Origin of the sequence: Variovorax sp. OV084, from assembly GCF_900111625.1 — a bacterium.
In the GTDB taxonomy this organism is placed as follows: Bacteria; Pseudomonadota; Gammaproteobacteria; order Burkholderiales; family Burkholderiaceae_C; genus Variovorax.
Genome location: NZ_FOII01000006.1, coordinates 276,264 through 329,572, shown reverse-complemented (window position 1 = coordinate 329,572; position 53,309 = coordinate 276,264). Strand labels below are relative to the sequence as shown.

General features: G+C 64.0%; 62 protein-coding genes and 4 tRNA genes (2 of these 66 cut by a window edge). 43 read left to right on the top strand and 23 right to left on the bottom strand.

The features are described from left to right. From BMW87_RS18825 to BMW87_RS18795, 7 genes are all read left to right on the top strand, one after another. Nucleotides 1–246, top strand: partial view of a hypothetical protein gene (locus tag BMW87_RS18825; RefSeq protein WP_218149756.1) — the 3' portion only. Its footprint begins 66 nt before the window's first position; only the last 246 of its 312 coding nucleotides appear in the window; its start codon lies off the left edge, out of view; the stop codon is at nt 244–246. Between the two features lie 25 nt (nt 247–271). After that, complete coding sequence (locus BMW87_RS18820; RefSeq protein WP_093077934.1) at nt 272–742, top strand: hypothetical protein; 471 nt, start codon at nt 272–274, stop codon at nt 740–742. Between the two features lie 19 nt (nt 743–761). Beyond that, nucleotides 762–1,088 (top strand): hypothetical protein, encoded by a 327-nt coding sequence (locus BMW87_RS18815; protein ID WP_143062594.1) that lies wholly within the window; start codon nt 762–764, stop codon nt 1,086–1,088. A gap of 62 nt (nt 1,089–1,150) precedes the next feature. Then, nucleotides 1,151–1,597 carry a hypothetical protein gene (locus BMW87_RS18810; RefSeq protein WP_093077931.1) on the top strand — a complete coding sequence of 149 codons (447 nt, stop codon included), beginning with the start codon at nt 1,151–1,153 and terminating at the stop codon, nt 1,595–1,597. A 4-nt stretch (nt 1,598–1,601) separates the two neighbouring features. Then, nucleotides 1,602–1,940, top strand: a complete 339-nt coding sequence (locus BMW87_RS18805) for a hypothetical protein (RefSeq protein WP_093077929.1) — start codon at nt 1,602–1,604, stop codon at nt 1,938–1,940. A gap of 8 nt (nt 1,941–1,948) precedes the next feature. After that, nucleotides 1,949–2,275 (top strand): hypothetical protein, encoded by a 327-nt coding sequence (locus BMW87_RS18800; protein ID WP_093077928.1) that lies wholly within the window; start codon nt 1,949–1,951, stop codon nt 2,273–2,275. 319 nt (nt 2,276–2,594) lie between these two features. After that, nucleotides 2,595–2,867 carry a hypothetical protein gene (locus BMW87_RS18795; protein WP_093077926.1) on the top strand — a complete coding sequence of 91 codons (273 nt, stop codon included), beginning with the start codon at nt 2,595–2,597 and terminating at the stop codon, nt 2,865–2,867. A gap of 39 nt (nt 2,868–2,906) precedes the next feature. Here BMW87_RS18795 and BMW87_RS18790 read toward each other — a convergent pair whose 3' ends face one another. Both BMW87_RS18790 and BMW87_RS18785 read right to left on the bottom strand, forming a co-directional pair. After that, nucleotides 2,907–4,784 carry a DUF2075 domain-containing protein gene (locus BMW87_RS18790; protein ID WP_093077925.1) on the bottom strand — a complete coding sequence of 626 codons (1,878 nt, stop codon included), beginning with the start codon at nt 4,782–4,784 and terminating at the stop codon, nt 2,907–2,909. A gap of 1 nt (nt 4,785) precedes the next feature. Beyond that, nucleotides 4,786–5,199, bottom strand: a complete 414-nt coding sequence (locus BMW87_RS18785) for a nucleotide pyrophosphohydrolase (protein WP_093077923.1) — start codon at nt 5,197–5,199, stop codon at nt 4,786–4,788. Nucleotides 5,200–5,605: 406 nt separating this feature from the next. Here BMW87_RS18785 and BMW87_RS18780 point away from each other — a divergent pair, with 406 nt between their 5' ends. Beyond that, entirely contained in the window at nt 5,606–6,481 is an 876-nt protein-coding gene (locus BMW87_RS18780) for an HNH endonuclease (protein WP_256216824.1), read from the top strand. An 80-nt stretch (nt 6,482–6,561) separates the two neighbouring features. On the opposite strand, the gene BMW87_RS18775 is transcribed toward BMW87_RS18780, so the two are convergent. From BMW87_RS18775 to BMW87_RS18750, 6 genes are all read right to left on the bottom strand, one after another. Further along, nucleotides 6,562–6,637, bottom strand: a tRNA-Thr gene (locus tag BMW87_RS18775). Nucleotides 6,638–6,662: 25 nt separating this feature from the next. Next, on the bottom strand, nt 6,663–7,676 hold the full coding sequence (locus BMW87_RS18770) for a class 1 fructose-bisphosphatase (RefSeq protein WP_093051765.1): 1,014 nt from the start codon (nt 7,674–7,676) through the stop codon (nt 6,663–6,665). 23 nt (nt 7,677–7,699) lie between these two features. Beyond that, entirely contained in the window at nt 7,700–10,393 is a 2,694-nt protein-coding gene (gene pepN, locus BMW87_RS18765) for an aminopeptidase N (protein WP_093077920.1), read from the bottom strand. After that, a complete protein-coding gene (locus BMW87_RS18760; RefSeq protein WP_093077919.1) occupies nt 10,380–11,078 on the bottom strand; it encodes an HAD family hydrolase in 699 nt (232 codons plus the stop codon). The genes pepN and BMW87_RS18760 overlap by 14 nt, the downstream gene beginning before the upstream one ends. Nucleotides 11,079–11,083: 5 nt before the next feature. Next, nucleotides 11,084–12,188 (bottom strand): peptide chain release factor 2 gene (prfB, locus tag BMW87_RS18755; protein WP_097198623.1). Its coding sequence is split into 2 segments (ribosomal slippage): nt 11,084–12,106 and nt 12,108–12,188, totalling 1,104 coding nucleotides; the frame shifts between segments, so codons are not numbered across the junction. Nucleotides 12,189–12,303: 115 nt separating this feature from the next. Then, the gene (locus BMW87_RS18750) at nt 12,304–13,116 is read right to left on the bottom strand and encodes a MetQ/NlpA family ABC transporter substrate-binding protein (RefSeq protein ID WP_093051901.1); all 813 of its coding nucleotides are present in this window, start codon (nt 13,114–13,116) and stop codon (nt 12,304–12,306) included. 237 nt (nt 13,117–13,353) lie between these two features. Here BMW87_RS18750 and BMW87_RS18745 point away from each other — a divergent pair, with 237 nt between their 5' ends. The 4 genes from BMW87_RS18745 to BMW87_RS18730 are packed head-to-tail and all read left to right on the top strand — an operon-like array spanning nt 13,354 to nt 16,113. Beyond that, the gene (locus BMW87_RS18745; RefSeq protein WP_093077961.1) at nt 13,354–14,220 is read left to right on the top strand and encodes a methionine ABC transporter ATP-binding protein; all 867 of its coding nucleotides are present in this window, start codon (nt 13,354–13,356) and stop codon (nt 14,218–14,220) included. After that, complete coding sequence (locus BMW87_RS18740) at nt 14,213–14,875, top strand: methionine ABC transporter permease (protein ID WP_007835547.1); 663 nt, start codon at nt 14,213–14,215, stop codon at nt 14,873–14,875. The genes BMW87_RS18745 and BMW87_RS18740 overlap by 8 nt, the downstream gene beginning before the upstream one ends. A gap of 34 nt (nt 14,876–14,909) precedes the next feature. After that, nucleotides 14,910–15,737 (top strand): MetQ/NlpA family ABC transporter substrate-binding protein, encoded by an 828-nt coding sequence (locus BMW87_RS18735; RefSeq protein ID WP_093077917.1) that lies wholly within the window; start codon nt 14,910–14,912, stop codon nt 15,735–15,737. A 25-nt stretch (nt 15,738–15,762) separates the two neighbouring features. Continuing rightward, entirely contained in the window at nt 15,763–16,113 is a 351-nt protein-coding gene (locus tag BMW87_RS18730; RefSeq protein WP_093077916.1) for a cupin domain-containing protein, read from the top strand. Between the two features lie 15 nt (nt 16,114–16,128). Here the strand turns inward: BMW87_RS18730 and BMW87_RS18725 are convergent, their stop codons facing one another. The 3 genes from BMW87_RS18725 to BMW87_RS18715 all read right to left on the bottom strand — a co-directional run bounded on the left by BMW87_RS18725 (nt 16,129) and on the right by BMW87_RS18715 (nt 19,318). After that, the gene (locus tag BMW87_RS18725; protein WP_093077914.1) at nt 16,129–17,484 is read right to left on the bottom strand and encodes an LLM class flavin-dependent oxidoreductase; all 1,356 of its coding nucleotides are present in this window, start codon (nt 17,482–17,484) and stop codon (nt 16,129–16,131) included. Continuing rightward, nucleotides 17,481–18,314 (bottom strand): MetQ/NlpA family ABC transporter substrate-binding protein, encoded by an 834-nt coding sequence (locus BMW87_RS18720; protein WP_093077913.1) that lies wholly within the window; start codon nt 18,312–18,314, stop codon nt 17,481–17,483. The genes BMW87_RS18725 and BMW87_RS18720 overlap by 4 nt, the downstream gene beginning before the upstream one ends. A 101-nt stretch (nt 18,315–18,415) precedes the next feature. Continuing rightward, nucleotides 18,416–19,318 carry a LysR family transcriptional regulator gene (locus BMW87_RS18715; protein WP_093077911.1) on the bottom strand — a complete coding sequence of 301 codons (903 nt, stop codon included), beginning with the start codon at nt 19,316–19,318 and terminating at the stop codon, nt 18,416–18,418. A gap of 136 nt (nt 19,319–19,454) precedes the next feature. Here BMW87_RS18715 and BMW87_RS18710 point away from each other — a divergent pair, with 136 nt between their 5' ends. Beyond that, nucleotides 19,455–20,474: an aldo/keto reductase gene (locus BMW87_RS18710; RefSeq protein ID WP_093077910.1), complete on the top strand. Its 1,020-nt coding sequence runs from the start codon at nt 19,455–19,457 to the stop codon at nt 20,472–20,474. Between the two features lie 3 nt (nt 20,475–20,477). Here BMW87_RS18710 and BMW87_RS18705 read toward each other — a convergent pair whose 3' ends face one another. Further along, a complete protein-coding gene (locus BMW87_RS18705; RefSeq protein ID WP_093077908.1) occupies nt 20,478–21,407 on the bottom strand; it encodes an alpha/beta fold hydrolase in 930 nt (309 codons plus the stop codon). Between the two features lie 126 nt (nt 21,408–21,533). On the opposite strand from BMW87_RS18705, the gene BMW87_RS18700 reads away from it, so the two are divergent. Further along, a complete protein-coding gene (locus BMW87_RS18700; RefSeq protein WP_093077907.1) occupies nt 21,534–22,595 on the top strand; it encodes an aldo/keto reductase in 1,062 nt (353 codons plus the stop codon). A gap of 1 nt (nt 22,596) precedes the next feature. On the opposite strand, the gene BMW87_RS18695 is transcribed toward BMW87_RS18700, so the two are convergent. Continuing rightward, a complete protein-coding gene (locus BMW87_RS18695) occupies nt 22,597–23,187 on the bottom strand; it encodes a hypothetical protein (RefSeq protein WP_093077905.1) in 591 nt (196 codons plus the stop codon). 92 nt (nt 23,188–23,279) lie between these two features. Between BMW87_RS18695 and BMW87_RS18690 the strand changes: the two genes are divergently transcribed. Genes BMW87_RS18690 through BMW87_RS18675 form a run of 4 tightly spaced genes read left to right on the top strand, consistent with a single transcriptional unit; the run spans nt 23,280 to nt 25,627 of the window. Then, nucleotides 23,280–23,774: an aminoacyl-tRNA deacylase gene (locus BMW87_RS18690; RefSeq protein ID WP_093077904.1), complete on the top strand. Its 495-nt coding sequence runs from the start codon at nt 23,280–23,282 to the stop codon at nt 23,772–23,774. A gap of 8 nt (nt 23,775–23,782) precedes the next feature. Continuing rightward, entirely contained in the window at nt 23,783–24,592 is an 810-nt protein-coding gene (locus tag BMW87_RS18685) for a DUF6348 family protein (RefSeq protein WP_093077902.1), read from the top strand. A 30-nt stretch (nt 24,593–24,622) separates the two neighbouring features. Continuing rightward, nucleotides 24,623–25,261, top strand: a complete 639-nt coding sequence (plsY, locus tag BMW87_RS18680; protein WP_093051725.1) for a glycerol-3-phosphate 1-O-acyltransferase PlsY — start codon at nt 24,623–24,625, stop codon at nt 25,259–25,261. A 12-nt stretch (nt 25,262–25,273) separates the two neighbouring features. Then, complete coding sequence (locus BMW87_RS18675) at nt 25,274–25,627, top strand: RidA family protein (protein WP_093051722.1); 354 nt, start codon at nt 25,274–25,276, stop codon at nt 25,625–25,627. 7 nt (nt 25,628–25,634) lie between these two features. Here the strand turns inward: BMW87_RS18675 and BMW87_RS18670 are convergent, their stop codons facing one another. Together BMW87_RS18670 and BMW87_RS18665 are read right to left on the bottom strand one after the other, a co-directional pair. Next, nucleotides 25,635–26,279: a retropepsin-like aspartic protease family protein gene (locus tag BMW87_RS18670; protein WP_093051719.1), complete on the bottom strand. Its 645-nt coding sequence runs from the start codon at nt 26,277–26,279 to the stop codon at nt 25,635–25,637. Nucleotides 26,280–26,291: 12 nt separating this feature from the next. Beyond that, complete coding sequence (locus BMW87_RS18665) at nt 26,292–26,777, bottom strand: YajQ family cyclic di-GMP-binding protein (RefSeq protein WP_093051716.1); 486 nt, start codon at nt 26,775–26,777, stop codon at nt 26,292–26,294. A gap of 45 nt (nt 26,778–26,822) precedes the next feature. Here BMW87_RS18665 and murB point away from each other — a divergent pair, with 45 nt between their 5' ends. Next, a complete protein-coding gene (murB, locus tag BMW87_RS18660; protein ID WP_093077901.1) occupies nt 26,823–27,875 on the top strand; it encodes a UDP-N-acetylmuramate dehydrogenase in 1,053 nt (350 codons plus the stop codon). 4 nt (nt 27,876–27,879) lie between these two features. After that, on the top strand, nt 27,880–28,722 hold the full coding sequence (locus BMW87_RS35115; RefSeq protein ID WP_093051705.1) for a glycine-rich domain-containing protein: 843 nt from the start codon (nt 27,880–27,882) through the stop codon (nt 28,720–28,722). A gap of 81 nt (nt 28,723–28,803) precedes the next feature. Here BMW87_RS35115 and argG read toward each other — a convergent pair whose 3' ends face one another. The 4 genes from argG to BMW87_RS18635 all read right to left on the bottom strand — a co-directional run bounded on the left by argG (nt 28,804) and on the right by BMW87_RS18635 (nt 31,637). Continuing rightward, the gene (argG, locus tag BMW87_RS18650) at nt 28,804–30,144 is read right to left on the bottom strand and encodes an argininosuccinate synthase (RefSeq protein WP_093051703.1); all 1,341 of its coding nucleotides are present in this window, start codon (nt 30,142–30,144) and stop codon (nt 28,804–28,806) included. A gap of 23 nt (nt 30,145–30,167) precedes the next feature. Beyond that, on the bottom strand, nt 30,168–30,494 hold the full coding sequence (locus BMW87_RS18645) for a pyrimidine/purine nucleoside phosphorylase (RefSeq protein WP_093051699.1): 327 nt from the start codon (nt 30,492–30,494) through the stop codon (nt 30,168–30,170). A 125-nt stretch (nt 30,495–30,619) separates the two neighbouring features. After that, nucleotides 30,620–31,204, bottom strand: coding sequence for a glycine zipper 2TM domain-containing protein (locus tag BMW87_RS18640; protein WP_093051696.1), 585 nt, complete (start codon nt 31,202–31,204; stop codon nt 30,620–30,622). Nucleotides 31,205–31,262: 58 nt separating this feature from the next. Beyond that, complete coding sequence (locus tag BMW87_RS18635) at nt 31,263–31,637, bottom strand: ArsC family reductase (protein ID WP_093077899.1); 375 nt, start codon at nt 31,635–31,637, stop codon at nt 31,263–31,265. A 246-nt stretch (nt 31,638–31,883) separates the two neighbouring features. On the opposite strand from BMW87_RS18635, the gene BMW87_RS18630 reads away from it, so the two are divergent. The 13 genes from BMW87_RS18630 to BMW87_RS35110 all read left to right on the top strand — a co-directional run bounded on the left by BMW87_RS18630 (nt 31,884) and on the right by BMW87_RS35110 (nt 42,432). Beyond that, nucleotides 31,884–32,141: a helix-turn-helix domain-containing protein gene (locus BMW87_RS18630; RefSeq protein ID WP_143062592.1), complete on the top strand. Its 258-nt coding sequence runs from the start codon at nt 31,884–31,886 to the stop codon at nt 32,139–32,141. Between the two features lie 215 nt (nt 32,142–32,356). Then, a complete protein-coding gene (locus BMW87_RS18625) occupies nt 32,357–32,710 on the top strand; it encodes a hypothetical protein (protein ID WP_093077896.1) in 354 nt (117 codons plus the stop codon). 55 nt (nt 32,711–32,765) lie between these two features. Beyond that, nucleotides 32,766–33,023, top strand: coding sequence for a hypothetical protein (locus BMW87_RS18620; RefSeq protein ID WP_143062591.1), 258 nt, complete (start codon nt 32,766–32,768; stop codon nt 33,021–33,023). After that, a complete protein-coding gene (locus BMW87_RS18615) occupies nt 33,020–35,299 on the top strand; it encodes a phage/plasmid primase, P4 family (RefSeq protein WP_093077893.1) in 2,280 nt (759 codons plus the stop codon). The genes BMW87_RS18620 and BMW87_RS18615 overlap by 4 nt, the downstream gene beginning before the upstream one ends. A 165-nt stretch (nt 35,300–35,464) precedes the next feature. Further along, nucleotides 35,465–35,890 carry a hypothetical protein gene (locus tag BMW87_RS18610; protein ID WP_093077892.1) on the top strand — a complete coding sequence of 142 codons (426 nt, stop codon included), beginning with the start codon at nt 35,465–35,467 and terminating at the stop codon, nt 35,888–35,890. Nucleotides 35,891–36,191: 301 nt separating this feature from the next. Further along, nucleotides 36,192–36,920, top strand: a complete 729-nt coding sequence (locus tag BMW87_RS34740) for a hypothetical protein (RefSeq protein WP_143062589.1) — start codon at nt 36,192–36,194, stop codon at nt 36,918–36,920. Between the two features lie 157 nt (nt 36,921–37,077). Then, nucleotides 37,078–37,602, top strand: coding sequence for a hypothetical protein (locus tag BMW87_RS18605; RefSeq protein ID WP_093077890.1), 525 nt, complete (start codon nt 37,078–37,080; stop codon nt 37,600–37,602). Continuing rightward, nucleotides 37,599–38,030, top strand: coding sequence for a hypothetical protein (locus BMW87_RS18600; protein ID WP_093077889.1), 432 nt, complete (start codon nt 37,599–37,601; stop codon nt 38,028–38,030). The genes BMW87_RS18605 and BMW87_RS18600 overlap by 4 nt, the downstream gene beginning before the upstream one ends. Nucleotides 38,031–38,043: 13 nt before the next feature. Continuing rightward, a complete protein-coding gene (locus BMW87_RS18595) occupies nt 38,044–39,306 on the top strand; it encodes a hypothetical protein (protein ID WP_093077887.1) in 1,263 nt (420 codons plus the stop codon). Between the two features lie 3 nt (nt 39,307–39,309). After that, complete coding sequence (locus tag BMW87_RS18590) at nt 39,310–41,022, top strand: hypothetical protein (RefSeq protein ID WP_093077886.1); 1,713 nt, start codon at nt 39,310–39,312, stop codon at nt 41,020–41,022. Nucleotides 41,023–41,083: 61 nt separating this feature from the next. Then, nucleotides 41,084–41,308: a hypothetical protein gene (locus tag BMW87_RS18585; RefSeq protein WP_143062588.1), complete on the top strand. Its 225-nt coding sequence runs from the start codon at nt 41,084–41,086 to the stop codon at nt 41,306–41,308. Beyond that, nucleotides 41,289–41,621, top strand: coding sequence for a hypothetical protein (locus tag BMW87_RS18580; RefSeq protein WP_093077883.1), 333 nt, complete (start codon nt 41,289–41,291; stop codon nt 41,619–41,621). The genes BMW87_RS18585 and BMW87_RS18580 overlap by 20 nt, the downstream gene beginning before the upstream one ends. Before the next feature lie 646 nt (nt 41,622–42,267). Then, nucleotides 42,268–42,432 carry a hypothetical protein gene (locus tag BMW87_RS35110; RefSeq protein WP_177192803.1) on the top strand — a complete coding sequence of 55 codons (165 nt, stop codon included), beginning with the start codon at nt 42,268–42,270 and terminating at the stop codon, nt 42,430–42,432. Between the two features lie 14 nt (nt 42,433–42,446). Here the strand turns inward: BMW87_RS35110 and BMW87_RS18570 are convergent, their stop codons facing one another. Further along, a complete protein-coding gene (locus tag BMW87_RS18570) occupies nt 42,447–42,716 on the bottom strand; it encodes a hypothetical protein (RefSeq protein ID WP_093077880.1) in 270 nt (89 codons plus the stop codon). A gap of 133 nt (nt 42,717–42,849) precedes the next feature. Here BMW87_RS18570 and BMW87_RS18565 point away from each other — a divergent pair, with 133 nt between their 5' ends. After that, nucleotides 42,850–43,260, top strand: a complete 411-nt coding sequence (locus BMW87_RS18565) for a hypothetical protein (RefSeq protein ID WP_093077878.1) — start codon at nt 42,850–42,852, stop codon at nt 43,258–43,260. Between the two features lie 32 nt (nt 43,261–43,292). Here BMW87_RS18565 and BMW87_RS18560 read toward each other — a convergent pair whose 3' ends face one another. Next, nucleotides 43,293–44,429 (bottom strand): tyrosine-type recombinase/integrase, encoded by a 1,137-nt coding sequence (locus BMW87_RS18560; RefSeq protein WP_177192802.1) that lies wholly within the window; start codon nt 44,427–44,429, stop codon nt 43,293–43,295. Beyond that, a complete protein-coding gene (locus BMW87_RS35105; protein WP_177192801.1) occupies nt 44,426–44,737 on the bottom strand; it encodes a hypothetical protein in 312 nt (103 codons plus the stop codon). The genes BMW87_RS18560 and BMW87_RS35105 overlap by 4 nt, the downstream gene beginning before the upstream one ends. A gap of 319 nt (nt 44,738–45,056) precedes the next feature. On the opposite strand from BMW87_RS35105, the gene folC reads away from it, so the two are divergent. The 9 genes from folC to BMW87_RS18515 all read left to right on the top strand — a co-directional run bounded on the left by folC (nt 45,057) and on the right by BMW87_RS18515 (nt 52,337). Beyond that, nucleotides 45,057–46,364, top strand: a complete 1,308-nt coding sequence (gene folC, locus BMW87_RS18555; protein WP_093077875.1) for a bifunctional tetrahydrofolate synthase/dihydrofolate synthase — start codon at nt 45,057–45,059, stop codon at nt 46,362–46,364. A gap of 61 nt (nt 46,365–46,425) precedes the next feature. Further along, the gene (locus BMW87_RS18550; protein ID WP_093077873.1) at nt 46,426–47,301 is read left to right on the top strand and encodes an SPOR domain-containing protein; all 876 of its coding nucleotides are present in this window, start codon (nt 46,426–46,428) and stop codon (nt 47,299–47,301) included. A gap of 21 nt (nt 47,302–47,322) precedes the next feature. After that, nucleotides 47,323–47,808, top strand: coding sequence for a CvpA family protein (locus BMW87_RS18545; RefSeq protein ID WP_093051684.1), 486 nt, complete (start codon nt 47,323–47,325; stop codon nt 47,806–47,808). 12 nt (nt 47,809–47,820) lie between these two features. Next, nucleotides 47,821–49,323, top strand: a complete 1,503-nt coding sequence (gene purF, locus BMW87_RS18540) for an amidophosphoribosyltransferase (RefSeq protein WP_093077872.1) — start codon at nt 47,821–47,823, stop codon at nt 49,321–49,323. Between the two features lie 11 nt (nt 49,324–49,334). After that, on the top strand, nt 49,335–50,555 hold the full coding sequence (locus BMW87_RS18535; protein WP_093051678.1) for an O-succinylhomoserine sulfhydrylase: 1,221 nt from the start codon (nt 49,335–49,337) through the stop codon (nt 50,553–50,555). A 7-nt stretch (nt 50,556–50,562) separates the two neighbouring features. Beyond that, on the top strand, nt 50,563–51,951 hold the full coding sequence (gene gltX, locus BMW87_RS18530; protein ID WP_093077870.1) for a glutamate--tRNA ligase: 1,389 nt from the start codon (nt 50,563–50,565) through the stop codon (nt 51,949–51,951). A gap of 36 nt (nt 51,952–51,987) precedes the next feature. Beyond that, nucleotides 51,988–52,063 (top strand) — tRNA-Ala (locus BMW87_RS18525). Between the two features lie 51 nt (nt 52,064–52,114). Next, a tRNA-Glu gene (locus tag BMW87_RS18520) sits at nt 52,115–52,190 on the top strand. Between the two features lie 70 nt (nt 52,191–52,260). Continuing rightward, nucleotides 52,261–52,337 (top strand) — tRNA-Asp (locus tag BMW87_RS18515). 68 nt (nt 52,338–52,405) lie between these two features. On the opposite strand, the gene BMW87_RS18510 is transcribed toward BMW87_RS18515, so the two are convergent. Next, nucleotides 52,406–53,309: the 3' portion of a LysR family transcriptional regulator gene (locus BMW87_RS18510; RefSeq protein ID WP_177192800.1), read on the bottom strand. It continues 38 nt past the right edge of the window; the window shows 904 of its 942 coding nt (coding positions 39–942); its start codon lies off the right edge, out of view; it ends in the stop codon at nt 52,406–52,408.

Sequence of the window (53,309 nt, the reverse complement as noted above, 5' to 3'; positions counted from 1 at the left end):
GAGGTGCGCTTCATGCTTGGCGTGATGGCGCTCGAGCCCGATGACATCGCGCGCAGCGAGGTTTTCTTCAAGATACTGGACCAGCTCGAAGACTCCCACACCACGGGGTGGGGCCATACCTTCGAGGATCCCGAGGCCGTGAAGGTCTTCGAGCGCTTTGCTTCATTCCTGGAAGGACTTGCGGCGCACATTCCTGCTCAGCAAGAGTGGCTCGGCAGTGCGGCGGAGAACTTCCGTCTCCGGTGAAACGGAGGCTGGTGAAGCACGTCGGATGTTGAAGCAAACCATCGCCGGGCAGCTCGACCTTCTGCGCTACCTCGAGCGAGGCGCCGTGCATCTGGCCGCGGGCATGAGCATTCCGGAGCAGACAGCCTGCGAGCAGGAGGCCGACGAGCAATGGCGCACGGGGGCGGGGGGCGTGTACACCTTCGACTTCGACGGCTGGAGCCTCAACCTCCACTTCGACCCCAAAAAGAATTTCTCGCACGACACCATCGACTTCTTCGGCCATTGCGATCTACCCGGTTTCTCGGACATTGCCGGGCCTTTGCAAGCCGCCAGCGCCTTCGAAGGCGCGACACACTTCGACCTGGGCGACGAGCAGGTGGTGCTGCTTCCCTCCAGTGTCACGGTTCATTTCCGCAAGGAGGAGGGCGACGTGCAGGTGCTGACGAAGATTGCCGGTGCTCTGCTTCCGCACGGTGCGCTCGCGGACTACTACCGCTCGATGCTGCGGCGTTGAGCGTGGCCCCGTTGCACCCATGCTCGACATCTACTTCGTCCCATCTTCATGCAGGTCCATACCCAAGGATCCGCGCGGAATGGTGCATGCGGGCTCCATCGATTTCAATGCGCATCGCTCCTTGGACGTTGTGTTCGACCAATGCGGGCAAAAGGGCGCAAACCTCACCTACTTCGACGACTCCCTGCTGCGCCCCGAACAGGTCGTGACGATGCGGCGTGTGTTCGCCGCGAGCACCGGCGTGCTTGGCGCTCATCGCGGGCAGATCGCTGCGTTCAAGGCGATCCGGGGGATTCTTGATCGTGCCGCAGAAGAAGACTCGGGGCTTGCGGCATTCTGTGACTGATGCCGGCGACCGTGCTCGAGAGCCTGTTCACCGAGATTGTTTGATGCGCCCCTGAACTTGCCATGACGCCGACCATCCAGAAACTCCAAGCCTTCGCCGCCGCAAGAGACTTCGAGCCGCTGCCCGATACGCCTGCTCACGAACTCGCCGAAGTACTCCACGCCTTCAGTGCAGCCAGGGTGAACGCTACAGGCCACGGCCCCGCCAACGATCGGTACTCGCACCTGATCGATTGCGAGTTCAGCAAGGAAATGCAGGCCCGCTTCCATGTCCGCTTCGACCTGCGCGTTTTCGTGGTCTTGCCGTACGTCATGAGCGACGGTGTGAGGCAGCTTGCCGTCGACCACGCGGAGCTTGCCGAACTGTGCGCACCATTCGTGAAGATGCTGCAAGACCGGAAGTTCGACCAGATTTCCTTCGATGATGCCGCGCGGTCTCTTTCGGACGAAATGTTCGACAAGGGATTCGCCGACGACACAGTGCTGGCCTACTTCTTCGAGAGCCTGTAGGCCCATGACCGCGATGACCCCCGGCAAGCTGTTGGCATATTGGGCAACGCGGCCGACCGTGATGCCGATGCAGGAAGAGCTGAGCCTGATCCGCGATATGCGCGCGCTGGACACTGCCGACATCGCGAAGGATCTGGCGTCGTTCGTCTCGCTCATCGAACTCGTCCAGCGATCGCATGCGAGCAACGGAATTTTCGAGATGACCGAGGCCGACGAAGCGCACACCGTCGGTTTCTTCCAGTGGCTCAAGAGCCTGGAAAAGACGCTTCGCGTGCCGTTGGCAATGCACGCCGACGGCCTGGACCTGACCTGCGCCGAACTGGCGAAGCGGATGCCTCGATAGGGTGCCGAATGCTCGACCTCTACTTCGTCGAACCGGCCTGCAGGCACTTGCCGAAAGACCCGCGTGGCCTCGAGCATGCGGGCTCCGTCGATCTGGATGTGCATCGCTCACTCGCGGCCCTCTTCGACAGATGCATCCAGAAAGGCGCCGACCTCAAGTACTTCGAGGATTCACTGCTGAGTGGAGAGCAGGTTGTGGCCATGCTCGAGATATTCACCGCCAACACCCCTGAAACTGGTGCCCAACGCGGGCAGATTGCGGCCTTCAAGTCGATGCACGCGATCTTGACCCGGGCGAAAGCACGGGGCATGGGGCTCGCAGCGTTCTGCGACTGATGTCTGCCTGCCCACGTTGCGCTACAGGAGTCGTGCGAAGGCCAAGCAGATCAAGGCCCGAGCTTGCGCATCGTCGAGTGCAGCAACGATCACGGTGATGCGCTCAAAGTCGACGCGATCCCCAATTTGTTCACTGCATGGAGGCGTCCGCCAGCGCGCTTCTCCCATACATTTGAAGGTCCGCCGCGCCTCACGGCGGGACATCGATGCACACCGCAGCGATGTCGATGTGAGGCACAAAAGGCGACGGCCAAGGTGCGCTAACACCATGGCCGTCTGACCAATCAACGTGCACAACCTCGGAAAGGACGCACATCAAATGGCTGATCGAATTATCGCCGGGCAAAACACGCCCACCTCCGACGACGTAACCCACCAGCAGGACGCGTCAGGCACTCTTGAGAACAAGTTGACCCAATTGCAATCTCTGCTGAGTTGCTGCCATGGGGACTGGAGTGAATGGCTCGAAGGAATTGGGGAGCGGCATCGGGACAACATCATGTGGCTTGCCTCCGATCTGGTGGACGACATTGCCCGACTTGTCCAGGAGCTTCTGAAGAAGCCCAACGCGATGGATCAGCACCAAGCCTGAGGCCATCAGCCGGCAGGCGTTGTTGCCCGCCGCTGATCTTCATGGCTGGACCGCAGCGAGCGCGCCGGGTGACAGCCGGTTGCGAAAGTAGCTCGCGGTCTCTTCGTCGCTGCAGTAGACGTAACACCCTTTCATGCCGCGCGTCATCAACGTGCGGTAGGTGTTCTTGATGATGAGATCCGCCTCTGCAGCGGCATTTTTGGGATTGGCCTTGAATCGAGACTTGTAGCCGCGCAATGTCTTGTCGAATCGGTCTCGTGCCTCTGGCACTGTCACGACGCACCCGTCGCGAACTATCAAATCCGGCCCGATGATGACCCCGATGTAGTCCACCTCCAAGCCCTGGCAGGTATGAATGCAGCCCACCTCGTTGATCGAGTTCGGCGCAATGATCCACAAGCTACCGTCGACGTCGAGGTTCCAGCGCTTGCGGTAGTCACCGATGACGATGTCGAAGGCCTTCGGGTCCTTCTTGCTGGTCCATGGCCAGCAATAGCCGGCGACCACGCGTGCGGTGCCGGTCGTGTTCTTTGCTTTGATCGATGCATGCAATTCGTCGGGCGTGCCGAAGACTTGAAAGTCGAACTCGGCCGGCGTGAGCGTCTTGTTGGCGGTCTCTCGCACATCGAGCGTGTCGTCGAGCCAAGCGATGTAGCCGTCCGAGCCGCTGCACCTGAATTGCGAGGCCAACTCGTGCTCCGACACCTCGGCACCCTTACCGATGCCGAAGTCGCGAATGGTCTTCTTGCTGCCGATGTCGCTCAGCGTCACGCGCTGGTCTTCATCGATGAAGAACACGGTGCACTTGGCGGCGGCAATGAGCTCTTTGACCTGGTTCTCGCCGAGATTGCCGTACAGGCCGCTCTTCTCGTTCAAGCGGTGCGCCTCGTCCACGATCAACACGTCGAACTGGTCGGCGGGCGTGTCGATGAAGCCGCCTGAGCCTGTGAAGAGGTTGGCGTAGTGCGTGCGCTTCATCGTGCCGACAAGCTTGGTTTCGTAGACGCGCCTCGGCGCAGCATTCTTCGAAACGTATTTGCAGTTCAAGCCGGCACCCATCAAGGTGACCAGAGCGTTGATGGCGAGAACGGTCTTGCCAGTTCCCGGGCCGCCTTCGACGATCACCACCTTGGGGTTCGCACTCGATGCAGATCGGCCTGCGGCCAGGATGTGCTCGTAGACCTCCTTCTGGTCATCGATCAAGATGAACTCGGCGTTTCCCTTCAGCAGACCCGCAAGGCTGTCGCTGAGCGCCTTCGACGGCCTGATACGGCCGTTGGCCAGTTCATAAAGCACGCTCGGGTCACCGAACTTGATGTGCTGCTTGATGAAGGTGCGTAGCAAGCTTCGTTCTGCTTCACCGCGCAGGAACAGCGGTGCCTTTGCGATGTAGTCGGCGTAGTGGGCCGAATCGATGACGCCGTCGCGCTCGTAGTTGTGCAGGTAGGCGCAAGCCTGGACGGAGATGCCGCCGGAGTAGACGGCTTCGTTGAAGCCTTCCATCAAAGAGGCATAGGACCACGCTTGGTACGAAGGATGAACGACCTCGCGGTGTCCGCCGCCGAAGTAGGTGTTGACCAGTGCGTCCTTCATCGAAGGCTTTACCTTGTCCCATTGCTTGAGCTCGACGATCACGACGTTCTTCGAGTTGTCGTGACCTCGACCGGTCAGGCTGATGTCGATGCGCTTGGAGCTTTGCGGGATGTGAAGCTCGACGGCCACGCCGACATCATTCGGAATTTCAGAGTCGCTGAGCACTTTCGACATGTACCCGAGCGAATCGCGCCATGACCTCATCTCCGCCGCCGGCACCTTGCGGCCGGTAGCACTGAAGTACTTGGCGAGGATGACGTCTTCGATGTCCCTGTCGTTGTTGTCGCTGAGAAATTGCTTCTTGTCGGCCTCGTAGACGATCACGTCAATCCTTCCCAGACTCGCCAGCTTCAGGCTGGCTGTGCTTCTTGCTGCTGCCGCGCACCTTGTCTGCGGGGTAGCGCAGGGCGTTGGCTTTCAGCTTTTGTTGGACGGCGGCGTCGAGGTCTACGCCCAAAACGGAAGACAGGCGAACGAGGTAGAGCAGGACGTCCGCGAGCTCTTCTTGTACGGCCTGCGCCGTTTGTGGGTCTCGGCCAGCCTCTTTGGACGCTTCTTCCGGCATCCACTGAAAGATTTCATTCAGTTCGCCGACCTCGCCGGTCAGGGCCATGACCAAGTTTTTGGGGGAGTGGAATTGAGCCCAGTCGCGCTCAACAGCGAATTGCTCCAAGCGGGCGGCCAGTGGCGCGACGTCGACGAGCGTGACGCCGAGTGCCGCATCAGTTAGATCGGTCATGTGGGGCTCTCCTGTTGCCCTTTGTCAACGGGTTACGGGCTGGCCGGTCTGCTCGTGCTGAAAACGAGAGCAGACATCGGGATTTCGACGACGAAACAAGTGTATCTAGCGAGGTCGTCGCCATTTCACAGTTGCCAAACGAAATAGTCACCCGATGGTGCGAGCTTTCTGGTGATCCCCGTGTTGGCAGATGCGGAGGAGAAACGATAGTTGCCGAGGTAGCCTGAAATTGTGACTTGCCCAAATCGATTGACGTTAAAGTATGTCGCCAATCGTTAACTGTAAGGGTGAGTGATGTTCGGCTATTTCGGGGCAAATCGCAGAAGGCCAGCTCGTTGTAGGCGCTGCAGAGATGCGGTTCTCGTGCCGAATTGGGCGGCGCGAATCAATTTCTCAGGGAAATGACGTGGCAAGCAAGCCAGCGTTCCCCTCGCTTTCGATTGCTGAAGAGCTCCCATCTTTTGTCTTGGGAAAAACCTATCAGCGTTGGCCTGATCTCAACATTCCGTTCGGAGGCGGTCGGCAAGGCGGTATTTCTGACTCTGCGCAAGCTCCGGTGACGTTCTTGTTCACTGGGGATAGCGGTGAACGCTATGGCTACGAAGACCGATTCGATGACGAAGGCACCTTCTTTTTTTCGGGTGAAGGCCAGAAGAGCGACATGAGGTTTGTCCGAGGCAACATGGCGGTGCGCGATCACTCAGTCAGAGGAAAAGCGCTGCATTTGTTTCGGACCATTGGCAAAGGCAAGGGGCAAAAGTACCTTGGGGAATTCGTCTATCACGGGCACGACTGGGTTCGTGCGCCTGATGTCGAAGGCATTCTTCGCAACGCGATCATTTTTCGGCTTGTACCGGTCGCTCGCCTCGAGCAGTTGGAACTCGCTTCAGCAGTGGACGATCGTGCTAAAGATCTGACGCTTCAAGAGTCCAGAAATAGGGCAATTGCCGCCTCTAAGGTCGATGGCTCACAAAACGGCAAAGAGGGAAGTCGCACCGTCTACGAGCGCAGCCGAGCAGTGCGTGATTACGTGCTTTTGCGCGCAGCAGGGAAGTGCGAACTTTGCGAGCAACCTGCGCCGTTTCGTCGAAACGGGGGTCTTCCCTATCTGGAGCCGCACCACACCACACGGGTGTCTGATGGAGGACCCGATCATCCGCAGTTTGTTGCCGCCCTTTGCCCCGCTTGTCATCGGGAGGTGCATTACGGCGAACACGCGCGGACAAAGAATCTGACGCTGATGGAAAGACTTCAGGCTATTGAGTCAGCAGGGCCTGCTTGATTGCGAACGGCGACTAGGCTCAATTTCAGGACCCACAAACAAAAAGCCCCGCTATTGAAAAAATAGCGGGGCTTTTGATTTGGTGCCGGAGAGATGAATCGAACACCCGACCTTCTCATTACGAATGAGCTGCTCTACCGACTGAGCTACACCGGCGAAGCCTCAGATTATAGCCAAGAAATCACGCCTTCTCGGCGTGGTACTGGGTCAGCCGCTCAACTTCGTTACGCGAACCCAACATCACGCTCACCCGCTCATGCAGTTTGGTGGGCTGCAGGTCCAGGATGCGTTGCTTGCCGTTGGTGGCCGCGCCGCCGGCCTGTTCGACCAGCCAGCTCATCGGGTTGGCCTCGTACATCAGGCGCAGCTTGCCGGCCTTTTCGGGCTCGCGCTTGTCCCACGGGTACATGAAGACGCCGCCGCGCATCAGGATGCGGTGCACGTCGGCCACCATGCTGGCAATCCAGCGCATGTTGAAGTCCTTGCCGCGCGGGCCTTCCTTGCCGGCCAGGCATTCGTCGATGTAGCGCTTCATGGGCTCGTCCCAGTGGCGCATGTTGCTCATGTTGATGGCAAATTCCTTGGTGTCGGCCGGAATCTGGATGTCTTCCTGCGTCAGCACGAAGCTGCCTTGCTCGCGGTCCAGCGTGAACATGGCCACGCCGTTGCCCACGGTCAGCACCAGGGTGGTCTGCGGGCCGTAGATGCAGTAGCCGGCGGCCACTTGCTGGGTGCCTGCCTGCAGAAAGTCGCCTTCCTGCACGCCGGGGTGGTCGTCGGGCTTCTTCAGCACGCTGAAGATGGTGCCGATGCTGACGTTCACGTCGATGTTGCTGCTGCCGTCGAGCGGGTCGAACATGAGCAGGTATTCGCCCTGCGGGTAGCGGTTGGGCACCACGTAGATGCTGTCCATTTCCTCGCTGGCCATGGCCGCGAGGTGGCCGCCCCATTCGTTGGCCTCAATCAGCACTTCGTTGGCGATGATGTCCAGCTTCTTCTGGATCTCGCCCTGCACGTTCTCGCTCTCGGCGGTGCCGAGCACGCCGCCCAGCGCGCCCTTGTTGACGGCCTGGCTGATGCTCTTGCAGGCGCGCGCGACCACTTCGAGCAGCAGGCGCAGCTGGCCGGGAATGAGGCCGTCGGCGCGTTGCTGTTCGACGAGGTAGCGGGTGAGGGAAATCTTTTGTTGAGCCATGTGTCTTGTGGGGTTCGGTTGCTTCAGTTTCCGGCCAGGGCGCGGGTCACGACTTCGTGCGTGTCCTTGCTCAGGTCGGGCTTGGCGGCCACGCGGGCGATGGCTTCGCGCGCGGCGCTGCGGTACGGCTCGGCCAGCTTGCTCCAGCGGTCGAGTGCGCGGGCGAGGCGGGCAGCCACTTGCGGGTTGATGGCGTCGAGCTCGATCACGCGCTCGCTCCAGAACACATAGCCGGCCGCGTCGGGGCGGTGAAAGGCGCCGGGGTTGGCGCTGCAATAGGCAAAGATCACGCTGCGCGCGCGGTTCGGGTTCTTCAGCGAGAAGTCAGGGTGCTTCATCAGCTGCTTGACCAGCGGCAGGATGTCGCCGCCGCGGTCGCTGGCGCCAGCCTGCAGCGAGAACCACTTGTCGATGACCAGTGCTTCGTCCTTGAAGATGGCGTGGAAGCGCGCCAGTGCCTGCGCCGCCAGGGTGTTGCCCGACGACACCAGCGCGTTGAGCGCGTTGAAGCGGTCGGTCATGTTGCCCGCGTCCTTGAAGCGCTGCAGCGTCTTGCCCGGCCACACGACGTCGCCCGAGGTGCGCGCCGCCAGGCACAGAAAGTTGAGCGCCATGCCGGCCAGCGCGCGTCTGCCCGACGAGGTCGGGTCGGGGCTGTAGGCGCCGGTGTCGTGGTTCTCTTCATAAGCCCACTGCCAGTCGGCAAAGAGGGCGGTGGCCAGCTGGGCGCGCATGGCTTCGCGCACAAGGTGCACGCGCTGCGGGTCGACCACGTCGAGCTGCTCGGCAATGTAGGTTTCCGACGGCAGCGTGAGCACCAGTTCCTTGAAGGCGGCGTCGAGCTGCGGGTTGCGCAGCACGCTGCGCATGGCGTCGATGTACGCGTCGTTCAGCACCGGCGTGGTGTCGGTGGCCAGTGCGGCAATGCCCTGCAGCGCGGCGCGCAGGCCCAGTCGCTGGCCGGCTTCCCAGCGGTTGAACGGGTCGGGGTCGTTGGCCAGCAGGGTGAGCAATTGCGCGTCGGTGTACTCGAAGTCGAGGATCACCGGCGCGCTGAAGCCGCGCAAGATGGAAGGCACGGGCTCGGCGTCGAGGCCCACGAAGGTGATCTGCTCGCCGGCGCGCGACAGCACCAGCGTGCGGGTGCCGCGGGTCACGTCGCTTTCGCCCTCGAGCTGCATCGGCAGCTCGCGGCCGCTGGCGTCGAGCAGGCCGATGTTCAGCGGAATGACGAAGGGCTCCTTCGTCGGCTGGCCCGGCGTGGGCGGGCAGCTCTGCACCACGCTCAGGGTGTAGCTGCGGTTCTGCGCGTCGTACACGCCGTGGGCCGCAAGGCGGGGCGTGCCGGCCTGGCTGTACCAGCGCTTGAACTGGGGCAGCAGGCGTGCCAGTTCCGAATCGGGGTTGGCGTCGGCAATGGCCTGTGCGAAGTCGTCGCAGGTCACGGCCTGGCCGTCGTGGCGCTCGAAGTAGAGCGTGATGCCCTTTTCGAAGCCCTTGCGGCCGACCAGCGTCTGCATCATGCGGACCACCTCGGCACCCTTTTCGTAGATGGTGACGGTGTAGAAGTTGCTGATCTCGATGTAGCTGTCGGGCCGCACCGGGTGGGCCATGGGGCCGGCGTCTTCGGGGAACTGGGCGGTGCGCAGCACGCGAACGTCTTCGATGCGCTTCACGGCGCGGGCCGAGGCGTCGGCGCACAAATCCTGGCTGAATTCCTGGTCGCGGAAGACGGTGAGGCCTTCTTTCAGCGACAGCTGGAACCAGTCGCGGCAGGTCACGCGGTCGCCGCTCCAGTTGTGGAAGTACTCGTGGCCGACAACGCTTTCGATGTTGCTGTAGTCGGCGTCGGTGGCGGTGGCCTGGTTGGCCAGAACGTACTTCGTGTTGAAGATGTTCAGGCCCTTGTTCTCCATGGCGCCCATGTTGAAGTCGCTGGTGGCAACGATCATGAAGCGGTCAAGGTCGAGCGGCAGGCCGAAGCGGGTTTCGTCCCACAGCACCGAGTTGATGAGCGAGTTCATCGCGTGCTCGGTCTTGTCGAGGTCGCCGGCGCGCACGTACACCTGCAGCAGATGCTCCTTGCCGTTGCGCGCCTTGATGCGCTGCTCGCGCGCCACCAGCTTGCCCGCCACCAGGGCGAACAGGTAGCTGGGCTTCTTGAAGGGGTCGACCCACTTGGCGAAGTGGCGGCCTTCGGGCAGTTCGCCCTGCTCGACGAGGTTGCCGTTCGACAGCAGCACCGGGTAGGCGGCCTTGGCGGCGCGCAGCGTGACGGTGTACATCGCCATCACGTCCGGACGGTCGAGGAAGTAGGTGATGCGGCGGAAGCCCTCGGCCTCGCACTGCGTGAAGAAGGTGTCTTCGCTCACGAACAGGCCCATCAACTTGGTGTTCTTGATGGGGCAGCAGGTGGTGAAGATCTCGAGCTCGAAGGCATCGGGCAGGCCGTCGATGACGAGCTGCTCGCCTTCCATGCGGAAGGAAGCGCCCTGGCCGTTGACCAGCACGCGCGCCAGGTTCAGCTCGTCGCCGTCCAGGCGCAGCGGCTGCACCGGCACCTCTGGGTTGCGGCGCATCTGCATGCGGTTGAGCACGCGGGTCTTGGCGGGGTCGAGGTCGAAGGTGAGGTCGACGGTGTCGATCCAGTACGCCGGGGCGGCATAGTCTTCGCGGCGGATGGCAATGGGTTGCCCTTGAGCGTCACGTAGCAGCATCGAGTGTCTCCAGAAAATTCGAATGGGCGAGTTCGTTGTAGTCGCGAACCGCGGCAATCACATGGGGGCCGGCAAGCTCGGCGGCGGTATGGGTGCTGCACACGGCCACGGCGCGCATGCCGCCGCGGCGGGCGGCTTCTATGCCGAAGGGTGCGTCTTCAAAGACGATGCAGCGCTCGGGCGCAATGCCGATGCGGCGCGCGGCTTCGAGAAAGATGGCGGGCGTGGGCTTGCCCGAGAAGCCTTCGTCGCCGCCCACTATGGCCAGCGGCAGCGGGTCCATCTTCAGGCGCGACATGGCGAACTCGATGTTGCCCTTGTCGCCCGCAGTGCCCACCGCCACCTTCAGGCCGCGTGCAACGGCGGCCTTGGCAAAGGCCGTGAAGCCCGCCACTTCGGTGAAGTTGTCGCTGAACATGGCACGGTAGATCTCTTCCTTCTCGTGCACCAGCACCTGGCACTCCTCGTCGGAGAGCTCGCGCTCGAACAGCTCGCGCATGCACTCGGTGCCGGTGCGGCCCGTGGTGCGCGCGAGGATGTCGCTCACGTCGAGCTTCAGCCCGTGGCGCGCCACGAACTCCACCCACGAGCGCGCATGCCAGGGCATGGAGTCGATCATGGTGCCGTCCATGTCGAAGATGAAGGCTTCGACCTTGCCACCATCCTTCAGGCTTTTCAGGCTCATCGGTTTTACACGCCCTGCTTGAGAGAGGCTTCGATGAACACGTCGAGGTCGCCGTCCAGCACCTTCTGCGTGGCCGAAACTTCGACGTTGGTGCGCAGGTCCTTGATGCGGCTGTTGTCCAGCACGTAGCTGCGGATCTGGTGGCCCCAGCCCACGTCGGTCTTGCTGTCTTCGAGCTTTTGCTGCTCTTCCTGGCGCTTGCGCATCTCGTGGTCGTACAGGCGCGAGCGCAGGCGCTTCCACGCCACGTCGCGGTTGCTGTGCTGGCTGCGGCCGTCCTGGCACTGCACCACGATGCCGGTCGGAATGTGCGTCAGGCGCACGGCCGAGTCGGTCTTGTTGATGTGCTGGCCGCCCGCGCCGCTGGCGCGGAAGGTGTCGGTGCGCACGTCGGCCGGGTTGATCTCGATCTCGATGGAGTCGTCGATTTCCGGGTACACGAAGATGCTGGCAAAGCTCGTGTGGCGGCCGCCCGACGAGTCGAACGGCGACTTGCGCACCAGGCGGTGCACGCCGGTCTCGGTGCGCAGCAGGCCGAAGGCGTAGTCGCCCTCGACCTTGATGGTCGCGCCCTTGATGCCGGCGGTGTCGCCGGGTGTTTCGTCTTCGATCTGCGTCTTGAAGCCCTTGCGCTCGGCGTACTTCAGGTACTGGCGCAGCAGCATGCTGGCCCAGTCGCAAGCCTCGGTGCCGCCGGCGCCGGCCTGGATGTCGACGAAGGCGTTCAGCGGATCGGCCGGGTTGTTGAACATCCGGCGGAATTCGAGCTGCTTGATGTCGGCTTCGAGCGTGGCGGCGTCATCGGCAATGGCCTGCAGGCCGTCCATGTCGCCGTCTTCCTTCGACATTTCGAAGAGTTCGGTGTTGTCCGAGAGCCCGTTGGTGAGCCGGTCGAGCGTGACGACCACGTCGTCGAGCGACTTCTTTTCCTTGCCCAGTTCCTGGGCCTTCTTCGGGTCGTTCCAGACGTTCGGGTCTTCGAGCGATGCGTTGACCGTCCTCAGACGTTCGGCTTTGGCATCGTAGTCAAAGATACCTCCGTAAATCGACCGTACGGACGCTCAGGTCCGCGAGCATTGCGCCGATTTGGTTGATCTGTTCTGCGTCCATGGGGTGTCCTGACTGTGTTCGGGGAAACCGGGCATTTTCTCACGGTCCGCCAGCCAGCCAGGGAGTGCCCCTGTATTGCGCCTTTCCCCTCTGGGGGAAGGCGCAAGACCCGAAATCAGAACGCCGGCACGAGCGAGCCCTTGAACTGGGTCTCGATGAAGCTCTTCACCTCCGGCGACTGGTAGGCGGCCACGAGGCGCTTGGCCCAGGGCTTGTCCTTGTCGGCGCGGCGCACGGCGATCAGGTTGGCGTACGGGCTCTTCGGCGACTCCTTGATCACGGCGTCCTTGTTCAGCGACAGGCCGGCCTTCTCGGCGTAGTCGTTGTTGATGGAGGCAATGGTCAGGTCGTCGAGCGAGCGCGGCAGCTGGGCCGCGTCGAGTGCCACCAGCTTCAGCTTCTTGGGGTTCGTCACCACGTCCAGCGGCGTGGCCGTGTTGTTCTTCACCGCCTCGGGTTTCAGCGTGATCAGGCCGGCCTGCTGCAGCAGCAACAGCGCGCGGTTGCCGTTCGACGGGTCGTTCTGGATGCCGACCGAGGCGCCATCAGGCAGCTGGTCGATCGACTTGATCTTGCGCGAGTAGAAGCCCAGCGGCGCGGTGATGGTCAGGCCCACGGGCACGATGTCGAAGCCGCGCGCCTTGTTCTGGTTGTCGAGAAAGGGCTGGTGCTGGAAGGCGTTGGCGTCGAGGTCGCCCGAGGCCAGCGCCGCATTGGGCAGCTGGTAGTCGTTGAACACCACGACCTGGATGTTCAGGCCGTCCTTGGCGGCGACCTTCTTGACCACCTCGAAGATCTGCTCGCCGTTGCCGACGGAGACGCCGACCTTGAGCGTGTTCTTGTCCTGCGCGAAGGCGGCGCTGCCGGCGAAGAGGGCGGCGGCCAGCGTGGCAAGGGCGAGGGTGCGGCGGCGGAAAGAGGTATGCATGTCGTTGCGCGAAATCAAAAAAAGAAGGCGCGAATGTGGCATTGCCGCCAGCGTTTGGGAACGAACCAATGCGCATATCGATATGGCGTGTCTTGCCCGCTACAGGATTTCCTTATGCGCATATGCGTATAAACAGCATCCTTTTTGTTCGTTCCCTTTCGCTGCGTTTCTTTTCATACTCGGCACCTTTTTGCGAACCTCCGCGACCTGCCTTTGCGCGGGCTGCGCTTCTTTTCCATGACCCACCCTACGCCTGACGCGGGCCGCGGCCACGCGGCGCCAGTCATCCGTCTTCAATCGGTGCAGAAGTCTTTCGCCTTGCCCAATGGCGAGGTGTTCGACGCCGTGCAGTCGCTGTCGCTCGACATCCAGCAGGGCGACGTGTTCGGCCTGATCGGCAAGAGCGGCGCCGGCAAATCGACGCTGCTGCGCCTCATCAACCTGCTGGAGCGGCCCGATTCGGGCCAGGTCTTCGTCGGCGGGCGCGACCTCACCACGCTCTCGCGCCGCGAGCTGCGCGATACGCGCCAGAACATCGGCATGATCTTCCAGCAGTTCAACCTGCTGCAGAACGCCACGGTGTTCGACAACGTGGCCTTCCCGCTGAAGATCCACGGCCGCCATTCAAAGGCCGAAATCAACGCACGTGTGCGCGAATGCCTGGCGCTCGTGGGCCTGGCCGAGAAGATCGACACCTACCCGGCCCAGCTCTCCGGCGGCCAGAAGCAGCGCGTGGCCATTGCCCGCGCGCTGGCGCCGCGCCCGCAGGTGCTGCTGTGCGACGAGCCCACCTCGGCGCTCGACTCCGAAACCACGCGCTCGCTGCTGGAAACGCTGCGCGAAATCAACCAGAAGATCGGCGTGACCATCGTGATCGTCACGCACGAGCTGTCGGTGGTCGAGGTGCTGTGCCGCAACGTGGCCATCCTCGAAAAGGGCCGGCTGGTGGAGCAGTTCGCGGTCGACGCTCCGAGCGTGGAGCGCAAGACCGCGCTGGGCCGCGAAATCGACGAACTGGTGCGCCGCCGCGAACGCGAGGCGCGCGAACCCTATTCGCCGCGCCCGCCCTCGCAGCTCGGCGCACAGGAGCTGGCCTATGTTTGAGAACATCGCCCCCATCCTCCCCGAGCTGTGGGTCGCCACCGGCCAGACCTTCATGATGCTGGCCATCGGCCTGTCGGCCGCCGTGCTCATCGGCGGGCCGCTGGGCATCCTGCTGTTCCTGCTGGGCCCCGGCCAGTCGCTGGAGAACAAGCCCGCGTTCCTGGTGCTCAACTGGCTGGTGAACACGGTGCGTTCATTCCCTTTCATCATCTTGCTGGTGGCCCTGGTGCCATTCACGCGGGTGATTGCGGGCACGTCGATCGGGCCGCTGGCGGCCGCGGTGCCGCTGTCGTTCGCGGCCATTCCGTACCTTGCCCGGCTGGTCGACCAGTGCCTGCGCGAAGTGCCGCGCGGCGTGATCGAGGCGGCCCACGCCATGGGCGCGACCGAGCTGCAGATCGTCTGGCGCGTGCTGCTGGTCGAGGCCCGTTCGGGGCTGGTGCTGGCACTGACGGTGCTGGCCGTGAGCTTTCTCTCGTACTCGGCGGTGGCCGGCGTGGTGGGCGGCGGCGGCATCGGCGACCTGGCCATCCGCTACGGCTACTACCGTTTCCAGACCGACGTGATGGTGCTCACCGTGGCGCTGCTCGTGGTGCTGGTACAGATCCTGCAATTCGTGGGTAACACCACGGCAAGCAGGCTCGACAAGCGTTGATTCCTTCTCTTTTCTTCCCTGCTTTCCCTATCTCATGAAAACCGCATTCCTGCGCCGTTCCGTTCTCGCCCTGTCCCTGGCTGCCGTCTCCCTCGGCGGCCTCTCGCTGCAGGCCCACGCGCAAGACCCCGCCAAGAAGAACCTCGTGATCGGCGGCACCGCCGGCTCCAACGCCGACCAGCTCAAGGCCGGCATCGTGCCCATCCTCGAAAAGAAGGGCTACAAGGTGAAGCTGGTCGAGTTCAACGACTACGTGCAGCCCAACCTGGCGCTGGCCCAGGGCTCGCTCGACGCCAATTTCTTCCAGCATCAGGTGTACCTGAAGAAGTTCGCAGCCGACCAGAAACTCGACCTCTCCGAACTGGTGCAAGGCCCGATCGCGCCCATGGGCGTGTACTCGACCAAGCGCAAGACGCTGGCCGACGTGAAGGAAGGCGACCGCGTGACGCTGCCGAACGATCCGAGCAACCTGGCCCGCGCGCTGGTGCTGCTGGAGCAGAACAAGCTGATCACCATCAAGACCGGCATCGATCCGTTGCGCGCGTCCGAAAAGGACGTGGCCGAGAACCCGAAGAAGCTGAAGTTCATTCCGCTCGAAGCTGCGCAACTGCCACGCTCGCTGGGCGACACTGAATACGCCATCGTCAACGGCAACTTCGCGATCTCGTCGGGCCTGAAGCTCACCGAGGCCGTGGTGCTCGAGAAAACGCCCGACTACTACCTGAATGTGGTCGCCGTGAAGACCGCCGACAAGAACACCCAGTGGGCCAAGGACATCGCTGATGCCTACCGCTCGAAGGAGTTCAAGGCCGTGGTCGACAGCAAGTTCCAGGGCTACGCCAAGCCCAGCTTCCTGCAATAACTCTTCCCGCAAGAAAAGGACTCCCATGCCCGTTCTGGCTGTATTCGATGCTCAGGGAAGCTGGCGCGACACACATGTGTGCGACGGCTGGATCACCGAACACCTGGCCGGGCAGGGCGTGAGTTGGGGGCGTGGCAAGAAGAAGGGGCAGCGCGTGCTCGACAACGCGGGGCTGTTCTACGTGCCGACTGCCGACGGCTACCTGGGGCTGCTGCTGGAGGCTGGCGAGTGGGCTGCCATGCCGGCTGGCAAGCCGCATTTCTTCGATGCAGGCGAGGCTGAGTCGCTCGACGGCTTGCCTGCCGCGCTGCCGCTGTTCGAAGCTTTCGTCGAAGAAGTGCTGTCCCTCACGGGTAACGACGCCGACGAAGAGTGAAGGGCGCGGCCGGTCTCAGGCCGCCAGCCGCTGTTGCGCCGCTCGACCAGCGGGCCGCGCCAGCCCCAGATGGTCGCGCAGCGTGCGGCCTTCGTACTCGGTGCGAAAGATCCCGCGCTTCTGCAGGATCGGCACCACGCCGTCGACAAAATCCTGCAGCCCATGCGGCAGCGCATCGGGCATCAGGTTGAACCCATCGGCCGCACCGGCCCTGAACCAGCGCTCGATGTCGTCCGCGATCTGCTCCGGCGTGCCCACGATCACGCGGTGCCCACCGCCGCCCGCCAGTTCGCGAATCAACTGCCGCACCGTGTAGCCGTGCGTGCGGCCCGCCGCGACCACTGCATTGAAGAAGGTGTGGTTGCCGTTGCCATTGCCGGGCAGTGGGAGGTCGTCGGGCAGGCGCTCGTCGAGCTTCAGGCGGTCGGGCGCAATGCCCAGCGTGCCGGCGATGCGCGTCAGGCTGTAGTCCCACGGAATCAGGTCGACCAGCTCGTCGCGCCGGCGGCGGGCTTCGGCCTCGGTGCTGCCGACGATGGTGGTCAGGCCCGCGAGCACCTTCACTGCGTCGGGGCCGCGGCCCAGTTCGGCGGCGCGTGTCTTCAGCGCGCGGGCATACGCCAGAGATTCCTCGAACGATTGCGAGGCCGAGAACACTGCCTCCGCATGGCGCGACGCCAGCTCGCGCCCGTCGGCCGAAGCACCGGCCTGCACCAGCACCGGATGGCCCTGCGGCGGGCGCGGCAGGTTCAGCGGGCCCTGCACCGCGAAGTGTTCGCCGCGGTGCGCAATGGCGTGCACCTTCGTTGTGTCGATGAAGTTGCCGGTGGCCTTGTCGCCGATGAAGGCGTCGTCCTCCCAGCTGTCCCACAGCGCCTTCACGATGTCGGTGAACTCCGAGGCGCGTGCGTAGCGCTTCGCATGGTCGGGCGTGGCGTCGAGGCCGAAGTTGCGTGCTGAGGGCAGGTCGGCCGTGGTCACCACGTTCCAGCCCGCGCGGCCACCGCTCACATGGTCGAGCGTGGCGAAGCGGCGGGCGATGTTGTAGGGCTCGTTGTAGCTGGTCGAGGCAGTGGCGATCAGGCCGATGTGCGTGGTGGCCGCGGCCACGCAGGCCAGCAGCACCGTGGGTTCCAGTGCGGTGATCGGGCGGAAGTTGATCTGGTCGACGATGGCCGCGTTGTCCGCGAGAAACACCGCATCGAGCTTGGCCGCCTCGGCGATCTGCGCCGTGCGGATGTAATGCCGGATGTCGGCAAAGGCCCGCGGATCGCTCTCCGGCAGGCGCCATGCCGAGGGCACGAAGCCCGAATGCAGGATGTTGACGTTGAGGTGCAGTTGCCGGGGCTTGGGGCTGGTCGAAAGGCTCATTGGGAGAAGTAGTCGGGCAGCCGGTAGCCGGCCCATGTCGGGTTGGCCCTGAAGAAGCGCTGGAACTCGGCCGACTGGTAGGCCGCCGCAATGTCTTTCGCGAACTGGGCTTGCTCGTTGCTGCGCTTGACGGCCACCACGTTCACGTAGGGCAGCGTCATGTTTTCGAGCTTGAGCGCATCGGTGAGCTTCAGGCCCGAGGCCACCGCGAAGTTGCCCTGCACGGCGGCGATGTCGGCATCGGCCAGCGAGCGCGGGGCCTGCGCGGCTTCGAGCGGCACGAGCTTCAGGCGCTTCGGGTTGTTCACGATGTCGCGCTCCGACACGGCCAGCGGACTCACGCCCGGCTTGAGCGTGACCCAGCCGACGGCCGCGAGGATGTTGAGCGCGCGCGCCGCGTTCACCGGGTCCGAAGGCAGCGTGACCGTGGCGCCGTCGGGCACCGTGTCGAGCGACTTGTGGCGCTGCGAGTACAGGCCCATCGGCGGCGTCGGCACATGCACCACCGGCACGAGGTCGAAGCCCTGCTGCTTGTTGGTGGCGTTGAGGTACAGCGTGTGCTGGAAGATGTTGGCGTCGATCTGCCCGCGCTCGACTGCGTCGTTGGGCTGCACGCCCTGGCTGAACTCGACGTACTTGACGGTGTAGCCGAGCTTCTTCAGCTGGGGCTCGATGCCGTTCGTGAAGGCATCGCGGTACGGGCCGGGCATGAAGCCCACGCGCAGGTCGGCGGCGTGGGCGGAAACCTGAAGAAGCAGGCTCAGGGCAAGGCCGCCGAGCAGTGGGGCGGACCAGCGCGCCAGCGAGGGCGCGCGCGAAGAAAAGCGCATGACAGGCAACTCCGGGAGGCAAGAGGGAGCTGCGCACTCTAGGTCGCGGTGCCTGCGGCGCGAACGAAGATTCGTGCGCTTCGATATCCGCTTGTCGAATATCAGGCGGGCTGGCTTTCGTTCTTCAGGAAGTCGACGAACGCGCGCAGCGGCGCAGGCATGTGCGTACGGCTCGGGTAGTACAGGAACGGCCCCGAAAAACTCTGCCACCAGTCTTCGAGCACGGGCACCAGCGTGCCGCGGTCGATGGAGGGCCGCAGGTATTCGTCGAAGGTGTAGATCAGGCCCAGGCCCGACTCGGCGGCGTGCAGTTCGAGGTCGAGCATCGACGCGATCAGCGGCCCTGCCGGCGTGATCTTGACGGCCTTGCCCTTGCGCACGAAGCCCCAGGTGGCGAGCACGCCGCTCGGGAAACGGTGGGCGATGCAGGCGTGCTGCAGCAGGTCGGTCGGGTGCCTGGGCGTTCCGTGCTTCGCCAGGTAGGCAGGCGACGCCGCGGCCACGAAGCGCTGCGTGCGAGGGCCCAGAGGCACGGCGATCATGTCGCGCGCAATGCTCTCGTCGTAGCGGATGCCGGCATCGAAGCCCGCGGCGAGTACGTCGATGAAGGTGTCGTTGGTCGTGATCTCCAGCGTGATGCCCGGGTGCTCCGCCAGGAAGCGGCTGGCCAGCGGCGGCAGCACGCGCTGCGTCACGATCGTCGGTACGTTCAGCCGCAGCGTGCCGGTGGGACTGTCGCGAAAGCTGTTGAGCGTGTCGAGCGCGCCCGCGATGTCGTCGAGCGCGGGCGAGATGCGGTCCAGCAGCCGCTGGCCGGCTTCGGTGGGTGTGACGCTGCGCGTCGTGCGGTTCAGCAGGCGCACGCCAAGCTGCGCTTCGAGCCGCCGCATGGCCTCGCTGAGCGAGGAGGGCGATACGCCGCGCAGCGTGGCGGCGCCGCGAAAGCCGCGCGCCCGGGTCACGGCAACGAAGGCGCCGAGATCGGAAAGATCGGGATCGGTCATGGCGGGATTGTGCGTTTTTCTGCACAACCCGTGCGCTGCCGGACGGATTATCGAACGGGCCGATTCCTTCCAGACTAGCGCCATGCCGTTCGCAACCGCGTCCGGCCACAGTCAAAAAGTCAGAAAGGACACTGCAATGAACACACTTCAACTCGGCACCAAGGCCATGAACGGCCCCAAGGTTTCCGCCTTCGGTCTCGGCTGCATGGGCATGTCGGGCATGTACGGCCCTTCGGATCGCGCAGAAAGCATCGCCACCATCCATGCCGCGATGGACGCGGGCATCACGCTGCTAGATACCGGCGACTTCTACGGCAGCGGCCACAACGAAATGCTGATCGGCGAAGCGCTCAAGGGCCTCAAGGGTTCGCAGCGCGATGCCGCACTGGTCAGCGTGAAGTTCGGCGCCATGCGCGACCCGGCCGGTGGCTGGGTTGGCTACGACGCTCGGCCCGCGGCGGTGAAGAACTTCGCTACCTACTCGCTGCAGCGCCTGGGCGTGGACCACATCGACATCTACCGCCCGGCGCGGCTCGACCCGAACGTGCCTATCGAAGACACCATCGGCGCCATCGCCGACCTGGTGAAGGCGGGCTACGTGCGCCACATCGGCCTGTCGGAAGTCGGCTCGCAGACCATCCGCAAGGCGGCGGCCGTGCACTCGATCTGCGACCTGCAGATCGAGTATTCGCTGATCTCGCGCGGCATCGAGGACGACATCCTCGCGACCTGCCGCGAGCTGGGCATCGGCATCACCGCGTACGGCGTGCTCTCGCGCGGCCTGATCAGCGGGCACTGGAAGAAGGATGCGGCGGGCGAGAAGGATTTCCGGGCGCACAGCCCGCGCTTCCAGGGCGAGAACGTGGACCGCAACCTCGCGCTGGTCGATGCGCTGCGCAAGATCGCCGAGGCCAGGGGCGTCACCGTCGCGCAGATCGCCATTGCGTGGGTGGCGGCGCAGGGCGACGACATCGTGCCGCTGATCGGCGCGCGGCAGCGCACGCGGCTGGAAGAAGCGCTGGGCGCGCTGAACGTGAAGCTGGCGGCCGACGACTTCGCAGCCATCGAGCGGGCGGTGCCGAAGGGCGCTGCGGCTGGCGACCGCTATGCGGCGGCGCAGATGGCGAGCCTCGACAGCGAATCGCGCCGCGCCTGAGCCTCAGTTCGCGAGGAACTCCTCGATCATCCGCGCCACACGCTGCGGCTGGTCGTGGTGCAGCATGTGACCGGCGTCTTCGAGGCGCTCGATGCGGCTGTTGGCAACCGACCTCAGGCGCTCGTGGAATTCGTCGAGCGTGTAGCGGCTCTTCCACCAGCCTTTCAGGCTGTCGTCGGATGCCTCGACCATCAGCAACGGAGCGGTGATGCGCGCGTAGAGCGCCAGCGTTTCGTCGACGCGGAAGATGTGTGCGTTGACGATCTTGTGCGCCGCCTCGCCGAGGATCTGCCAGCGCTCGCTGCCGTCGGGCTGGGCGTGGTTCACCGACCAGTGGCTGGCCAGCCAGTTGGCCTTGTCGGGCGTGAGGCGGGGGTTGGTCTTCATGAGGCGGCGCGCCACGCCCTCCACGGCCGAATAGCCAGCCAGCGCCATCTCGCCGCGATGCAGGCGCTTGAGCTCGTCGATCCACTGGCCGTAGCGCGCGGGCGCTTCCTCGGGCTTGCGCGCGGGCATGCCGAAGCCTTCGAGATTGACCAAGCGGCGGATGCGCTGGGGCCGCACGCCGGCGTAGTGCATGACGACGTTGCCGCCCATGCTGTGGCCGACGAGGTCGACCTGCCGGGCGCTGTCGTCTTCGCCTGCGTAGTGGTCGAGCAGCCACTCGAGGTCCGCCAGGTAGTCGGCGAGCCAGTAGTTGTCGACGCCGCCGCCGTCGGTCAGGCCGAAGCCGCGCCAGTCGGGGGCGATGATGAAGCGGTCTTCCTCCATCGCATCGACCACGAACTGCCACGATGCGGCCACGTCCATCCAGCCATGCACCAGCACGAGCGGCGGGCGCTCGTCGGAGGGCTGGCCCCAGAGGCGCACGTGGTAGCTGAGGTTGCGCACGGGCACGAATTCGCTGCGGGAGGGGCGGAGGGCTTGGTACATGGGCGTCGATGATAAAGAGGCCTTTGTGCTGACGCAGTCCGGCACAGGACAGCGGGCGGGGGCGGAACGCTCGGGTTTTGATGGGGCGGCCAGCAGGCTGTGGGGCGGGGCGGTAGCATCCCGCGCATGAAAAAGATCCAACTCGGTCAAAGCGACCTGCACGTCACCCCGATCTGCCTTGGCACGATGACCTTCGGCGAACAGGTCGACGAGCCCACCTCCCACGCCATCCTGAGCCGCTCGCTCGAGCGCGGCGTCGACTTCATCGACACCGCCGAGATGTACTCGGTACCCACGCGCAAGGAAACCTACAGCGTCACCGAGACCATCATCGGCAACTGGTTCGCCGCCAACCCCGGTGCGCGCGAGAAGCTGGTGGTCGCGACCAAGGTGGCCGGCCCGTCGCGCGGCATGCCCTGGGTGCGCGAAGGCAGCGGCATGACGGCGGCCGACATCGAAGCCTCGTGCAACGCCAGCCTGAAGCGGCTGCGCACGGACGTCATCGACCTCTACCAGATCCACTGGCCGGAGCGCCACGTGCCGCTGTTCGGCAACATGTATTACGACCCGGCGAAGGAAACCTCGAAGACGCCGATCCACGAGCAGCTCGAAGCGCTGGGCAAGCTGGTGAAGGCGGGCAAGGTGCGCGCCATCGGCCTGTCGAACGAAACGCCGTACGGCGTGCACGAGTTCGTGCGGCTGGCCGAGCAGCACGGGCTGCCGCGCGTGGCGACGGTGCAGAACGTGTACAGCCTCATCAGCCGCGGCTACGAGAACGGGCTGGACGAGACGATGCACCGGCTGGGCGTGTCGCTGCTGGCGTATTCGCCGCTGGCCTTCGGCCTGCTGACGGGCAAGTACGACCAGAGCGGCATCGAAGGGCCGGATGCGCCGAAGGGCGCGCGGATTTCGAGCTACGAATCGGTGCGCAAGCAGCGTTGGGGCCGCCCCGATTCGCTGCGCGCGGCCAAGCGCTACAACCAGCTGGCCCGCGACAACGGCCTGACGCCGACGCAGCTGGCGCTGGCCTTCTGCTACACGAAGTGGCAGGTGGCGAGCACGATCATCGGCGTGACCTCGGTGGCGCAGCTGGAAGAAGACCTGGACGTGTACGGCACCACGTTGTCGGCGGAAATCCTGGCGGAGATCGACAAGATCCGCTGGGAGATTCGCGACCCTGCTGCGTAATTCAACGGCCACATTCGCCCTGGGCGGCGGCCAGGGCGAGGGCTGGCAGGCTCAGCAGGCCCATGTTGCCGCCTTTGAACTGGCCCTTCATGCAGTCGCCGTGTGCAGCGCTTGCGACGCCTGCGCTCAACCTGGAATCAAAGGCTGAGCGCGGGGTGCCGTTGAGGTTCTGGCCGGCGCGTTCCGCGAATGAGCGCTCGCGGCCGATGTCGCGCAGGGCGCGGCGGGTGCTTTCCGAATGAAGGATCAGCGGCGCGGGGGTTGTCGTGGCTTGCGGCGGCTGTGTGACTGGCGTAGCGGGGACGGTGATCGCCTTGCCGCGAGCAGTTCGGGGCATGCGCGTGGTTGTCGCGCGTGTGGTCGCAGTCGTGGTTTGCGGCGCCGCTTCCCGCGGTGCGGGAGGCACGGCCTTCACTGGGGCTTCGACCTGCACCACCTCCATGACCATTCGCTTCACCGGGGCGGTCTCGCGGCCGTGCGGCTGCGTGGCGACCAGCAGCAGCCAGAGCACCGCCGCGTGCATCGCCACCACGGCCAGCACCAGCCCGAGGTAGAACGAAGCCGTGGCCACCGGGGCTGGCGTATGCTGCATGGCTGGAATGGAATTCAATGTAGTACGGCAGATTTTTTGCCGTGGAACACCAGGTTTTCTGAAGCGATCCTGAACCCGCAGTTGCCACCGAGATGGCCAAGAAAAGCACTCACACCTCCGAGACGCCCGCCACCCAGCTGCTGCGTGCGCACAAGATCTCCTTCACCGAGCACCCCTACGAGTACGTCGAGCACGGCGGTGCGCAGCGCGGCGCCGAGATGCTCGGGCTCGACCCGTTCACCGTCATCAAGACGCTGGTCATGCAAGACCAGGACGCCAAGCCGCTGATCGTGCTGATGCACGGCAACCGCACGGTGTCGACCAAGAACCTCGCGCGGCAGATCGGCGCCAAGTCGGTCGAGCCCTGCAAGCCCGAGGTGGCGCAGCGGCACAGCGGGTACATGGTGGGCGGTACTTCGCCGTTCGGCACGCGGCGCGAGATGCCGGTGTATGTGGAATCGACCATCCTCGAACTGCCGAGGATCGTGCTCAACGGCGGGCGCCGCGGCTACCTGATCGGCATCGATCCGCAGGTGTGCGTGGGGTTGCTGGGCGCGAAGCCCGTGCAATGTGCGCTGGCAGAATAGCCGGCGCCATGGCGACATCCTCGTCTTCCGACTTCTTTCCCCTGCGAGCCGCTGGCAACCCGGGCCAGGGCACGGCGTTCGCACTTGCCTTTCGCAACGACGAGCGCGAATGGACCGAATCGCTCGACCTGTCGGCGTTGCTGCGCGACGCACTGCTGGCGCGCGGCCAGGCCGCCGCGCTCGCACGCGATGGCTGGGTCACGCTGTCCGACGGACTCTGGCTGCTGCCGCAGATCCTGAGCTACTCGCGCGCCGAGGACGGCAGCGTGCGCACCTCCAGCACCATCGAGGTGGCCCATGCCGGACTCTTGCCGCAGGGCGTCTTCGAGTACCAGCATTCGGGCGGCGAAACCACCGAGCAGGCCCTGACCCGCGGGTTCGACCTGTGGGCGCAGGTCGATCTGGTTGTGTTCCAGGATGCGCTGGGCGGTGAGCTCGCCCACTGCACGTCGATGGACATGAGCTGGAAGGAGGGGCGGCAGCGGCGCGTGCTGTTCGGCCCCGTGGCGCACCGGGCGGCGCTGCCGGCGGCCGAGGTTGAGGAAGAGCACCCGTTCTGCCCCTGCTGCCTGTTCACCAATACCTGGGACGCCTTCAAGCCGCAGATCGAATCGGACAGTCTCCACGCCGTGCGCCTCTATGCCGTGCGCGACGCCGAGGGCCAGGTGCAGGCCGACTGCCGCGTCAACGGCGAGGACTGGTCCGCCGGCGCCGAGGCCCTGCGCGCCTATGTGACACAGTGGCCCGACCGCGGCTTCGAGTTTCGCAAGCAGTATGTTGTGATCCAATCGCCGCCCCAGGCGCTCGTCGCCGAATAGAACAACAACCATCCCCCGCGGAGTGCCGTCTTGAGTTTCAACTTGCCTTCCCTCATCGCCATCGTGGCGTCGTACCTGATCGGCTCGCTGTCCTTCGCGGTCATCGTGAGCAAGGCGCTCGGCATGGCCGATCCGCGCAGCTACGGCAGCAAGAATCCCGGCGCCACCAATGTGCTGCGCTCGGGTAATAAAGGTGCGGCGCTGGCCACGCTGCTGCTCGACGCTATCAAGGGCTGGGTGCCGGTGTTCCTGATTCACCGGTTCGGCGCGCAGTGGGGGCTAGGGGAGGGCGTTGCTGCCCTGGCCGGCCTGGCAGCGTTTCTTGGCCACCTGTATCCGGTGTTCTTCGGCTTCCAGGGCGGCAAGGGCGTGGCTACGGCGGCAGGCGTGCTGGTGGGCGTCGCGCCCTGGCTGGGGCTGGCCACCGGCGCCACCTGGCTGATCATCGCCGTCTTCTTCCGCTACTCGTCGCTGTCGTCGCTGGTGGCGGCCTTCTTCGCACCGGCCTACTATCTGATCGGCGGCGGCATCGCGTGGCCGCTCGACCGCACAGTGCTGATCGCGCTCATCGTCATGAGCCTGCTGCTGATCTGGCGGCACCGCGAAAACATCCGCCGGCTCGCGGCCGGCACGGAGTCGAAGCTCGGCTCCAAGAAGAAACAGGACTGAAGAAAGAACACCATGGCCTCCATCACCCGCTTCCACGTCGGCCCCCGTCTCTCGGAGACGGCCGTGCACAACGGCACCATCTACCTCGCGGGCCAGGTGCCCGACGACACCTCGCAGGACATCCGCGGCCAGACCACGCAGGTGCTGGGCATGGTCGATCGCCTGCTGGCCGAGGCCGGCAGCGACAAGTCGCGCATTCTCATGACGCAGATCTTCCTGGCGGACATCACCGACATCACGGCGATGAACGAGGTGTGGGACGCCTGGATTCCGGCCGGCAACACGCCGCCGCGCGCCACCGTGCAGGCCAAGATGGCCAATGCGGCCTACAAGATCGAGATCGTGGTGACGGCCGCGCAGGCCTGACGCTCAATCAATAGCGTTTTTCGAGGACCATCTGGTCCGCGTCGCGCCGCATCGAGAAGCGATTGATGAAGCTGTTGCCCAGCAGCACGAAGGGCATGGCCTGCGGCGAGACGATGGCGTCGATGTCGTAGACCTCGACGTCGCCCACGCGCACCGACTGCAGCCGCAGCTTGTAGCCCGAAGTCGTGCCGTTGGCGGTGTTCATCATGACGCGCTGGCCCTTGCTGTAGTCGAGCCCGATGCGCTGGGCGTCGTCGGCCGAGAGCGCGATGGACGTCGCACCCGTGTCGAGCATGAACGTGACCGGCCGGCCGTTGATGGCGCCTTGCGTCATGAAATGCCCGCGGCTGTCGGCCGACAGCACGACACGGTTTCCGCCCCCGCCTGAGCTGCCACCGCCGCCGATGCTGACCGGCGTGTCCATGCGCAGGCTGACGCGCTTGCCGTCGAGTTCGACCACGGCCTGTTCGGCCTGCAGCGAGAGCAGTTTCACGCCCTGGTAGCTCTCGCCGACCGCCACGGTCTTGGGCGGGTTGCCGTTCACGATCAGGATCGCGCGGCTGCCGATGCTGCCGGTCAGGGTGACCGAGCCGGCGGCATGCGCCACTGCAGCGGCAGCCAGCAGCTGCGCTGCGACGACAAGGGCTTTCATGAAGGGAGCCGCTCAGTCGCGGAAGTTGTTGAACGTGAGCGGCATGTCCGGCACGTCCTTCTTGATGAGTGCCATGGCGGCTTGCAGATCGTCGCGCTTGGCGCCGGTGATGCGCACCGCGTCGCCCTGGATGGCTGCCTGCACCTTGAGCTTGCTGTCCTTGACGATGCGGGTGATCTTCTTGGCCTGCTCGCTTTCGATGCCGCTCTTGACCTTGATGACCTGCTTGACCTTGTCGCCGCCCATCTTCTGGACGTCGCCCTTGTCGAGGAAACGCACGTCGACGCTGCGCTTGGTGAGCTTGCTGCGCAGGATGTCTTCCACCTGCACGAGCTGGAACTCGGCGTCGCCGATCATGGTGATCTCCTTGTCCTTGAGCTCGACGGCGGCGGCCGTGCCCTTGAAATCGAAGCGCGTTCCGATTTCCTTGGCGGTGTTCTCGACCGCGTTCTTCACCTCGGGCAGGTTGGGCTCGCAGACGGTATCGAAGGACGGCATGGACTCTCTCCTGAATTCACTGGTGCTGGATGCGACAATTCTCCCATGATCGTGGAGTCCAACGTCCCGCTGCAGCCCTACAACAGCTTCGGCATCGTCGCGCGTGCGCAGCATCTGGCGCGCATTGCGGGCGAGGCCGACCTGGTCGCGCTGCGCGCCGATCCGGCATGGCGCGACGCGCCCCGGTTCGTGCTGGGCGGCGGCAGCAACATCGTGCTCACGGGCGACGTCAAGCCGCTGGTGCTGAAGATCGAGATCAAGGGCCTGCGGCTGGTGGAAGAAACGCCGCGCGCCTGGATCGTCGAGGCCGGTGCCGGCGAGATCTGGCACGACGCCGTCGAGTGGATGGTGCGCAACGGTTACCCGGGGCTGGAAAACCTGGCTCTCATTCCGGGCACGGTGGGCGGCTCGCCGGTGCAGAACATCGGCGCCTACGGGGTCGAGTTGCAAGACCGCTTCGATTCGCTCGACGCCTTCGACCTGGAAACCGGCCGCAGCTTCACGCTCGACGCCGCCCAATGCGCCTTCGGCTATCGCGATTCGGTGTTCAAGCACGTGCGCAGCGGCCCGAACGACTTCGGCCTGGCGGGCAGGGCGGTGATCACCCGGGTGCGCTTTCGCCTGCCCAAGCCCTGGAAGGCCGTGGTCGGCTACCTCGACCTCGAACGCAAGATGGAAGAAACCGGCAACTTCACGCCGAGCGCACAGGACGTCTTCGACTGGATCTGCGCTATTCGCCGCGCGAAGCTGCCCGACTGGCGCGTGCTGGGCAACGCCGGCAGTTTCTTCAAGAACCCGACCGTCACGCCCGAGCAATGCGCGGACATCATCGCGCGCGACCCCAAGATCGTTCACTACCCGATGGACGACGGCAGCATCAAGCTGGCAGCCGGCTGGCTCATCGATGCCTGCGGCTGGAAGGGCAAGTCGGTGGGCAATGCCGGCGTTTACGAGCGGCAGGCGCTGGTGCTGGTCAACCGCGGCGGCCGCGAGAACCCGGTGACCGGCGGTGAGGTGATGACCCTGGCCAAGGCCATCCAGACCAGCGTGTACGAGCGCTTCGGCATCCGGCTGGAGCCGGAGCCGGTGGTGGTCTGACGGCATGGATCTCGACTTCCTGCACTTGAATTTCCGCCGCCGCATCGGCGCGCTGCTATGGGCCCGACGGGCGGTGCCGCTCATTGCGCTGCTCGCGTTGTTTCTGGGCTCGCGCCGCTGGGGCTCGGTGGTGGCCGTGATTGTGGTGGCGCTGCTGTTTTCGGCGGTGCTCAAGTTCCTCGAAACCAGCTTGCGGCGCCAGTTCATCCGCGAAGCGCGGCTGCCGCCATTCCTTGTCGGCAAGCTGTGCGAGGCGCATCCGCAGCTCAGCCGGCGCGACGCCGAACTGGTGCTGCGCGGCCTGCGCCAGTTCTTCATGGCGCACCTGCGCAGCGAGCGCAAGTTCGTGGCGATGCCTTCGAAGGTGGTCGACACGGCCTGGCACGAGTTCATCCTGCACACGCAGGGCTACCAGAACTGGTGCAAGGCGGCCTTCGGCGGCATGCTGCACCACAGCCCGGCCGAGGTACTGGGCAAGGATGCCCGGCGCAACGACGGCCTGCGCCGCACCTGGTACTGGGCCTGCAAGGAGGAGAGCATCGATCCGCGCAAGCCGGCGCGCCTGCCGCTGCTGTTCGCGCTGGACGTCAAGTTCGCGATCGACGGCGGCTTTCACTACGTGCCCGACTGCCGGGCGGTCGAGCGGTACATCGGCTCGGACGCCCAATGCGGCACCAGCTTTGGGGAATCGTCTTCGTCGGATGGTGGCAGCGCGGGTGATGCCGGCGGGTTCGGCGGCAGCGAGTCGTCGAGCAGTGGCGGTGACGGCGGCTCCGGCGATGGGGGCGGCTCATCTGACGGCGGTGGCGGGTGTGGCGGCGGCTGCGGTGGAGGTGGCGGGGACTGACCCTCGCAGCGCACCAATGAAAAACGGGCCCCGAGGGGCCCGTTGTCGTTTCTGCCTCGCAGGGGAGGCAGAGAGCGGCGATCAGCTTGCGTCGCCGTCGTTGGCCAGCTTCGGCAGCGAAGCGCCTTCGCCCGACGACAGCAGGCCGACCCGGGTGTAGATCGCGAGCTTCTCGCGCGTGTCGACGATGTCGAGGTTGCGCATCGTGAGTTGGCCGATGCGGTCCAGCGGCGTGAACGCGCCCTCGACCTTTTCCATGCTCAGGCGCTCGGGCTTGTACGTCAGGTTGGCCGATTCGGTGTTCAGGATCGAGTAGTCGTTGCCGCGGCGCAGTTCGACCGTCACTTCGCCGGTAATGGCGCGCGCCACCCAGCGCTGCGCCGTTTCGCGCAGCATGATGGCCTGCGGGTCGAACCAGCGGCCCTGGTACAGCAGGCGGCCGAGGCGGCGGCCGTTGTCGCGGTACTGCTCGATGGTGTCTTCGTTGTGGATGCCGGTGACGAGGCGCTCGTAGGCGATGAACAGCAGCGCGAGGCCCGGAGCCTCGTAGATGCCGCGGCTCTTGGCCTCGATGATGCGGTTTTCGATCTGGTCGCTCATGCCCAGCCCGTGGCGGCCGCCGATGCGGTTGGCTTCGAGGATCAGGTCGACCAGGTTGGCGTAGCGAACGCCGTTCAGCGCAACGGGCACGCCTTCTTCGAAGCGCACCGAGACGGTTTCGCGCTTGACTTCGACTTCGTCCTTCCAGAAGGCCACGCCCATGATGGGCTGCACGATCTGGATGCCGCTGTTCAGGTGCTCGAGGTCTTTGGCCTCGTGCGTGGCGCCGAGCATGTTCGAGTCGGTCGAGTAGGCCTTTTCGGCCGACATCTTGTAGGCGAAGCCGGCCTTCTGCATGAACGCCGACATTTCGGCGCGGCCGCCCAGCTCGTCGATGAAGACCTGGTCGAGCCAGGGCTTGTAGATCTTGAGGTTGGGGTTGGTCAGCAGGCCGTAGCGGTAGAAGCGCTCGATGTCGTTGCCCTTGTAGGTGCTGCCGTCGCCCCAGATGTGGACGTCGTCTTCCTTCATGGCCGACACCAGCATCGTGCCGGTGACGGCGCGGCCCAGCGGCGTGGTGTTGAAGTAGGTGACGCCGGCGGTGGTCACGTGGAAGGCGCCGGCCTGCAGGGCGGCGATGCCTTCGTTGGCCAGCTGCACGCGGCAGTCGATCAGGCGGGCATTTTCGGCGCCGTAGAGCATCGCCTTGCGCGGGATCTCGTCGTAGTCGGGCTCGTCGGGCTGGCCGAGGTTGGCGGTGTAGGCGTAGGGGATCGCGCCCTTGTTGCGCATCCAGTGGAGCGCCGCGCTGGTGTCCAGGCCGCCCGAGAAGGCAATGCCGACCTTCTGGCCGGCGGGAACGTTTTGGAGGATGGTCGACATGTCAGGTTTCCCGGGTTCGCGGTTCAGCCGAAGTGGCAGATGTAGCTGTAGGGCTCGCCGCTCACGCGGATCTGGAAAGTGGAGTTGCCCGGCACGCTGAACTTCTGCCCGGGGCCCGAGGCCACCCATTCGCTGGTGCCCGACAGCAGGTATTCGCAGCTGCCGGCGGTGCCTTCCATGATCTCGGGGGCGCCGGTGTTGAAGGTGAGGGTGGACGGCAGGATCACGCCGACCGATTTCTTCGTGCCGTCCGCGAGCGTGAGGCTGTGGCTCACGCATTTGCCGTCGAAGTACACATTGGCCTTGGTGGCCACTGCGGCGCTGTTCAGAGTATCGGTAGTCGTCGTCATTGGGTGGCGCCGGCGCCTGGGCGGTCGGCAAATCGAGGACGCACCGCACCAGCGGCGCACCCGTCAAGGGTTGGAAAAGTCCTCGATTTTAGGGGCTCGGGCGGCTTGGGCCGCCGGCCGGTGGCTCAGCGGTGCCAGCCGCGGTATCCGCCACCCCAGCCGCCACGGTAGCCGCCGCCCCAGCCGCGCGAATAGCCGAGGTTCAGCGAGATGCCGACCGGCGGGTAGACGTAAGGATAGGCATAGGGGTACGCATAGGCCGGCTGCACGTAGACCGGATCGGCATATACCGGCGCGGGCTGATAGACCGGGGCGGGGGCGTTGGAGACCACTACGCCCGGTTCGGGCACCACGTTGTCCCAGGGAGAGCCTCCGGACTGCGGGGCGTAGCCGCCGTTGTTGGCCTCGACCGGATAGGTCTGCACCTGCGACTGCGGCGCCACCGGCGAGGTCGTCACGCCGTAGCCGCTGGCCTGGATCGGAATGGTCGCGCCGGGCTGGCTGTTCATGCGGGTGGTGTACTGACGCCCGTTGTACTCGTAGGTGACGTTGTAGTTCACGTCGCTGCCGGTCGTTTCGCGGATCGGGGTGGCGGAAATCACCCGGGCCTGGACCACCTGGTTCTGCTGGGCGTGCACGACGCCGGTGCCCGCGGCCAGCGTGCCGGCCACGGAAATGCCGGCGAGGGTGCGAAAAACGAGTTTGTTCATGGTGTGTCTCTCCTGCAGATCGCGGTTTGACGCCGGGCTGTAGGTCGGGTTCCGGGGTTTACACGGCGTTGACAGCCCAGGATTCGGCGTCGAACCCTGTCGTAACGGGCTTTTTCGGGCCCCAGTTGACCACCGGCCGCTTGATCAGGCTGGGGTTGGCCAGCAGCACCGCGCGGGCCGAACCGGCGTCGACCACGCCTTCTCGGGTGGCGTCGTCCAGCTTGCGCCAGGTGGTGCCCTTGCGGTTGACCAGGGCCTCCCAGCCGGGCTTCTTCAGCCACTGGTCGAGCTCGGCTTCGGGCACGCCCTGTTTCTTGAAGTCGTGGAAGGTGTAGGCCACGCCATGTTCATCGAGCCAGGCGCGGGCGCGCTTGACGGTGTCGCAGTTCGGTATTCCGTAAAGGATGGTTTCTCGGGGAGAAATCTTTGTCATTTTTGTTGCGTCGCTAGGAAACAAGCTAGAAAACAGGCCGGGAGGTCGAGCCTCAAGAAATCGCTTCTCGGCCTCAAAGAAAGCAATTTAAACTCCTTCGTAGCATCCGAGCTTTCGCGACCGCAGCAAAGCAGCCGGGTTACAAAATGGTTTCCGACGATCACCGCCCCTATGGGACAACGTCGGGTGTTTCTGGGTCCACATTGACCTGCGACTGGCGGGCAGTCCTTGTAACAAGGATGAGTCATGTCTGCCGGATCCATGGGCCAAACCGCGCCCGAATTTAAGTCACCACGTATCGCATTCGGCCCAGAGGTTGGCGCCGATCTGCCTGAGGTCATGCTCACGGAAGAAGTTGCCACCTTCCTCCGTATGTCGCCCGAGTCGCTGACCAACATGTACTACAAGCGCAAAAAGTGGCTTCCGCCGCGCCGGAAGCTGGGCGGGGTGTACAGGTATCTGAAGCGCGACGTTATTGCCTGTGTAATGCCAGCGGAGCAATAACGAAAGTCGCGCTTCAGGGCGTTCTTTTCTCGCCTTTCGAGAGCGCTACTCCTACTATCGATAGGTCGGTAGCGACCGATTACTCCGCCTCAAACCCCCGGACCAGCGCGGCCACCGGGGGTCTTTTTCCCAAACATTTTCGACAGTGCAGCCCCCGGGTTGCGCTGCCGCATGGAGCTGACATGCCCGCATCTGGACCCTTTGGAAAATGGACGATGTCCGACTTGGCCGAAGAACTGAACATCGGCATTCCGTATTTGCGTCAAACGCTGATGGAAAAGGGGGCTCCGAAGCTGATCCCCGATCTGACAGCGGGACGCCTGAATCTTTACAGCGACGACACCGCCGAACGTTGGCTCGCTGACTACCGCAAATGGCGCGAGGAAGAACCCGCCCGCAAAGCCGCCAAGCGTGCCGATGACGACGCGCGTGCACGGTATGCGAGGGAGGCAGAAATGACCCGCATCAGCGCCGAGCAACGCCTGATGGCGGAGGGGCAGGCCGCGACAGATGCGGCCAATGCCGAAGAAGCGGCACGCGTCCGGCGCGCTGAGGGTGGGGTGTACTGAAATGAGGCTGCCGCCACGTTTCTACCCCTATGACGGTTCGGGGCTACGAATGCTGATGTTCGACCTCCGCATCCAGCCTCGCAGCTTCGATCAACTGAAGTCCCAGCAGTACCACCGTCGCCATTTCGACCAGTACGAGCGCGGCCCGCGCAGCCGGATCAAGTCCTTCCGCAAGGAGTACCGCCACCTGCTCCGGCGCTACCTGCCTAACCCGCTGGTCGAGCCGCCGCTGCCGACTTTCGAGCGCCTGCCTGCCGATGATTACGAGCGCGCAGTACTGCTGGTGGCTGCGCTTCGGGGAGAAGTGCAATGAGCGCGAATCTCAAGCTCGTGGAGCCCGCCCCATTCATGGTGCGCGACCTCGCGCGCTCGCTGCTGACCGTTGAGATGCTGTCGGTGGTGTCTCCGAAACCGCCGGAGGTGGTCCCATTCCGCGACAGCGAAACGGGAGAGGCGCTCGACGCATACCGCATCTACTGGACCGACACCTATAACCAACTCAGGATCGACCGTCCCGACAACAAATATCTCGGCAGCAGAGGCGTGACTCCGCCTGTCGCGTTTTTGTCGTCTATGGACCCGGAGAACGCTGAAGCAGCCTTCAAAAAATCGACGGTGAAGGCCATCGTGGAGGGCTACAAGAAGGCTGCTCTGTTCGCGCTGACCACTGGAATACCCACGGTGGCGATCAACGGCGTGTCGGGCTGGCACGAGTCGGATGCTGAGGACGGCGCCAGCCGCAACATGCGCTCGGAGATTCTGAGCCGCATCAAGCAGGGTGACGAACTGTTCGTGGCGTTCGATGGCGATGCCGTCACTAACGATCTTGTCGGCGGTGAGCTTGTCGCGCTGGTGGTCGAGAGCCAACTGCACCACGTCAAAACCACGGTCCCCGATTTCGGCCACAGCAAGGACGGGAAGCGCCTCGGCTATGACGACTGGTACGCGACCTGGAACGACGCGAACTGGTTCGTTGATCTCGATGAGAACGCCAACCTTGCGGCGCTATACCGGCTTGATCCCATCAAGGTGGAGAACCTTGAGGCGAACACCAAATGGCTGCTGAGCAATCCCGACCGCTTCATGCAGGCGGCGACAAATTTCACCGACCAAGGCGCGGCCACGAAGTTCGTCCAGCTGTTCGGTGAGGGCAATTTCTACTTCCTGCCCGACACGGGCGAATGGGCATTCTGGGACGCTTCGGCGGGCCGCTGGACGCGGAGCAAGACCAAGCCCACGGAACTGGCCGTACAGGTGTCGATGCACTACGCCCGCCGAGCGCAGGTGATCCGCAGCAGCGCCGCAGCGATCAAGGGGGATGACGACGTGGCGAAGAAGTCGCGCGAGACCATCATCAAGCAAGCGGTGCCGCTGGAGAAGTGGGCCGCCAAGCTCGAAGGCATGGCGACGATGACGAACTTCCTGACGAACGTGTCGAATCGGGCAAAGCATCAGCGCCGGTCGTCCGACTTCGACAAGGACCCGCACGTGCTCGCCGTCGCCAACGGCGTGGTCGATCTGAGCACCGGCGTGCTGCGAGCGGAAGAACAGGACGACTTGATTCTGCGACGGTGCGCGGCGATGTACCCGGAAGCGGAGCCCAAGACGCCCGGTGCCTTGCGAGCCCGTGAGTTTGTTCGTTCAGTGACGTCTCGGGCGGACGGGACGCCCGACGCTGAGCGCGAGCGATACCTTCAAACGCGCCTCGGTTCCGGCCTGCGCGGGTTCAACTCGACCACCTCAGCGGACATCTTGTCGGGGCACGGCTCCAACGGGAAAAGCGCGTTCGCCAACCTGATGCACCACACCCTCGGGACCTACGCCGCTGACCTCGATATCAAGGCGTTCGTGGCTACCAATAAGGCGCGCGACCCCGAAGCGGCCAAGCCTCATCTCGTGAAAGCCATCGGGGCTCGTTGGGTGTTCGCGAAGGAGTTTGAGAAAACGAACCACCTCAACGAGGCGTTCTTCAAGGAGTTCACCGGTGGCGAGAGCATGACGGTACGGGCCAACTACGCCGAGGGCGGCAGCGTCGAGCTCAGCGCGAACCTGTTGATCACCACGAACTACATGCCCCACCTGACGCACATCAGCAGGGCGACGATGGATCGGATCGCGCTGTTCCCGTTCCGGCGCTCGTGGAATCGGGACCAGTCGGTGGGCGCTTCTGCCGATGCCGACCGCTGGTACATAGATGAAATGAAGAGCGACCCCGACGCGCAGTCTTGGATGCTTTGGTGGCTCGTGCAGGGCGGCGTTCGATGGGAGCAGCAAAACCGACGCGTGGGCCCGATGCTTGCGGATTTGGTGGAAGCACGCGCCGAGTACGAGCAGGCCGAAGACGAAATGGCCGAGTGGATGGACCTTGAAGGTTGGGAGTTCAGCACCGACGCTGGGGCGAGGGCAGTGCAGAAGGACCTGTACGAGAGCTATCGCAGATTCAAGATTGGGGAAAAGCACGTAGCCATCCCGGAAAGCGCGAAAGCCTTCTATTCATCCCTCGACAACTACGCCAACGGAAAAATCAAACGCCACGAGTCAAGCGGTCAGAGGTATTTCCTCGGAATTCGTATGAAAGGGAAGTTTTGAGAGCGGAAAAAGAGCGGAAAGAGCGTTTAGAGCGTCGGGAAAATCTAGCTCTATAAAAATCGCTCCGATTTTTTTCTAGCGCTCTAAACAAGTAGAAAAAAGACGCTCTAAACGCTCTTTCCGCTCTCGCGTGGTGGTGGACCCCATTAGAAATTGGAGAATGAGATGAACTGGACGAGTGAAGACTTTAGAAATGGCCTCTGCACGGTTGCAGAGGTTGGTACGCCGCGCCCGGAGGTGCCCCCCGTGATAGACGCACCTCCACCCGCCGTTATTGCCTCAGATGCCCCGGCCCCATCGCTTCGCGAGCAGTTGAGCAAAGATGCGCTAGTGGCCTACCGTGAGCTTGGCGGTGTGGAGTACTTGAAGAAGAACCCGGCGCTGCTTGATAAGGTTCTGGCCAAGAGCATCGCTCCCGAGCCGATCACAGTCACCAACAATATTCGGCTGGACGATATGCCGTGGATCACAGCCCAGCGGCATGCCTATAAATTCCGAGACCTCCCGGAAGACGCCGAAATTAAACATGGCGCGCCGAGCTTGCCAGCGCCTGGAACGCCGCGCGATTCCGGCGAGCCGGTACCCGAGTAGCCCCGCGACCGATAGCGCGCCTACGGGCCTTTAATCGCTTCGCACTAGCGCGGCCTAGCTCACGGCCTAGCCACGCAGCGCTAAGTCATTGATCTGCACTGACAACGTTATACCGAGGGGGTATACCGGTGAGCCGGGCGGCTGCGGCGGCGACCGGGCGAGGCGCTATGAGCCTAGGCGCTGCACCTGCTGCGACAGGTCCATGACCGTGTGCTGGCAGTGGGAGGGGGTGAGGCCTCATGGACTGCTGATGATGGCCCGGCTGCATGTGTGAGCAATCGGCGGGTGGGGGTGGGTGAGCATGTCATTGGCAGCCCTTGCGGAGCCTGCACCCGAAATCACAGAGAAAGTGCATGATGTCGGGATGGACGATATTGTATTTTCTCAAACGCCCGAGGGTTTAAGTATCGAGGGGTACCCAGATGCGGTCAAAGTCGTAAAGGTTGGAGGGGAAAAAGCTTGGAAATTAGCCGATTTCTCCCTGCATATCAACGATTTGAAATTTTCGCGCGAGTGCTTGGAAGTATTGAACGCCCCAGCCGAGTCTTTGTTTTTGCGCCAAGCTTTGTGGCGGTCTGCGGTAATTCATTACACTAAATGCTTTGCCACTGGAGTGCGCCGAAAACTTACGCCGGGTGCCATTTACGCAGGCCAACCTCCGTTGGCGTTAGAGGCGCAAAAGTACTTTCTAGAACTGAGAAATAAGCACCTCGCGCATGACATAAGCAATTTTTTGTCCGTTGAGGTCGGGGCAGGCATAAACAAAGAGGGCCAAGAATTTAAGGTTGCAAGGGTGTTCTGTCCGGTGTTTGAAGTCGAAACCCTGAACGACGGAAACTTCAATAATTTGAAGCTTTTAGTCGATCACGCCATTGAATGGGTCGATGTGGAACGAGATCGATTGTGCGTCGCAATAACTTCCGACCTGGAAAAGGAAAGTTGGAAAAACCTTATTGCTCGCGACCAGATGACTTTTACTGCGCCGTCTGGCGATGTAAGGGATGGGCGGGCGGCTCAGAAATACGATTGAGATCAATTAAGTAGAAATCCTAATTCCCCAACTAACGAATCTTCTTTATAGGCGGCTCTAATTCCGAGAAAATAGGTTTTCGGAATTAAGTGTCGCAATGAAATCAAGTTCTACCCCCAATTCAGGTCTAGGCTTTCTGCGTTTTGCCGCTGACGCAGTGAAGGCGGAGCAACTGGACGAAGCGCTGGGCCGGTACGAATACCACGCCCAGAAGGCCCAGAGCTTCCTGCTTGAGGCATTCGCGCTGGACGAAGCTGCCATCGATCGGCACTTCCCGCATCTGCGCAAGGCTCATCTCCCGCGCTGCAAGCCAGACCCGCACCTGAACCCGGCATTCACGACGCTGCAAGCGGCCCTGCTCTCGGCGAAGCCCCGCGCCACGCCAGAGGACGACGCCGCGCGCGATTTGGAGCGGCGCAGCTTCGATAAGGCCCACCCCGACTACGTGCCGCTGACGGACGAGCAGAAGGCACGCAGGTACAACGAAGGCGGCTACGTCGATATGCCTCGGGAGATGGCCCGCAGCTTTGGCATCTCGATGCGAGAGGTCGAGCACTTCACCCAACTCGCGCGAGCCCCCGAGCCCACCTTCATTTCTTCGCTCCCGCGCGCTGCCCTCGACAAGGCCGCTGGACGCACTCGCGCCGAGGGCGCACCGCAGCCTTGGAAGGACTCCAAATGAGCTTCACGCCCAACTACACCTCCGACGAAGAACTGGCGTTCTTCGGCCAGCCGGGCGTCATTAACCGCGCCCGCCAGCTTTCACCGGCGCAGATCGATCACCTGGCGAGAGACTTGAGGCAGTTCAGGCGCGCGGAGAACGGCGAGCGTGCGCGCCCCGATGAGATCAACAACTCCACCATGGCCCGCTCAGTCGCCAATGAATACGGCCTCGCCACGCCGTTCGCGCCACGCGACACGCACCGGCCGGACCGCACCAGCGACAGACAGGTGATGCGGCACATGCGTGAGATCAGTCAGCGCATCGAGGACGAGACCACGACATACGACCTGCAGAAGCGAATGGGCACCGATGCCGACGGCCCACTGCCTGAGCCCACTTTGCGAGACCAGATCGCTGCGGCGGCGAACGTCCATTCCACCGACTAACCCGGAGCGCACCATGTCCTCACTTCTTGACGGCCTCTTTGCGCCGGACAACACCTCACTCCCCGCCAGCTACGGCAACGAAGCGTTGATGCGTCGGCAGCTTCAACTGCGCGACCGCGAGGCCACCCTCAAGGAAGCCGCAAAGGCTGCGCGCGAAGCGGCCCCGCCGCAGGGCACCATGGTCTCCGGCATCTACGTGAAGCCATCCATGGCGCAGCAACTCACCCCCATCGCCCAGCAGATCGCACAGGCGATCCAGAAGAAGGGGTTGGAGGCTGATCAGACCGGCTATGACTACGTGGAGGCGGGCGCGGTCCAGCAGCACATGGCCCAGCGTCCATCAGACAGTGCCCCGGTTGAGGCGAAGCTCGCGTGGGCACAGAAGGGGGCCCAGATTCCCGCGATGCGGTCCGTCATGATGGACTACATCAAGGACCTGACAGTCAATGAGCCCGAGCGCATCGCGAACCGGGCCGACAAGAAGGACGCGCGTGCCGTAGCCATCGCCGAGGCCCAGCGCAAGCAGCAAGAAGACCTGGAGTACAAGCGCGACCGCGACGCAAGCAACGACCAACTACGTCGTGACTTGGCCGGCGACTCCAACGACCTGCGCCGCACGCTTGCCGCGGCTGTACGGGCCAATGGCGGTGGGGGCGGCGGCGACAAGGCCAGCAACTATCAGATCATTCAGGACGCTCAAGGAAACTCGGTGCGCGTTAACAAGCTGACGGGCGAGCAGATGCCTCTTGGCCCCATCGGTCGCGAAACGGCGGGCATCACGAAGGAGCGTCAAGAGCAGGGCGAAAAGGTGTCCAACGCCAAGAAGGCGCTGACCGACTTGGATGAGGCCGAACGCATCTTGCCGACCGCCACCGGTTCCGCCGCTGGATCGCTGCGCGACACCATCGCGGGCGCGGCAGGTATCTCCACGGATGGCGCGAAGGCGGCTGCACGGCTCGACCAGATCGCTTCCACGCTCGCGGGGCAGGTGCCACGTCTCGGGGGATCGACCTCCGACAAGGACTTGGCGTTTTACAAAGAGCAGGTCGGCAATCTCGGCGACCGCTCCAAGCCGGTAGGGGTCCGTCTGGCCGCGCTCAAGCAGGTTCGCAAGTTCATGGAGCGTGCTTCTGACCCATCGTCCTATGCGTCGCCGACTGGTCGGACTGCGGCTGGTCCGAGCATTCGCGATGCCGTTGAGACGGCGGCCAAGAAGGCGTCTGAGCCCAGTGGCAAGGTTCGCGTCTACAACCCCGACACTGGCCGGCTGGAGTAGGTCATGGCGAAGCTCATCGCACTCCCGGACGGGTCCACCGGCTCGTTCCCGGACGATATGGACGACGGCGCGATCACCGCGGTGCTTCGCAAGCAGTTTCCGCCGAAGGAATCCGCGCCCAATCCGGCCGAGGGGATGTCAACCACTGAGCGGTTCATGACGGGCGTTGGTGGTTCGGCGGCGCGGCTGCGGGACAAGATTTTCCCGCCCGGCTCCCCCATCGATGCCCTCACGATGAGCCAGACCGGCGACAACGGCAGGGCGCGCAAAGCCGACCTCGCCACCTACGAAGCCAACAAGGAGGCGCTGGGCACTGCGGGTAAGGCAGGAGAGATCACGGGTGAAGTCGCTGCTACCGCTGTTCCGATTGGGCGTGTGGCGTCCCTCGGTGGCAAGGTGCTCACCAGTACCCTTGGGCGTATGGCTCCCGCGACGGCCGACATCGCCACGAACGCGGCCTATTCCGCTGGAACTGCCGAACCCGGCGAGCGCGGCTCGGCGGCGTTTGCTGGAGGGGCTGGGGCCGCTGGAGGTCGCCTGCTTGTTCGCGCGCTTGGCGGACTGGCCCGTCCGTTCATCTCCAAGGAGGCCCAAGCGCTGATCGACGCAGGCGTGCGACCTACCCCGGGGCAGTTGTTCGGAGAAGGGCCCATCGGCAGCGCGATTCGCGGCATCGAGGACAGCGCCACATCGATTCCCCTCGTGGGCAGTGTCATCAAATACGCCCGGGGCCGCTCCATCAGTGAGTACGGCAACGCTGAGATCAACGCGGCGCTCAAGCCGCTCGGCGTCACGGTCAAAGGCTCCGGCGCAGAGGCCGTCGAGCAGGCCAGCAAAGCCGTGTCGGACACATACGACCGCGTGCTTCCACAGACTTTCATCCAGCCGCAGAACGTCAAGGCAGCGCTTGCGAAAGCCACTGCGTCCATCGACAGCATTCCCCTGATCACCGACGAGCAGAAGGGGCAGATCATGAAGTACGCGGCTCAGAAGATCATGCCGGCGATCAGCGAGGCGACGCAGCGCGGTGGGCCGATCAGCGGCGAGGTTGCGAAGGGCATCGATTCGGAGATTGGCTATCTCGCTCGCAAGACCAGCGGCTCGCTGAATCCGGCTGACCACCCATTGGGGGAGGCTCTGTATGAGCTTCAGGCCTCGCTGCGTGAGACCGTCGAGGGCATGACTCCGGAGGCCACGAAGGTGCTTGGTGCTGCGCGTACCGCCTATCGCAACCTGTTGCCCGTCATCGGCGCTGCTGACAAGAGCGCGACAGGCCAGTTCACCCCGCGCCAACTGAATCGCGCCAGCGGTCAATTCGACCAGACCCCCGGTGCTCTCAATCGGGCCGGACAGAGCGTGCTGCCGAACACTGTGCCCGATAGCGGTACGGCGGGCCGCGCGCTTCTGGGGCTCGCACTGACAGGTGGAGGCGCTGCGCTCACCGGCCAGGTGGCCCCCGCCGCTCTTGCTGCGGCGTTCTACTCTGGCCCGGGTATGCGGTTGCTGGTGAACGGCCTGCGTACTGACCTTGGCGCGAACGCCTATGAAACCATCGCGAAGATGGCGCCTCAACAACAGGCGGAATGGTTAGGGAGATTCGCACAGCAGCATCCCCAGTTCCAAGCGCGCGCGGCCGAGGTGGGCAAGCAGGTTGTCTCGCAGATTGCTCGCTCCCTCGTGGTGAGCGGCGGAGGCGCAAATGATTCGCGCGACTGACGTTCTCCATGCTGCTATTGACTCACGAGACGACGGGGGCCAATCGAGGCGCACTGCCGATATGTCCCAAACGGAACTCCAGAAATGGATGCTGGAGGAAGCCAATCGACTGATCGAAGCGCGCAAGCAGATCGAACGCCCCGCACGCCCGGTGTGGACAAACCAAATCCACGACCCGAACGAGCGTGCCCCCGACCTGGAACGCGACGCTATCAACGACGCAGCCGCTCAGGTCGCCGCGCGATTGCTGAAGAAGGACAGCGCCGATGAAGACGCCCGCTGGTGAACTGATCCACGTGGCATACCTCGGCGCGTTCGTCGTGTCCGGCGTTCTCTGCCGCGATGACCTGTACCGCGATGCGGAGGGGGCCTACTGGGCCGAGCCGACGCGAACCAATCCGGATGGTTCGTGGGAGTCGGCACTCCACCGACTGGACGCCACGGACCAGTGCGCCGCGGTGGGCGAGGCGTTGCTGGCCTTGCTGGTGGTTCTTGACCGTGACGGCCTCGACCCGAAGTTCATGACGATCATTCACCACGCTCCCGGCTTGGCTGCGAGCGTCGAGGCAGTGGAGGCCATGTCTCCGCGCGTTCACTGAGGGCGCAGCGGTGACTCCCTTCCCCTTGGTCAATGGTCGGGTTCAGCTGACCACCAGCGCAGTCGCCGTAACCGACAGCTATCTCAGCGCCCTCCGCATATCCACCGCTCCCGCAGTACGTGCGTCCACCGCGGCTGCACAGGCTACGTGTGGGGGGCTGGCGTTCACCGCCTCGGGGCAACTGGTCTACGTGGACGCCACAGCAGGCCTCCCGGCCAATACCCAGTTCTGCAACGGCCTGGCGATGAGCCCCACAGGAGCCCTCTGCGTGAGTACGGGCGCGGTGGCTAGCTGGTCCCAAGGTCTACCGTTCGCGGCGAACGGCGCGGTGTGCGTGACCCTTGTCTAGATTAGTGAGGTATCAACGGTGTTCTCCCCATTTTTCGACGCGCTCGCGGGTACCGGTCCGAGGCTAGCGACCGTAGAGCCGCCTGTGCAGCCAGAAATCCGTGCCGCTGCAGGGTCTAAATCCGAAGGGGAGGGAGTAAGTAGCCCCGGGCGCTTCGGCGCGTTTACGGGGCTCGAATTGCCTAAGGCTCGCAAACGGATCGAGCGCCCGTTAGAGCCTGAAACGTGCCCTGTCTGGGGCGGTGCGCCCCTAGAACGCGGACTTCCGAACACGCCGATCACCGCGTGCCAGGAACTGATGCTCGCCATCGTCCTTCAAGGACTGCGAGACGATGACCTCGACTACGTGCTCAGTCCGACGTTCATACATCACTGCTGCTACGTGGGGCTTGACCCCGACACCGCGCTGAATATCAAGATCAAGTACCTGCGCGGAGAGATCACTCTCGCCGCGCACGTCTAGGCGTGGCGTGCGTATTACGGATACATCGCCCAGTTCTTCTTTATCCATTCGAAGATGTGAGCCCGACTGTGAAGATTTGACGGCACCTTATCGTGGAGCAGCCGTTCCGCTTTGAGGGCATCTGTGTTGTTTGCGGTGATGGTGTTTACGAAGTAGAGAACTTCATATCCCTCGTGTCGATTCACAAACTTGCCGTCGATAGCACCCGTGATCTTTGGATCATCAGGCTTCACGGCCGTCCAGCTGTATGTGTACTTCAAGTCACCTTTGGTCAAAGTGCCCATGTCCCGCTCCTTATTGTTGGTAGCGGTTTATGACAGATGCCCAAATTCGATGCAACTGGGATGAGCCCTGCCTTGGGCTAGCGGCATCCATCGCCTTCAACTTACGATCCGCGACTAACAGAAGGAGAAGGCGATGAAGAAATTGTTTTGTGCGGTGTGGGTCTCGCTCGCGAGCGTTGGTGCGATGGCGCAGGCCACTGAGGGGGCGAAGTTCATGAGGTTCACGATGGGCACAGACCCGATAGTTCAGGTGGGCTTTGCCACGTCGGAACTATGTCGAGCCTATGACGAGGCATCGAAGAAGCAGGTCGCTGAGGGGGCGCCAATGAATGGGATCAAGTTCAACTGCTCGGATACGAGCGTGGCTTCGATGCTTCCATACGAAGGGGTGCTGCGTGATGAGCTTTTCGGCGAGGCGGTTGTCGTCTCATCTAAGACTGAGCTGAGGTGTCTCAACACACTTGCTGAGCTTCTCAAGATCAAAGACCCGAACTTTGGCCGACCAGTTTTCACCTCAGTAGCCGCGTGCAAGCTGAAGAACTGACCTAGCCGCGCGCCTCGTCGGATGCTGGCCGACTAGCCGGAAATGCCGTCCAGATACTTGCGCACGGTCGGGTCATCCATAAAGGCATAGTGCCTTTCGGTGGTCTGGATGTTCCGGTGGCCCAGCGTTTCCTTCACCACTTCCAGCGGCGCTCCCCCTCGCAGAAGCACTGACCCGAATGTCCGGCGCAGATCGTGAGGTGTGGCGTGTTCCTCAATGCCTGCCGCTTCGAGCACTCGCAGCCATGCGTAGCCGGGTTCCACGATGTGGCCGGTGCGGCTCTTCTTGGGGCTCGGGAAGACCCACGTCTTGTCCTTGCCGACCTGCTCCCGGAACAACTCCACCGCGTCGGCGCGTAGTCGGACTCGCATGATGTTCTTCATCTTGCTTTCTGAGCGCGGGATGGTCCAGATCGCCGCGTTAAGGTCTATGTCCTTCCAGTTGGCCGCGGCAAGGTTTCCCCAGCGAACGCCAGTGAGCAGGAGCAGCCTGAAGAATGGGCGCCAGATCGTGAACTTGAATTCGTCCGTCTCCAGCGCCGCAAGCACTTGCCCGCGCTCGCGGTCGTTCAGAACTCGCTCGCGTGGCTCTGACTCGACCAATTTCAGGTCCATGCCGGTGTTGTCGCCCCGATACAGCCTGCGCCGGATCGCATACGCAAAGACGGCTCGGAACCCCTTGAGCGCCCGGGTCGCCGCCGCAGGGCCGCGCTCCTTTGTAATCTTGCTCTGGCGACCCTCCAGCTCGATGGCCGTGATATCCCCCATGGGGCGTTCCAGCCAGTCGTCGTAGACGCCTTTGCGACGAAATGTTTCATCGGCCCACCTCGGCTGCTTCCCCTTGTTGAGGACCAGCGACCTGGTGTACTCCGCCAGCGCGGCGCCAAGCGTGGTGACTGCAGGCTTGGGGGCCGGCTTGGCGTCTTCCTTCAGGCCCACGTATTTAGCGATGGCCGCTTTGCGCGCATCGTCTACCGGCAGGTCGATGTAGTCGCCCAGCGACCGGCGCACCCCGCACTTCCGGGCAGCGATCCACTTGTAGATGCCCCATTTCTTGACGGTTCCCCCGGCTGTGACGTACAGGCGCAGGTACTTGACCTCATCGTCGGCGTATTCGCCATCGGTCTTGAGAGCCCGGACGTTCGCCTCGGTGAAATGCATCCGCTTCATGCCTTCACCACCTTCCGCGTGCGGCTGTTGGTGGTCTTCGGCCTGACGACCCTGGGCGCGTAGCCCTCGCTCTCGATCACGAGGTTGGTCTTGGCCGCGACCGTGTCGGTGGCGAGCACCTTGACGTAGTACAGCGTGGCGCCGTCTTTGAAGTAGATATATGCGCTGCCCCGGCCTTCGGTGGTCCATGCGTCGGTCGGCTCGCCGTCGAGCATGGCTACGAACGGGGCCGAGCGCGGAGCGTGGGCGTACTTGGTGGCGGCGACCTTCTGCGTGCCGGTGGAGAGCGTGAAAATGAAGTTGGTCATGTCGGGCTTCCGGTAGTGGCGAATCAAAACGTTCGCCCGACAACGAATTCTGAGTGGATGAATTGGCTGTCGTCTATGGATTCACACCGACATTTAGTGTGTACGGTTGGGGGCCGCTAGGCGAGTCGCTAGAGCGCGGGCTAATCGGCGGTTAGGAGCGGTTATGAGCCGTCCGTTGCTTTTTAGCCCCTCCCACTCGGAGAAGCGTTGAGAACGGATGCGCGGTTAGGCCGCGTTATGTGGCCCTTTCGTCCCAGTTCGGAATGCCGTATAGGGTTGTCATGGCCGCGATGATGCCCCGAGCGGCGGGTCAGCGACAATGCCGGCCTCCATGGAAACCCTGAACGACTGGCTCGCGCGCGCCGAGCAACTCCATCCCAAGAACATCGAACTCGGGCTCGAGCGCGCCAAAGAAATGGCGCAGCGCCTCGGCCTGCGCTTCGGCTGCCCCGTCATCACGGTGGCGGGCACCAACGGCAAGGGCTCGACCTGCGCCATGCTCGAATCGATCTTCACGCACGCGGGCTACCGCACGGCGGTGTTTACCTCGCCGCACCTGGTGCGCTTCGAAGAGCGGCTGCGGCTCAAGGGCGAAGCGGTCGATGCTTCCAAACTGATAGCAAGCTTCGAAGTAGTGGAAAAGGCGCGCGGCGACATGCCCTTGACCTACTTCGAGTTCACCACGCTCGGCATCCTGCATTGCATGATCGAGGAAAAGCCCGACGTAGCGATCCTCGAAGTCGGCCTGGGTGGGCGGCTCGACGCGGTCAACATCATCGACACCGATTGCGCGGTCATCACCAGCATCGACCTCGACCACATGGAATACCTCGGACCCGACCGCGAAAGCATCGGCTTCGAGAAGGCCGGCATCCTGCGCCCGGGCAAGCCCGCCATCGTGAGCGACCCGATGCCGCCGCAGAGCGTGATTGACCATGCCAACGCCATCGGCGCCGACCTCTGGCGCTTCGGAACCGACTTCAACGTGTCGGGCGACAAGCAGCAGTGGGGCTGGTCGGGCCGTGGGCGGCGCTACAGCGGGCTGGCCTATCCGGCGTTGCGCGGGGCCAACCAGCTCATCAATGCGGCCGGCGTGCTTGCGGCGCTCGAAGCGCTGCGCCCGCAACTGCCGATCACGGCGCAGGCCGTGCGCAACGGGCTCGCGATGGTCGAGTTGCCGGGCCGCTTCCAGATCGTGCCGGGCGAGCCGGCGCTGGTGCTCGATGTGGCACACAACGCTCATGCCGTGGCCGCGCTGGCCGAGAACCTCGATGCGATGGGCTTCTACCCCACCACGCATGGCGTGTTCGGTGTGATGGCCGACAAGGATCTCGCACCGATCCTCGCGCGCATCGGGCCGCTGATCGACCGCTGGTACTTCACCGACCTGCCCACCCCGCGCGCGGCCAAGGCGGCCGACCTGCTGGCCAGCTGGCAGGCGCAGAACACGCGCACCGATGCCTCAGGCAGCGTGTACGCGGGCCCGATGGAAGCGTTGCGCGCAGCCATCGAGCAGGCGGGGCCCGCTGATAGAATCGTGGTCTTCGGATCGTTCTTCACCGTGGGTGGCGTGCTCGAAAACGGCACCCCCCGGCTGCAAGCCAAACACCTGCTGCCAGGCGGCTGATCGTCGGGCTGTCCATACCATCTGGCACCACCTCGCTGCACTCCTTCAGGGATCGAACTTCATGGCGTTTTTCAAGTTCCGCACGCGCGGCCCACAAGGCAACGAAGGACGCAGCGCCCCGGCCGCTGTCCCCGCGGAAAGTGTCGAAACCATGCGTCGGCGTGCGCGCCACCGGCTCCTCGGCGCAGCGGTGCTGGTGCTGCTTGGCGTGATCGGCTTCCCGCTGCTGTTCGATACGCAGCCGCGGCCCGTGTCGGTCGACATTCCCATCGAGATTCCCGACCGCAACAAGGTCAAGCCGCTGCCCGTGCCCGCCACGCCGGCACCCGCCACGAGCACCGCACCGGCTGCGCCCGACAACAGCAGCTCGCGCGTGGCCTCGGCATCGCCCTCGTCCGGCGGCATGATCACCGAGACCGCCGACGGCACGGTGATCGATTCCGGCAAGCCCGTGCCCAGCACGCCGCCCGTCGCGGCCGCCGAGCCCAAGCCTGAACCGAAGCCCAAGCCCGAGCCCAAACCGGAGCCGAAGCCCGAACACAAGCCGGAACCCAAACCAGAGCCCAAGCCGAAGCCCGAAGCCAAGCCGGACCCCAAGCCCGAAGCGAAGCCCAAGTCGGCCGCCTCGGACGACGGCGCCCGAGCCCGTGCGCTGCTCGAAGGCAAGCCCGTCACTACTGCTGCCAAGCCCGCCGCTTCCGATGAAGGTGGCCGCTTCGTGGTGCAGGTGGGCGCTTTCGCCGATGCCGACAAGGCGCGCGAAGTGCGCCAGAAGCTCGAAAAAGCCGGCCTCAAGACCTATGTGCACGTGGCGAAGACTGCCGACGGCGAACGCACGCGTGTGCGTGTCGGCCCCTTCAGTTCACGTGCCGAGGCCGACCGCGCGGCGGAGAAGGTCAAGGGCTTGTCTTTGTCGGCCGCGATCCTCACGTTGTAAGAGCCGTCGCCAGCTGTTGCCGTGGCCTTGCTCGACTGGATTGCCGTCGCGCTCATCGGGGTGTCGATGCTGTTCGGCCTGATGCGCGGGCTGGTGTTCGAAGTGATTTCGCTGATCGGCTGGGTGGCAGCCTTCATTGCAGCCCAGTGGCTGGCTTCCGGTGTGGCGGCATGGCTGCCGTTCGGCGATCCGCAGGGGGCGTGGCGCTATCCGCTGGCCTTCGTGCTGGTGTTCGTGGCGGTGGTGTTCGGCGTGGGCTTGGTGGCCGCGCTCACGCGCAAGTTGATCACGGTCGTGGGTCTGCGGCCGGTGGACCGGATTTTGGGAGCAGCGTTCGGAGCGGCGCGGGGTGCGGTGGCCCTGCTCGTGCTGGCCGTCGTTGTTCATTTGCTGGTGTTGAGCGACAGTGCCTGGTGGCACGAGTCGCGCAGCGCCATTGTTCTCGATGCGGCATTGCAGGGCCTCAAACCCTCGCTGCCTGAAAAGTTGGCAAGCTACCTGCCCTGAGAGGAATCGTTCATGTGTGGAATCGTCGGCGTTGTCAGCAGCGCACCCGTCAATCAGCTGCTCTATGACGCGCTGCTGCTCCTGCAGCATCGCGGCCAGGATGCCGCTGGCATCGTGACCTTGCTCGAACGCAAGTTCTTCATGCACAAGGCCAAGGGCATGGTCCGCGACGTGTTCCGCACGCGCAACATGCGTGCGCTGCCGGGCAATGTGGGCTTGGGCCAGGTGCGCTACCCGACCGCCGGCAATGCGTACAGCGAGGAAGAGGCCCAGCCCTTCTACGTGAACGCGCCGTTCGGCATCGTGCTCGTGCACAACGGCAACCTGACCAACGCGCATGCGCTGCGTTCGGAACTGTTCTCCACCGACCACCGGCACACCAACACCGAGAGCGACTCCGAAGTGCTGCTCAACGTGCTGGCGCACGAACTGGAGCGCTCTTCGCGCGGCGTGCCGCTGCATCCGGCCGAAGTGTTCGCCGCGGTCAAGAACATGCACAAGCGCCTGCGCGGCTCGTACGCCGTGGTGTCGCTGATTGCCGGCCACGGCCTGCTCGCTTTCCGCGACCCCTACGGCATTCGCCCGCTGTGCATGGGCCGCAGCGCCGACGGCACCGTGATGGTGGCGAGCGAATCGGTCGCGCTGGAAGGTTCGGGCCATGTGTTCGAGCGCAACATCAACCCGGGCGAGGCTGTGTTCATAGACCTCGAAGGCAACGTGCATTCGATGCAGTGCGCCGAAGCGCCGACGCTGAATCCCTGCATCTTCGAATTCGTGTACCTCGCGCGTCCGGACTCGGTGCTCGACGGCATCTCGGTCTACCAGGCGCGCCTGAACCTCGGCGAAACGTTGGCCAAGCGCGTGGTGTCGACCGTGCCGCCGAACCAGATCGACGTGATCATCCCGATTCCGGAGTCGAGCCGGCCGAGCGCCACGCAGCTCGCGCACCTGCTGGGCGTGCCGTACCGCGAAGGCTTCGTGAAGAACCGCTACGTCGGCCGCACTTTCATCATGCCGGGGCAGGGCGTGCGCAAGAAGTCGGTGCGCCAGAAGCTCAACGTGATCGCCAGCGAGTTCAAGGGCCGCAACGTGCTGCTGGTCGACGACTCGATCGTGCGCGGCACCACCAGCCGCGAAATCGTGCAGATGGCGCGCGACGCCGGCGCCCGCAAGGTCTACCTGGCCAGCGCCGCGCCGCCGGTGCGCTACCCCAACGTCTACGGCATCGACATGCCGACCAAGGACGAACTGGTGGCGCACGACCGCACCGTCGACGAAATCCGCGAACTGATCGGCTGCGACGCGCTGATCTACCAGGACGTCGACGCCATGAAGCGCGCCATTGGTTCGCTCAACCCCAAGCTCGACGGCTTCGACGCCTCGTGCTTCGACGGTGTGTACGTGACCGGCGACATCGACACCGACGCCATCTCGCGCATGAACGGCAACCGTCCCCGCGTCGAAGAGACCGAAGAAGATTCTTCGCGTCTCGCGCTCCCCAACCACAGCGAGTGAGAGCCCAAGAAGTGACCGACGAACGAACCCTGCCGCCCGGACTGCATCGCGACACGCTCGCGCTGCGCACCGGGCTGGCGCCGAGCCAGCACGGCGAGCACTCCGAGGCGCTGTTCCTGACGAGCGGCTTCGTGCAGCCCGACGCCGAAACCTCGGCGCGCCGCTTTGCGGGCACCGAAGCGGGCTTCACTTATTCGCGCACGTCCAACCCGACGGTGGCGAGCTTCGAGCAGCGCCTTGCAGCGCTCGAAGGCACCGAGGCCGCCATCGGCGCATCGACGGGCATGGGCGCGATTCTCATGATGTGCATGGGCCTACTGAAGGCCGGCGACCACGTGATCTGCTCGCGCTCGGTGTTCGGCTCCACGCTGAACCTGTTCGGCAAGGAGTTCGCCAAGTTCGGTGTGGAAACCACTTTCGTCTCGCAGACCGACGTGGCGGAATGGCGCGCGGCGCTGAAGCCCAACACCAAGCTGTTGTTTGCCGAGACGCCGACGAATCCGCTGACCGAGGTGTGCGACATCCGGGCGCTCGCCGATCTGGCGCACGGCGCGGGCGCGCTCCTGGCCGTAGACAACTGCTTCTGCACGCCGGCGCTGCAGCGCCCCACCGAACTGGGCGCCGATCTCATCATCCATTCGGGCACCAAGTACCTCGACGGCCAAGGCCGAGTGATGGCTGGCGCGATCTGCGGGCCATCGAAGCTCATCGTCGACGTGTTCGGCCCCGTGGTGCGCACCGCCGGCATGGCGCTGTCGCCGTTCAATGCGTGGGTCGTGCTCAAGGGCATGGAAACGCTGGGCATCCGCATGCAGGCGCAATGTGCGAACGCACTGGCCGTTGCGAAATGGCTCGAAGCGCAGCCGGGCATCGCACGCGTCTATTACCCGGGACTCGCCTCGCATCCGCAGCATGAACTGGCGATGCGCCAGCAGGCGGGGCAGGGCGGGGCGGTCGTGTCCTTCGACGTGGTCGGCAACGACCCCGAGACGGCGCGCGCCAATGCCTTCCACGTGATCAACAGCACGCGCGTGGTCAGCATCGCGACCAACCTCGGCGACACCAAGACCATCATCACGCACCCCGGTACGACCTCGCACGGGCGCCTCACCGAAGTGCAGCGCCAGGCCGCAGGCATCAGCCAGGGGCTGATCCGCCTCGCGGTCGGCCTCGAGTACATCGACGACATCACGGCCGACCTGCAGCGCGGCCTGAGCACCCTGACAACCTGATTGATTCATGACCGGCAAAGTTCGCACCCGCATCGCACCGTCTCCCACCGGCTTTCTTCACCTGGGCACGGCCCGCACTGCGCTCTACTCGTGGGCCTATGCGCGCCACCATGGCGGCGAGTTCGTGCTGCGCATCGAAGACACCGACGTGGCCCGCTCCACGCAGGACTCGACCGACCAGATCCTCGCGTCGATGCACTGGCTCGGCCTCGATTACGACGAAGGCCCGATCTACCAGATGCAGCGCCTGGAGCGGTATCGCGAAGTGATCGCGCAGATGCTCGCGGCCGGCACGGCCTACCACTGCTACTGCACGCCGGCCGAACTCGACGAGATGCGCGAGGCGCAACGCGCACGCGGCGAAAAGACGCTGTACGACCGCCGCTGGCGTCCCGAGCCGGGCAAGGTGCTACCGCCCGTGCCCGAAGGTGTGCCGCCTGTTGTGCGCTTCTGCAATCCGCCCGAAGGCGACGTGACGTGGAACGACCTCGTCAAGGGCGAGATCACCATCAACAACCGCGAGATCGACGACCTCATCATCCTGCGGCCTGACGGTGTGCCCACCTACAACTTCGCGGTGGTGGTCGACGACTGGGACATGAACATCACGCACGTGTTCCGTGGCGACGAGCACATCAACAACACGCCGTGGCAGATCAACATCTTCCGCGCGCTCGGCGCACAGTTGCCCGAGTTCGGCCATGTGCCCGTGATCCTCGGCGACGACGGGCAGAAGCTGTCGAAGCGCCGCGGCGCCGTGAGCGTCACGGCCTATGAAGACAACGGCTACCTGCCCGAAGCGATGCTCAACTACCTCGCGCGCCTTGGCTGGAGCCACGGCGACGACGAGCTCTTCACGCGCGAGCAGATGGTGAGCTGGTTCGACGGTTCGCACCTGTCGAAGAGCCCCGCGCAGTGGGATGCAGCCAAGCTCGCATGGGTCAACGCGCAGTACATCAAGGCGAAGAGCGGCGACGAACTCGCACCGCTTGTTGCAGCACAGTTGCAAAAGCGAGGCATCGCGGCCGACGAGCGTTTGCCTGCGATCTGCGCGCTGTTCAAGGACCGTTGCGACACCACGGTGGCATTGGCCGACTGGGCTGCGGCGTTCTATGCGGACATCAACGTGAGCGATGCCGATCGTGCGCAGCACATCACTGATGCAGTGAAGCCAGCGATCGCAACGCTCGCAGAAAAATTGACGACGGCTGCCTGGGATAAGGCCTCGATCGCAGTTATCATCAAAGAAGTTCTCGCGACACATGCATTGAAAATGCCGGTGTTAGCGATGCCAGTACGAGTGCTTGTGATGGGAACATCGCAGACACCGTCCCTCGATTCAGTGCTCGAAATTTTTTCCCGCGAAAAAGTTATCGAGCGATTGAAAAAGGCCTGAAAAATCGGGCTATAATTCGAGGCTCGACACCCACACGGGGGTATAGCTCAGCTGGGAGAGCGCTTGCATGGCATGCAAGAGGTCATCGGTTCGATCCCGTTTACCTCCACCATCAAAGTGTCGAGAAGGTATGAAGTGCTGATCGCAGCACGTCCAAGGTTTTGACCCTATCGTCTAGAGGCCTAGGACACCACCCTTTCACGGTGGCTACCGGGGTTCGAATCCCCGTAGGGTCGCCAGTTTCACTTCGGTGAAGCAGGCACAAGTGGCAACACTTGGCTCCGTCAAACGAGCGAACGTTGTCTACCAGGAGTGGTAGTTCAGTTGGTTAGAATACCGGCCTGTCACGCCGGGGGTCGCGGGTTCGAGTCCCGTCCACTCCGCCAGTCAGAAGCCCTTGCAGCTCAATGAGTTGCAAGGGCTTTTCACTTTCTGGCCTCCCCACGCAATTACTTCATCTTGCTGCTTCGGGGCGTGTCACGCCTGCGAGGTGCTGCTCGTTCGACAGCAGGAAGTCGATGAAGGCGCGCACGCGCCGAGGCATCGCCCGGCTCGCGGGATAGACCAGTGATGCGAGCTTTGGCGCGGGCTCGAAGTCTCGCAGCAATCTTTCGAGCCGGCCATTGGCGAGGTGCTCGCCCACAACGAACATCGGCAGGTGCGCGATGCCCAATCCGGCCACCGCCATTGCCGCGAGGTGGTGCATGTCGTCCGACCGCACTGCGGCTCGTGGCTCGATCTGCAGCGGGCCTTCCGACGCCTTGAAATTCCACGGATCCTCGCGACCATCTGGCCGCGTGTAGGCCATGCATCGATGCTCAAGAAGCTCTTCGGGCCGTGATGGCCGCGACATCTCTTTGAAACAGGCAGGTGCCGCAACGGTGACGAACTGACCGTATCCAAGCGGCCGTGCCACAAGGCTCGAGTCGGGCAGGGCGCCCACCGCGATCGCGACATCCAGTCCCAGGTCGAAGATGTCTGACAGCCGCATGGTCGACACGATCTCGATGCGCAGCTTCGGATGCCGCGCGAGCAGTGCTGGTAGCAGCGGCGCCACGAGAAACGTTCCGAAGAGCGGCGGCAACCCCATGCGCACCGTGCCGGCCACCGCGCGCGTGCCCGCGCCAGCTTCTTCCGCCGCTTCGGCCAGCAGGTCGAAGGCCCGCGCACAACGCTCGTGAAACGCCATGCCTTCCTCGGTCAGATGCAAGGCCCGCGTCGTGCGCGCCAGCAACTGCACGCCGAGATCGCTTTCGAGCCGGCCAACGGCCTTGCTCACGGCCGATGGCGTCATCGCGTGCAGTGCCGCTGCGGCGGTGAAGCTGCCCGCATCGGCCACGGTCACGAATACGCGCGCA

Excerpts from the sequence above, each read along its gene's own strand:
- BMW87_RS18760 (WP_093077919.1), bottom strand. The coding sequence starts at position 11,078 with ATGAGCCTGAAAAGCCTGAAGGATGGTGGCAAGGTCGAAGCCTTCATC.
- BMW87_RS18665 (WP_093051716.1), bottom strand. The coding sequence starts at position 26,777 with ATGCCGTCCTTCGATACCGTCTGCGAGCCCAACCTGCCCGAGGTGAAG.
- gltX (WP_093077870.1), top strand. The coding sequence starts at position 50,563 with ATGACCGGCAAAGTTCGCACCCGCATCGCACCGTCTCCCACCGGCTTT.
- BMW87_RS18710 (WP_093077910.1), top strand. The coding sequence starts at position 19,455 with ATGAACACACTTCAACTCGGCACCAAGGCCATGAACGGCCCCAAGGTT.
- BMW87_RS18740 (WP_007835547.1), top strand. The coding sequence starts at position 14,213 with ATGTTTGAGAACATCGCCCCCATCCTCCCCGAGCTGTGGGTCGCCACC.
- BMW87_RS18770 (WP_093051765.1), bottom strand. The coding sequence starts at position 7,676 with ATGGCTCAACAAAAGATTTCCCTCACCCGCTACCTCGTCGAACAGCAA.
- BMW87_RS18745 (WP_093077961.1), top strand. The coding sequence starts at position 13,354 with ATGACCCACCCTACGCCTGACGCGGGCCGCGGCCACGCGGCGCCAGTC.
- BMW87_RS18715 (WP_093077911.1), bottom strand. The coding sequence starts at position 19,318 with ATGACCGATCCCGATCTTTCCGATCTCGGCGCCTTCGTTGCCGTGACC.
- argG (WP_093051703.1), bottom strand. The coding sequence starts at position 30,144 with ATGTCGACCATCCTCCAAAACGTTCCCGCCGGCCAGAAGGTCGGCATT.
- BMW87_RS18560 (WP_177192802.1), bottom strand. The coding sequence starts at position 44,429 with ATGAAGCGGATGCATTTCACCGAGGCGAACGTCCGGGCTCTCAAGACC.
- BMW87_RS18785 (WP_093077923.1), bottom strand. The coding sequence starts at position 5,199 with ATGACCGATCTAACTGATGCGGCACTCGGCGTCACGCTCGTCGACGTC.
- BMW87_RS18805 (WP_093077929.1), top strand. The coding sequence starts at position 1,602 with ATGACCGCGATGACCCCCGGCAAGCTGTTGGCATATTGGGCAACGCGG.
- BMW87_RS18735 (WP_093077917.1), top strand. The coding sequence starts at position 14,910 with ATGAAAACCGCATTCCTGCGCCGTTCCGTTCTCGCCCTGTCCCTGGCT.
- BMW87_RS18620 (WP_143062591.1), top strand. The coding sequence starts at position 32,766 with ATGTTCGACCTCCGCATCCAGCCTCGCAGCTTCGATCAACTGAAGTCC.
- purF (WP_093077872.1), top strand. The coding sequence starts at position 47,821 with ATGTGTGGAATCGTCGGCGTTGTCAGCAGCGCACCCGTCAATCAGCTG.
- BMW87_RS18690 (WP_093077904.1), top strand. The coding sequence starts at position 23,280 with ATGGCCAAGAAAAGCACTCACACCTCCGAGACGCCCGCCACCCAGCTG.
- BMW87_RS18675 (WP_093051722.1), top strand. The coding sequence starts at position 25,274 with ATGGCCTCCATCACCCGCTTCCACGTCGGCCCCCGTCTCTCGGAGACG.
- BMW87_RS18685 (WP_093077902.1), top strand. The coding sequence starts at position 23,783 with ATGGCGACATCCTCGTCTTCCGACTTCTTTCCCCTGCGAGCCGCTGGC.
- BMW87_RS18595 (WP_093077887.1), top strand. The coding sequence starts at position 38,044 with ATGTCCTCACTTCTTGACGGCCTCTTTGCGCCGGACAACACCTCACTC.
- BMW87_RS18615 (WP_093077893.1), top strand. The coding sequence starts at position 33,020 with ATGAGCGCGAATCTCAAGCTCGTGGAGCCCGCCCCATTCATGGTGCGC.
- murB (WP_093077901.1), top strand. The coding sequence starts at position 26,823 with ATGATCGTGGAGTCCAACGTCCCGCTGCAGCCCTACAACAGCTTCGGC.
- BMW87_RS18580 (WP_093077883.1), top strand. The coding sequence starts at position 41,289 with ATGAAGACGCCCGCTGGTGAACTGATCCACGTGGCATACCTCGGCGCG.
- BMW87_RS18800 (WP_093077928.1), top strand. The coding sequence starts at position 1,949 with ATGCTCGACCTCTACTTCGTCGAACCGGCCTGCAGGCACTTGCCGAAA.
- BMW87_RS18670 (WP_093051719.1), bottom strand. The coding sequence starts at position 26,279 with ATGAAAGCCCTTGTCGTCGCAGCGCAGCTGCTGGCTGCCGCTGCAGTG.
- BMW87_RS18625 (WP_093077896.1), top strand. The coding sequence starts at position 32,357 with ATGTCCGACTTGGCCGAAGAACTGAACATCGGCATTCCGTATTTGCGT.
- BMW87_RS35105 (WP_177192801.1), bottom strand. The coding sequence starts at position 44,737 with ATGACCAACTTCATTTTCACGCTCTCCACCGGCACGCAGAAGGTCGCC.
- BMW87_RS18635 (WP_093077899.1), bottom strand. The coding sequence starts at position 31,637 with ATGACAAAGATTTCTCCCCGAGAAACCATCCTTTACGGAATACCGAAC.
- BMW87_RS18815 (WP_143062594.1), top strand. The coding sequence starts at position 762 with ATGCTCGACATCTACTTCGTCCCATCTTCATGCAGGTCCATACCCAAG.
- BMW87_RS35115 (WP_093051705.1), top strand. The coding sequence starts at position 27,880 with ATGGATCTCGACTTCCTGCACTTGAATTTCCGCCGCCGCATCGGCGCG.
- BMW87_RS18550 (WP_093077873.1), top strand. The coding sequence starts at position 46,426 with ATGGCGTTTTTCAAGTTCCGCACGCGCGGCCCACAAGGCAACGAAGGA.
- BMW87_RS18630 (WP_143062592.1), top strand. The coding sequence starts at position 31,884 with ATGTCTGCCGGATCCATGGGCCAAACCGCGCCCGAATTTAAGTCACCA.
- BMW87_RS18610 (WP_093077892.1), top strand. The coding sequence starts at position 35,465 with ATGAACTGGACGAGTGAAGACTTTAGAAATGGCCTCTGCACGGTTGCA.
- BMW87_RS18700 (WP_093077907.1), top strand. The coding sequence starts at position 21,534 with ATGAAAAAGATCCAACTCGGTCAAAGCGACCTGCACGTCACCCCGATC.
- BMW87_RS18730 (WP_093077916.1), top strand. The coding sequence starts at position 15,763 with ATGCCCGTTCTGGCTGTATTCGATGCTCAGGGAAGCTGGCGCGACACA.
- BMW87_RS18705 (WP_093077908.1), bottom strand. The coding sequence starts at position 21,407 with ATGTACCAAGCCCTCCGCCCCTCCCGCAGCGAATTCGTGCCCGTGCGC.
- BMW87_RS18565 (WP_093077878.1), top strand. The coding sequence starts at position 42,850 with ATGAAGAAATTGTTTTGTGCGGTGTGGGTCTCGCTCGCGAGCGTTGGT.
- BMW87_RS18695 (WP_093077905.1), bottom strand. The coding sequence starts at position 23,187 with ATGCAGCATACGCCAGCCCCGGTGGCCACGGCTTCGTTCTACCTCGGG.
- BMW87_RS18585 (WP_143062588.1), top strand. The coding sequence starts at position 41,084 with ATGTCCCAAACGGAACTCCAGAAATGGATGCTGGAGGAAGCCAATCGA.
- BMW87_RS18570 (WP_093077880.1), bottom strand. The coding sequence starts at position 42,716 with ATGGGCACTTTGACCAAAGGTGACTTGAAGTACACATACAGCTGGACG.
- BMW87_RS34740 (WP_143062589.1), top strand. The coding sequence starts at position 36,192 with ATGTCATTGGCAGCCCTTGCGGAGCCTGCACCCGAAATCACAGAGAAA.
- BMW87_RS18640 (WP_093051696.1), bottom strand. The coding sequence starts at position 31,204 with ATGAACAAACTCGTTTTTCGCACCCTCGCCGGCATTTCCGTGGCCGGC.
- BMW87_RS18820 (WP_093077934.1), top strand. The coding sequence starts at position 272 with ATGTTGAAGCAAACCATCGCCGGGCAGCTCGACCTTCTGCGCTACCTC.
- pepN (WP_093077920.1), bottom strand. The coding sequence starts at position 10,393 with ATGCTGCTACGTGACGCTCAAGGGCAACCCATTGCCATCCGCCGCGAA.
- BMW87_RS18645 (WP_093051699.1), bottom strand. The coding sequence starts at position 30,494 with ATGACGACGACTACCGATACTCTGAACAGCGCCGCAGTGGCCACCAAG.
- BMW87_RS18725 (WP_093077914.1), bottom strand. The coding sequence starts at position 17,484 with ATGAGCCTTTCGACCAGCCCCAAGCCCCGGCAACTGCACCTCAACGTC.
- BMW87_RS18750 (WP_093051901.1), bottom strand. The coding sequence starts at position 13,116 with ATGCATACCTCTTTCCGCCGCCGCACCCTCGCCCTTGCCACGCTGGCC.
- BMW87_RS18590 (WP_093077886.1), top strand. The coding sequence starts at position 39,310 with ATGGCGAAGCTCATCGCACTCCCGGACGGGTCCACCGGCTCGTTCCCG.
- BMW87_RS18720 (WP_093077913.1), bottom strand. The coding sequence starts at position 18,314 with ATGCGCTTTTCTTCGCGCGCGCCCTCGCTGGCGCGCTGGTCCGCCCCA.
- BMW87_RS35110 (WP_177192803.1), top strand. The coding sequence starts at position 42,268 with ATGCTCGCCATCGTCCTTCAAGGACTGCGAGACGATGACCTCGACTAC.
- BMW87_RS18810 (WP_093077931.1), top strand. The coding sequence starts at position 1,151 with ATGACGCCGACCATCCAGAAACTCCAAGCCTTCGCCGCCGCAAGAGAC.
- BMW87_RS18795 (WP_093077926.1), top strand. The coding sequence starts at position 2,595 with ATGGCTGATCGAATTATCGCCGGGCAAAACACGCCCACCTCCGACGAC.
- folC (WP_093077875.1), top strand. The coding sequence starts at position 45,057 with ATGCCGGCCTCCATGGAAACCCTGAACGACTGGCTCGCGCGCGCCGAG.
- BMW87_RS18600 (WP_093077889.1), top strand. The coding sequence starts at position 37,599 with ATGAGCTTCACGCCCAACTACACCTCCGACGAAGAACTGGCGTTCTTC.